The organism is Paraburkholderia antibiotica (assembly GCF_012927125.1).
Lineage (GTDB): Bacteria > Pseudomonadota > Gammaproteobacteria > Burkholderiales > Burkholderiaceae > Paraburkholderia > Paraburkholderia antibiotica.
In genome coordinates this window covers 518,301-574,272 of record NZ_JABBFZ010000002.1, presented here as the reverse complement: position 1 = coordinate 574,272, position 55,972 = coordinate 518,301, and the positions used below count along the sequence as shown (strand labels likewise).

Annotated in this window: 52 protein-coding genes (2 of these 52 only partly in view); 23 read left to right on the top strand and 29 right to left on the bottom strand. The window is 65.8% G+C overall.

Annotated elements, in window-relative coordinates; all coding sequences use genetic code 11:
* The 5 genes from HHL14_RS06635 to HHL14_RS06615 form a co-directional block, all read left to right on the top strand.
* Positions 1-1,070, top strand: the 3' portion of a protein-coding gene (locus HHL14_RS06635) for a heavy metal sensor histidine kinase (RefSeq protein WP_169496858.1). The gene continues 337 nt to the left of window position 1, outside the view; 1,070 of the gene's 1,407 nt are visible here — the last part of the coding sequence; its start codon lies beyond the left edge, outside the window; its stop codon occupies positions 1,068-1,070.
* A gap of 351 nt (positions 1,071-1,421) precedes the next feature.
* Positions 1,422-3,518, top strand: coding sequence for a TonB-dependent receptor (locus HHL14_RS06630; RefSeq protein ID WP_329601622.1), 2,097 nt, complete (start codon positions 1,422-1,424; stop codon positions 3,516-3,518).
* Between the two features lie 506 nt (positions 3,519-4,024).
* A complete protein-coding gene (locus tag HHL14_RS06625) occupies positions 4,025-5,758 on the top strand; it encodes a pyrroloquinoline quinone-dependent dehydrogenase (RefSeq protein ID WP_169496758.1) in 1,734 nt (577 codons plus the stop codon).
* Positions 5,755-6,384: a c-type cytochrome gene (locus HHL14_RS06620; protein WP_169496757.1), complete on the top strand. Its 630-nt coding sequence runs from the start codon at positions 5,755-5,757 to the stop codon at positions 6,382-6,384. The genes HHL14_RS06625 and HHL14_RS06620 overlap by 4 nt, the downstream gene beginning before the upstream one ends.
* Before the next feature lie 13 nt (positions 6,385-6,397).
* Complete coding sequence (locus HHL14_RS06615; protein ID WP_169496756.1) at positions 6,398-7,066, top strand: ankyrin repeat domain-containing protein; 669 nt, start codon at positions 6,398-6,400, stop codon at positions 7,064-7,066.
* Positions 7,067-7,151: 85 nt separating this feature from the next.
* On the opposite strand, the gene gph is transcribed toward HHL14_RS06615, so the two are convergent.
* The 5 genes from gph to HHL14_RS06590 form a co-directional block, all read right to left on the bottom strand.
* A complete protein-coding gene (gene gph / locus HHL14_RS06610; protein ID WP_169496755.1) occupies positions 7,152-7,886 on the bottom strand; it encodes a phosphoglycolate phosphatase in 735 nt (244 codons plus the stop codon).
* Positions 7,883-8,713: an HAD family hydrolase gene (locus tag HHL14_RS06605; RefSeq protein WP_169496754.1), complete on the bottom strand. Its 831-nt coding sequence runs from the start codon at positions 8,711-8,713 to the stop codon at positions 7,883-7,885. The genes gph and HHL14_RS06605 overlap by 4 nt, the downstream gene beginning before the upstream one ends.
* 137 nt (positions 8,714-8,850) lie before the next feature.
* The gene (locus tag HHL14_RS06600; RefSeq protein WP_169496753.1) at positions 8,851-9,273 is read right to left on the bottom strand and encodes an ExbD/TolR family protein; all 423 of its coding nucleotides are present in this window, start codon (positions 9,271-9,273) and stop codon (positions 8,851-8,853) included.
* A complete protein-coding gene (locus HHL14_RS06595; RefSeq protein ID WP_169496752.1) occupies positions 9,264-10,031 on the bottom strand; it encodes a MotA/TolQ/ExbB proton channel family protein in 768 nt (255 codons plus the stop codon). Before HHL14_RS06595 ends, HHL14_RS06600 begins: the two co-directional genes overlap by 10 nt.
* A gap of 81 nt (positions 10,032-10,112) precedes the next feature.
* Positions 10,113-10,895, bottom strand: coding sequence for an energy transducer TonB (locus HHL14_RS06590; RefSeq protein ID WP_206002215.1), 783 nt, complete (start codon positions 10,893-10,895; stop codon positions 10,113-10,115).
* 183 nt (positions 10,896-11,078) lie between these two features.
* Between HHL14_RS06590 and HHL14_RS06585 the strand changes: the two genes are divergently transcribed.
* Positions 11,079-12,197, top strand: a complete 1,119-nt coding sequence (locus HHL14_RS06585; RefSeq protein WP_169496751.1) for a YVTN family beta-propeller repeat protein — start codon at positions 11,079-11,081, stop codon at positions 12,195-12,197.
* Positions 12,198-12,245: 48 nt separating this feature from the next.
* Here HHL14_RS06585 and HHL14_RS06580 read toward each other — a convergent pair whose 3' ends face one another.
* Positions 12,246-14,660, bottom strand: coding sequence for a TonB-dependent receptor (locus HHL14_RS06580; protein ID WP_169496750.1), 2,415 nt, complete (start codon positions 14,658-14,660; stop codon positions 12,246-12,248).
* 185 nt (positions 14,661-14,845) lie between these two features.
* On the opposite strand from HHL14_RS06580, the gene HHL14_RS06575 reads away from it, so the two are divergent.
* On the top strand, positions 14,846-15,862 hold the full coding sequence (locus HHL14_RS06575; RefSeq protein WP_169496749.1) for a histidine kinase: 1,017 nt from the start codon (positions 14,846-14,848) through the stop codon (positions 15,860-15,862).
* Here the strand turns inward: HHL14_RS06575 and HHL14_RS06570 are convergent.
* The 12 genes from HHL14_RS06570 to HHL14_RS06515 all read right to left on the bottom strand — a co-directional run bounded on the left by HHL14_RS06570 (position 15,832) and on the right by HHL14_RS06515 (position 27,636).
* Entirely contained in the window at positions 15,832-16,494 is a 663-nt protein-coding gene (locus tag HHL14_RS06570) for a response regulator transcription factor (protein WP_169496748.1), read from the bottom strand. The genes HHL14_RS06575 and HHL14_RS06570 overlap by 31 nt on opposite strands.
* Positions 16,491-17,765 carry a pyrroloquinoline quinone biosynthesis protein PqqE gene (gene pqqE / locus HHL14_RS06565; protein ID WP_169496747.1) on the bottom strand — a complete coding sequence of 425 codons (1,275 nt, stop codon included), beginning with the start codon at positions 17,763-17,765 and terminating at the stop codon, positions 16,491-16,493. The genes HHL14_RS06570 and pqqE overlap by 4 nt, the downstream gene beginning before the upstream one ends.
* 4 nt (positions 17,766-17,769) lie before the next feature.
* Positions 17,770-18,084, bottom strand: coding sequence for a pyrroloquinoline quinone biosynthesis peptide chaperone PqqD (gene pqqD, locus HHL14_RS06560; protein ID WP_169496746.1), 315 nt, complete (start codon positions 18,082-18,084; stop codon positions 17,770-17,772).
* Positions 18,081-18,830 (bottom strand): pyrroloquinoline-quinone synthase PqqC, encoded by a 750-nt coding sequence (gene pqqC / locus HHL14_RS06555; RefSeq protein ID WP_169496745.1) that lies wholly within the window; start codon positions 18,828-18,830, stop codon positions 18,081-18,083. The genes pqqD and pqqC overlap by 4 nt, the downstream gene beginning before the upstream one ends.
* Positions 18,831-18,953: 123 nt before the next feature.
* Positions 18,954-19,880: a pyrroloquinoline quinone biosynthesis protein PqqB gene (pqqB, locus tag HHL14_RS06550; protein ID WP_169496744.1), complete on the bottom strand. Its 927-nt coding sequence runs from the start codon at positions 19,878-19,880 to the stop codon at positions 18,954-18,956.
* The gene (locus tag HHL14_RS06545; protein WP_169496743.1) at positions 19,877-20,914 is read right to left on the bottom strand and encodes an alpha/beta fold hydrolase; all 1,038 of its coding nucleotides are present in this window, start codon (positions 20,912-20,914) and stop codon (positions 19,877-19,879) included. The genes pqqB and HHL14_RS06545 overlap by 4 nt, the downstream gene beginning before the upstream one ends.
* Positions 20,911-21,507, bottom strand: coding sequence for a cytochrome b (locus HHL14_RS06540; RefSeq protein WP_169496742.1), 597 nt, complete (start codon positions 21,505-21,507; stop codon positions 20,911-20,913). Before HHL14_RS06540 ends, HHL14_RS06545 begins: the two co-directional genes overlap by 4 nt.
* Before the next feature lie 67 nt (positions 21,508-21,574).
* Positions 21,575-22,453 carry a formylmethanofuran dehydrogenase subunit C gene (locus HHL14_RS06535; protein ID WP_169496741.1) on the bottom strand — a complete coding sequence of 293 codons (879 nt, stop codon included), beginning with the start codon at positions 22,451-22,453 and terminating at the stop codon, positions 21,575-21,577.
* Positions 22,450-23,448, bottom strand: a complete 999-nt coding sequence (fhcD, locus tag HHL14_RS06530; protein ID WP_169496740.1) for a formylmethanofuran--tetrahydromethanopterin N-formyltransferase — start codon at positions 23,446-23,448, stop codon at positions 22,450-22,452. The genes HHL14_RS06535 and fhcD overlap by 4 nt, the downstream gene beginning before the upstream one ends.
* Before the next feature lie 14 nt (positions 23,449-23,462).
* Positions 23,463-25,163 carry a formylmethanofuran dehydrogenase subunit A gene (locus tag HHL14_RS06525; RefSeq protein ID WP_169496739.1) on the bottom strand — a complete coding sequence of 567 codons (1,701 nt, stop codon included), beginning with the start codon at positions 25,161-25,163 and terminating at the stop codon, positions 23,463-23,465.
* On the bottom strand, positions 25,160-26,581 hold the full coding sequence (locus tag HHL14_RS06520) for a molybdopterin-binding domain-containing protein (RefSeq protein ID WP_169496738.1): 1,422 nt from the start codon (positions 26,579-26,581) through the stop codon (positions 25,160-25,162). Before HHL14_RS06520 ends, HHL14_RS06525 begins: the two co-directional genes overlap by 4 nt.
* A gap of 329 nt (positions 26,582-26,910) precedes the next feature.
* Positions 26,911-27,636, bottom strand: coding sequence for a HisA/HisF-related TIM barrel protein (locus HHL14_RS06515; protein WP_169496737.1), 726 nt, complete (start codon positions 27,634-27,636; stop codon positions 26,911-26,913).
* Positions 27,637-27,650: 14 nt separating this feature from the next.
* Here HHL14_RS06515 and HHL14_RS06510 point away from each other — a divergent pair, with 14 nt between their 5' ends.
* The 4 genes from HHL14_RS06510 (at position 27,651) to HHL14_RS06495 (ending at position 31,655) form a co-directional block, all read left to right on the top strand.
* The gene (locus HHL14_RS06510; protein WP_169496736.1) at positions 27,651-28,745 is read left to right on the top strand and encodes an ATP-grasp domain-containing protein; all 1,095 of its coding nucleotides are present in this window, start codon (positions 27,651-27,653) and stop codon (positions 28,743-28,745) included.
* On the top strand, positions 28,694-29,953 hold the full coding sequence (locus HHL14_RS06505) for a hydantoinase/oxoprolinase family protein (protein WP_169496735.1): 1,260 nt from the start codon (positions 28,694-28,696) through the stop codon (positions 29,951-29,953). Before HHL14_RS06510 ends, HHL14_RS06505 begins: the two co-directional genes overlap by 52 nt.
* Positions 29,954-30,260: 307 nt before the next feature.
* Entirely contained in the window at positions 30,261-30,851 is a 591-nt protein-coding gene (locus HHL14_RS06500) for an amino acid kinase family protein (RefSeq protein WP_169496734.1), read from the top strand.
* Positions 30,852-30,989: 138 nt separating this feature from the next.
* Entirely contained in the window at positions 30,990-31,655 is a 666-nt protein-coding gene (locus tag HHL14_RS06495; RefSeq protein WP_169496733.1) for a glutathione S-transferase family protein, read from the top strand.
* A gap of 11 nt (positions 31,656-31,666) precedes the next feature.
* Here the strand turns inward: HHL14_RS06495 and HHL14_RS06490 are convergent, their stop codons facing one another.
* From HHL14_RS06490 to HHL14_RS06480, 3 genes are all read right to left on the bottom strand, one after another.
* Positions 31,667-32,560 (bottom strand): bifunctional helix-turn-helix transcriptional regulator/GNAT family N-acetyltransferase, encoded by an 894-nt coding sequence (locus tag HHL14_RS06490; protein WP_169496732.1) that lies wholly within the window; start codon positions 32,558-32,560, stop codon positions 31,667-31,669.
* 10 nt (positions 32,561-32,570) lie between these two features.
* Positions 32,571-33,137: an AAA family ATPase gene (locus tag HHL14_RS06485; protein ID WP_169496731.1), complete on the bottom strand. Its 567-nt coding sequence runs from the start codon at positions 33,135-33,137 to the stop codon at positions 32,571-32,573.
* An 83-nt stretch (positions 33,138-33,220) separates the two neighbouring features.
* Entirely contained in the window at positions 33,221-34,129 is a 909-nt protein-coding gene (locus tag HHL14_RS06480; protein WP_169496730.1) for a LysR family transcriptional regulator, read from the bottom strand.
* Positions 34,130-34,267: 138 nt separating this feature from the next.
* Here HHL14_RS06480 and HHL14_RS06475 point away from each other — a divergent pair, with 138 nt between their 5' ends.
* A complete protein-coding gene (locus tag HHL14_RS06475; protein WP_169496729.1) occupies positions 34,268-35,032 on the top strand; it encodes an SDR family oxidoreductase in 765 nt (254 codons plus the stop codon).
* 119 nt (positions 35,033-35,151) lie between these two features.
* Here the strand turns inward: HHL14_RS06475 and HHL14_RS34085 are convergent, their stop codons facing one another.
* Both HHL14_RS34085 and HHL14_RS33920 read right to left on the bottom strand, forming a co-directional pair.
* Positions 35,152-35,364, bottom strand: a complete 213-nt coding sequence (locus tag HHL14_RS34085) for an AAA-type ATPase lid domain-containing protein (RefSeq protein ID WP_456238712.1) — start codon at positions 35,362-35,364, stop codon at positions 35,152-35,154.
* A complete protein-coding gene (locus tag HHL14_RS33920) occupies positions 35,361-35,519 on the bottom strand; it encodes a sigma 54-interacting transcriptional regulator (RefSeq protein WP_407945266.1) in 159 nt (52 codons plus the stop codon). The genes HHL14_RS34085 and HHL14_RS33920 overlap by 4 nt, the downstream gene beginning before the upstream one ends.
* Before the next feature lie 537 nt (positions 35,520-36,056).
* Between HHL14_RS33920 and HHL14_RS06465 the strand changes: the two genes are divergently transcribed.
* The 3 genes from HHL14_RS06465 (at position 36,057) to HHL14_RS06455 (ending at position 40,571) form a co-directional block, all read left to right on the top strand.
* Positions 36,057-38,261, top strand: a complete 2,205-nt coding sequence (locus HHL14_RS06465; protein ID WP_169496728.1) for a hypothetical protein — start codon at positions 36,057-36,059, stop codon at positions 38,259-38,261.
* 299 nt (positions 38,262-38,560) lie between these two features.
* On the top strand, positions 38,561-39,481 hold the full coding sequence (locus HHL14_RS06460; protein ID WP_169496727.1) for a glycosyltransferase family 2 protein: 921 nt from the start codon (positions 38,561-38,563) through the stop codon (positions 39,479-39,481).
* 73 nt (positions 39,482-39,554) lie between these two features.
* On the top strand, positions 39,555-40,571 hold the full coding sequence (locus tag HHL14_RS06455; RefSeq protein ID WP_169496726.1) for a glycosyltransferase family 2 protein: 1,017 nt from the start codon (positions 39,555-39,557) through the stop codon (positions 40,569-40,571).
* A gap of 47 nt (positions 40,572-40,618) precedes the next feature.
* Here the strand turns inward: HHL14_RS06455 and HHL14_RS06450 are convergent, their stop codons facing one another.
* The 3 genes from HHL14_RS06450 to pqqA form a co-directional block, all read right to left on the bottom strand.
* Positions 40,619-41,365, bottom strand: a complete 747-nt coding sequence (locus HHL14_RS06450; protein ID WP_169496725.1) for a (5-formylfuran-3-yl)methyl phosphate synthase — start codon at positions 41,363-41,365, stop codon at positions 40,619-40,621.
* Between the two features lie 19 nt (positions 41,366-41,384).
* A complete protein-coding gene (locus HHL14_RS06445; protein WP_169496724.1) occupies positions 41,385-41,987 on the bottom strand; it encodes a DUF447 domain-containing protein in 603 nt (200 codons plus the stop codon).
* 106 nt (positions 41,988-42,093) lie between these two features.
* Positions 42,094-42,168 (bottom strand): pyrroloquinoline quinone precursor peptide PqqA, encoded by a 75-nt coding sequence (gene pqqA / locus HHL14_RS06440; RefSeq protein WP_113062024.1) that lies wholly within the window; start codon positions 42,166-42,168, stop codon positions 42,094-42,096.
* A 478-nt stretch (positions 42,169-42,646) separates the two neighbouring features.
* On the opposite strand from pqqA, the gene HHL14_RS06435 reads away from it, so the two are divergent.
* The 8 genes from HHL14_RS06435 to rpe all read left to right on the top strand — a co-directional run bounded on the left by HHL14_RS06435 (position 42,647) and on the right by rpe (position 51,981).
* A complete protein-coding gene (locus HHL14_RS06435; RefSeq protein ID WP_169496723.1) occupies positions 42,647-44,146 on the top strand; it encodes a ribulose-bisphosphate carboxylase large subunit in 1,500 nt (499 codons plus the stop codon).
* Positions 44,147-44,266: 120 nt separating this feature from the next.
* Positions 44,267-44,695 carry a ribulose bisphosphate carboxylase small subunit gene (locus HHL14_RS06430; RefSeq protein ID WP_169496722.1) on the top strand — a complete coding sequence of 143 codons (429 nt, stop codon included), beginning with the start codon at positions 44,267-44,269 and terminating at the stop codon, positions 44,693-44,695.
* A gap of 92 nt (positions 44,696-44,787) precedes the next feature.
* Complete coding sequence (gene cbbX, locus HHL14_RS06425; protein ID WP_169496721.1) at positions 44,788-45,795, top strand: CbbX protein; 1,008 nt, start codon at positions 44,788-44,790, stop codon at positions 45,793-45,795.
* Between the two features lie 85 nt (positions 45,796-45,880).
* A complete protein-coding gene (locus HHL14_RS06420) occupies positions 45,881-46,984 on the top strand; it encodes a class 1 fructose-bisphosphatase (RefSeq protein ID WP_169496720.1) in 1,104 nt (367 codons plus the stop codon).
* A gap of 145 nt (positions 46,985-47,129) precedes the next feature.
* Positions 47,130-48,002, top strand: coding sequence for a phosphoribulokinase (locus HHL14_RS06415; RefSeq protein ID WP_169496719.1), 873 nt, complete (start codon positions 47,130-47,132; stop codon positions 48,000-48,002).
* 37 nt (positions 48,003-48,039) lie between these two features.
* Positions 48,040-50,130 (top strand): transketolase, encoded by a 2,091-nt coding sequence (gene tkt / locus HHL14_RS06410; protein ID WP_169496718.1) that lies wholly within the window; start codon positions 48,040-48,042, stop codon positions 50,128-50,130.
* 46 nt (positions 50,131-50,176) lie between these two features.
* Positions 50,177-51,214 carry a class II fructose-bisphosphate aldolase gene (gene fba / locus HHL14_RS06405; protein ID WP_169496717.1) on the top strand — a complete coding sequence of 346 codons (1,038 nt, stop codon included), beginning with the start codon at positions 50,177-50,179 and terminating at the stop codon, positions 51,212-51,214.
* Positions 51,215-51,273: 59 nt separating this feature from the next.
* The gene (gene rpe / locus HHL14_RS06400) at positions 51,274-51,981 is read left to right on the top strand and encodes a ribulose-phosphate 3-epimerase (protein ID WP_169496716.1); all 708 of its coding nucleotides are present in this window, start codon (positions 51,274-51,276) and stop codon (positions 51,979-51,981) included.
* A gap of 92 nt (positions 51,982-52,073) precedes the next feature.
* Here rpe and HHL14_RS06395 read toward each other — a convergent pair whose 3' ends face one another.
* The 3 genes in view from HHL14_RS06395 to HHL14_RS06385 are tightly spaced (each overlapping or abutting the next) and all read right to left on the bottom strand, a layout consistent with a single transcriptional unit that may run on beyond the window.
* Positions 52,074-53,456: a DUF6513 domain-containing protein gene (locus HHL14_RS06395; protein WP_169496715.1), complete on the bottom strand. Its 1,383-nt coding sequence runs from the start codon at positions 53,454-53,456 to the stop codon at positions 52,074-52,076.
* Positions 53,435-54,055: a flavoprotein gene (locus HHL14_RS06390; RefSeq protein WP_169496714.1), complete on the bottom strand. Its 621-nt coding sequence runs from the start codon at positions 54,053-54,055 to the stop codon at positions 53,435-53,437. Before HHL14_RS06390 ends, HHL14_RS06395 begins: the two co-directional genes overlap by 22 nt.
* Positions 54,052-55,972 carry the 3' portion of a sigma-54-dependent Fis family transcriptional regulator gene (locus HHL14_RS06385; protein ID WP_169496713.1) on the bottom strand. 179 nt of this gene lie beyond the right edge of the window, so only the last 1,921 of its 2,100 coding nucleotides appear in the window; its start codon lies beyond the right edge, outside the window; the stop codon is at positions 54,052-54,054. The genes HHL14_RS06390 and HHL14_RS06385 overlap by 4 nt, the downstream gene beginning before the upstream one ends.

The following is a 55,972-nucleotide window of genomic DNA, read 5'->3' as shown; positions in this document are numbered from 1 at the left end:
ACCCCGCTACCGGCCGCGCCGCGACGGCCAACTGGACGCACGACGGCTTTCGCTACGTGAGCGCGTTGGCGCCGCTTGCGAGCGAGGGGCCAGACGCGAAGGCCAGGAAAGTGAACGTGGTGGTCCAGTACGACTACAGCCGTCAACGGGCGCTGCTGCGCACCTATTCGATCAACGTGATGCTGGTCACGCTGCTCGGCACGTTCGTGTCCGCGCTGGTCGCATATTCGCTGGCGAGGCTCGGCCTGCGACCGTTGAAGCTGCTTGCCGAGCGCGCCGATCAGGTGTCGAGCAGCAAACTCACACAACCGTTGCCCGACATTTCCATGACGGGTGAAATGCTCGCGCTGAATCAGGCATTCAACCGGATGCTCAAACGTTTGAATGAATCGTTCGATCGTTTGTCGCGCTTTTCGGCGGACCTCGCGCACGACATGCGCACGCCATTGGCGAATATGTTGGCCGAATCGCAGGTCGCTTTGTCGAGACCGCGAGAGGCGCACGAATATCGCGCGGTGATCGAATCGAGTATCGATGAAACGCAGCGTCTGTCGGGCATGATCGAAGACATGCTGTTTCTGGCTCGCTCGGAAAACCGCTTGCACAAGATCGACATGGTGAAGATCGATGCGCGCGCGGAGGCCGAGCAGGTTGCTGGGTACTACGAAATGCTCGCCGCCGATAGAAACGTGACCTTGCAGGTGATCGGCGACGCGCATTTCGACGGCAATCGTCTGCTCGTGCAGCGGGCGTTGAGCAACCTGCTATCGAATGCGCTGAACCATGCGCCGAGCGGCAGCGAAGTCGTCGTGCAATGTAGCGAGCGCGGCGCGCTGTCGGAGATCGCCGTCATTGATAACGGGCCGGGGATCGGCGCGGAACACATCGAGCCGATTTTCGATCGCTTCTACCTGGTCGATCCGGCGCGTCATGAATCGACGTTCGGCACGGGTCTGGGACTGGCGATCGTCAAGTCGATCATGGACGAGCACCGGGGCTCGTGCAGCGTGACGAGCGAGCCCGGCGTGCGTACGGCGTTCGTTTTGAGCTTCAATCGCTCGACCGATTGAGCGCGGCGCTCGAAGACAGGACTGCGGCAAGCCCGATCGTATGGCATGCGATCGGGCTCGCTGTCGTTTTGCCGCGCGCTTCTCGGCTTCGGGAATAACGAGCGTAGCGGTTGACCGGCTCGAAGGTCAGTGGATCGCATGGAATTGTCAGCCTGGTCTTTACATTAAGAAATGTTATAACATAACATAAAAATAGCATTGAACGATGTGAAGCCGCGACCGTCGACCCGAACGGCCGCGAGAGACCTCAATGCGGGTCCGGTCCTGTCGGCCTGGAACGCGTGGCGCCATGCCGCCGCGCATCCGACAGGCAGCCGGTTGACGCCAACTCCTCCGCCCTAGTTCATCAACGTGAAAAACAAACTGCCTCGCGCCGTCGCGCGAGCTTATCGGCTATCGCCTTTCTCATTGGCGCTGTTTTCCGCGCTAGCCCATGCGCAAGCATCGTCCCAGAATGCGTCCGCGGAGTGGACCGTGCCTTCCGGCGGTACCCTCGCTCCCGTCTTCGTGACCGCCAATCCACTCGGCAGCACGGATCTGATTTCGCCGGCCACGTCGCTGTCGGGCGACGCGCTGCTGCGCCGGCAGGCCAATTCGCTCGGCGAAACGCTGAACGGCTTGCCCGGCGTCTCGACCACGACCTATGGCCCGATGGTGGGCCGGCCGATCATCCGCGGGATGGACGGCGACCGGATCCGGCTGTTGCAGAACGGCGTCGCCGCGTGGGATGCGTCGTCGCTGTCATACGATCACGCGGTGCCGCAGGAGCCGCTGACGGTCGAGCGCGTCGAGATCGTGCGCGGGCCGGCTGCGTTGCTCTATGGCGGCAACGCGATCGGCGGCGTGGTCAATACGATCGACAACCGCATTCCGCGCGAGCCGATCAAGGGCGTCCAGGGCGGTCTCGACGCCAGCTATGGCGGCGCGAACAACGCTCGCGCCGGGGCGGTGCAGATCGAGGGCGGCAACGGGCAATTCGCGTTTCACGCGGATGCTTTCGATCGCCACACGAGCGACGTGCGCATCCCTGGCTTCGCCCATTCGGCGCAGCAACGCGCGCTCGACGGTCCCGACGCGGAGCAGGCCGAGGGCAGTATCCCGAACAGCGACGGCCGCTGGCACGGCGGCGCGGTCGGCGGCTCCTACACGTGGGCGGACGGTTACGCGGGCCTCTCGTATAACGGCTACGACGCGAACTACGGCTCGGTCGCGGAGGACGACGTCCGCTTGCGCATGCATCAGGATCATGTCGCGTTCGCGTCGGAAGTCCGTAACCTGAGCGGCCCGTTCTCGCAGCTCAAATTCAATTTCGGCTACACGGATTACGAGCACCGGGAAATCGACAACGGCGTGACCGGCACGACCTTTCGCAATCACGGCTACGAGGCACGCATCGAAGCGCGTCATCGTCCGATCGGTCCGCTCGAGGGGGCGATCGGCGTGCAGGTGAGTCAGAACACCTTTTCCGCGCTCGGCGACGAAGCGCTGGTGCCGACCACCCGGACCACCAACGTCGCGCTGTTCGGGCTCGAAGAATGGAAAGTCACCGACGCCTTCAGGCTGAGCGCGGGCGCCCGCTACGAACATGTGCAACTGTCGCCGACCGCGGCCGGCAACGAGCGTTTCCTGGGCGTCACCGACCGCGACTTCAACGCGTTCAGCGCGTCGCTCGGCGCGCTGTACAAGCTCACGCCGGCATGGTCGGTGGCGGGCAGCCTGGCTTATACCGAGCGCGCGCCGGCGCTCTACGAGCTGTACGCGAACGGCCCGCACGCGGCCACCGGCCAGTACCTGATCGGCAATCCCGATGCGCAGAAGGAAAAGGCCATCTCGACCGATCTGTCGTTGCGCTTCGCGAGCGGACCGAACAAGGGCAGCGTCGGCGTGTTCTACAGCCGGTTCAAAAACTATCTGACGGAATACAGCACGGGCCGTCTCGTGGATGACGACGGCGACGTCGTCGCGCCCGGCGCGGACGATGCGTTGAAGGAGGCCGTGTATCGCGGTGTGCGCGCGGAGTTGTACGGCGTCGAGCTCGAAGGTAAATGGCGGGTGTTCCAGAAGGGCGCGCATCAGGTCGACGTCGAACTGGTCGGCGATTACACACGCGCGAGAAACATGGACAACAACCAGCCGCTGCCGCGTATCGCGCCGTTGCGCGCGACGCTCGCCGTCGACTACGGCTACGGTCCGTTCGGCGCGCGCGCGTCGCTCGAACATGCGTGGTCGCAGAACCGCGTACCGGAAGACGATCTGACGACCGCGAGCTATACGAAGCTCGGCGTGCTACTGACGTATCGGTTCAATGTCGGTTCGACCAACTGGTTGGCTTACGTGCGCGGCGACAATCTGACCAATCAGGAGATCCGCTACGCGAGTTCGGTGGTTCGCGATATCGCGCCGCAAGGTGGCCGCAGCGTGATGGTGGGACTGCGTACCACGTTCTGATGCGAGGCCATTCGCGCGTGGGCCGATGGTGGCTCGCGCGCGTTTCTCGCGGGCGGTGCTGCAACACGTCGGCACGTCGGCTCCTGCCTCGTACCGCAAGCACCGCGAACGCTGCAACACGCGGTACCGAAACGAATCGCGCCGCACCGCACAACGCTGAACTAAACGCTCCACGAATTCGTGTATCCCCTCGTGCCTTCCGCCGATGTTTCGACGTCCTCGACAATTTCCGCCCACCTGCCGTCGTTAGCCGATAGGCGCTAGAAAATCCGCAACACATCGCCTACGCTTAAGCGAGCCGGTTTTTTGCGGACTTGTGCATCACTCCTCCCGCCCTGCGAAGCCGACCCGTCCTGACAAAGCTATCAACGGTTTGAAGAGTCATACGCTTCTGTTGTCTGCGAGGGTTGCGCCATCGTGCTTTTTCACGCCGCTATCCGTGCGTGGATGATTGCCGCATTCCTGCGCTGCAACTCATCGGAACGATAAAAAGCACGGAGACGCTCATGCCACTCAAGCGCATTCAAGGAATTGTCGGCTTGCCGCTGCTGGCCGTCGCATTCGGCCTGCCCGCGGTCCATGCCGCCGACGAAGTTCAGAACAGTTCGACCACGACTGCCTCGCCGGTGCCGTCGACGCTGCAACCGGTGAGTCAGGATCAGCTCGACCGCGCGGCCGGCACGCAGGCCGCGTGGCTGCATCCAAACGGCTCGTACGCGCAAACGCGCTATTACCCGGGCTCGCAGATCAACCGGACCAACGTCTCGAAGCTTCGACCGGCGTTCATCTTTCAGACGGCCGTCAACGAGTCGATGGAAACCGCGCCGATCGTCTCGAACGGCGTGATGTTCCTCACGACCTCGTACAACCACGTGTACGCGATCGATGCGACTACCGGCAAGGAGTTCTGGCATTACAAACACAAGATGGGTCCAGTCACGACCTTCTGTTGCGGGCCCAACAATCGCGGCGTCGCGATCTCGGGCGACCGGCTCTATATGGGCACGCTCGACGCCAAGCTCGTCGCGCTCGACGCGAAAACCGGCAACGTGCTGTGGCAAAGCGAGATCGCCGACCCCGACGAGGGCTACTCGGAAACGATGGCGCCGACGGTCGTCGACGGCAAGGTGCTGATCGGCACGAACGGCGGCGAGTACGGTATTCGCGGCTTCGTCAAAGCCTTCGATGCGAACTCCGGCAAATTGCTGTGGACCTTCTACACGATTCCCGACAGCGGCCAGGAAGGCGTATGGGCGACGAAGGACGCGACCGGCCGCGACGAGAAACGCGACATCGCCGCCGAGAAAAAGCAGCTGGCCGACAAGGGCGGCGACTTCTACAAGACGCTCGGCGGCGGTGTATGGATGACGCCGGCCGTCGACCGGCAGACGGATACGGTGTACTTCGTGGTCGGCAATCCGTCGCCGGACCTGTACGGCGCGATCCGTCCGGGCGACAACCTCTACACGGATTCGCTCGTCGCGATCGATCTGGACACCGGCAAATACAAGTGGCACTACCAGTACGTGCCGCATGACGTGTGGGACCTCGATGCGGTGAGCCCGCCGATTCTCGTCGACGTGCGCGACAACGACGGCAAAATGATTCCGGGCATCGTGCATGCCGGCAAGACCGGCCACGTGTACGTGCACGATCGCGCGACCGGCCGGCTGATCCGTTTCTCGCAGGCGATGATTCCGCAGGAGAACATGTGGACGCTGCCCACCGCGGCCGGCGCGCGCATGTTGCCGGGCGCGAACGGCGGCGTCGAGTGGTCGCCGATCGCGTTCGATCCGCACACGCGCCTCGTCTACGCGGCCAACCTGCATCAACCGATGACGTATCAGGTCGAGGACGCCGCTTACCCCGGCGGCAGCAAGCTGTGGCTCGGCGGCGCGTTCAAGACGATCCCCAGCGAGCAGCAGTGGGGCAAGCTGTCGGCCGTCAATATCGACACGGGCAAGATCGCTTGGGACTACAAGACCGAGCAGCCGCTGATCGGCGGCGTGCTCGCGACGGCCGGCGGTCTCGTGTTCAACGGCGAAGGCAACGGCCTGTTCCGCGCGTTCGATTCCGCCTCCGGCAGGAAACTGTGGGAGTTCCAGTGCGGTGCGGGCGTCAATGCGCCGGCAGTGTCGTACACGGTGAACGGCAAGCAATACGTCGCGGTCGCGGCGGGCGGCAATACGCAGCTCGACTTCAAACGCGGCAATACCGTCGTCGTGTTCGCGTTGCCATGAGGCGGCCGACGCGGCGGGGAGGGGCCGGCGTCGCGCGGATGTCGATCGTCGTGAGGCTGGCGTTGCTGGCCGGCACGCTCGCGGTCGCGGCGCTGCCGTCGGCCGCGCGTGCCGATGCCGAGGCGGGCAAGGCGAAGGCGCAGGTATGTGTGGCCTGTCATGGGCCGATGGGCAATTCGACGACGCCGGACTATCCGATTCTGGCCGGGCAGAGCGCGCGCTATCTGTATCTGGAGCTGAAGGACTTCAAGGAAGGGCGGCGCAGCGATCCGCGCATGTCGCCGATGGCGGCGAATCTGTCGCGCGAGGACATGCAGGACCTCGCCGACTACTTCGTCGCGCAGAAGCTCGTGCCGGTGCCGTACAAGGCGGATAGCGCGAGCATCGAGGCGGGTCGCAAGAGGTCCGCCGAGGTGCTGTGCACGATGTGCCATCTCGGCGGCTTTGCCGGGCAGAACGAAATTCCGCGCGTCGCGGGTCAGCAGTATCAGTACATCGTCAAGCAGCTGCAGGACTTTCGCTCGCATACGCGGACCAACGACGCGGGCAATATGGCCAGCGTCACGCGCAATCTGACCGACGACGACATTCACAACCTGGCCGCCTATATCAACAATCTTCAGTAGTCCGGGATAAACCATGAAACAGACGTTCGTGCGCCCGCTCGCGCTGGCCGTGCTGCTCGCCGGCGGAGTCGGTGCCGGTCTATGCGTGAGCGCGTTGGCGCAGGACCAGGGGGAGATCAACCGCCAACTGCTGGCGGCCGCGAAGGCCGACGATGCGCAGTCGCTGCTGGCGGCGCTGCAAAACGGCGCGTCGATCGATGCGATGAACCGGATTGGCGACACCGCGCTGATCACCGCGTGCAAGCAGGGCGACGCCGCGATGGCGCGCACGCTGATCGAACGTGGCGCCAACGTGCAGCACGCGAGCGCGCCGGGCATCACGCCGTTGATGGCCGCGGCCTATGGCGGCTTCGACGACATCGTCGCGCTGCTGCTCGCGCATGGCGTCGATCCGCTCGCGACGGATCGCGTCGGCAAGACTGCGATGGAGTATGCGGCCGGGCAGGGGCAAACGAAGGTCGTGGCGCGTCTGCTCGATGCCGGTGTCGATGTGAACCGGACCTACAAGAACGATCTGACCGCGCTGATGTGGGCCGCGGGCTACGACCGCGCGGAGACCGTCCGGCTGTTGCTCGCGCGCGGCGCGAACCCGGCGTTGAAGGACAACCGTGGAATGACGGCGAAAGACATCGCGGTGCAGACGAACTCGGCGCGAGTCGCGGGCTTGCTGTCGACGGGTTAGCGCTCGACGGGTCGGGCTCGATGAGTGGGACGTAATAAATCGGACGCAATGAATTGGACTCAATAAGCGCGGGTTTTATTCGGCGTTATTTCGCGCCGGCATTCGCATCCGCGCTGGCGTCCTCGTTCGTGCGCGCATCCGGCCACGGCTGCGCGAGCAGCGCCGGCAGTTGCTCGAACGAATCGATCATCGCGTCGTAACGCAGCGTGTCGACGCCGCCATGCGCATAGCCATAGCTGACGATAAATACCGGCAAGCCCGCCGCGCGCGCCGCCGCGATATCGACCGACGAATCGCCGACCAGCACACACCGCGCGGGCTCGGTATCGAGTAGCCGGCACGCATGCCACAGCGGTTCGGGCGAGGGCTTCATGCTGGTCAGTGTGTCGCCCGCGACCAGCACGTCCAGAAAGGCGGCGAGGCCGGTTGTTTCCAGCAGCGGCGCGGCGAGCGCCTGCGGTTTATTGGTCACGCACGCGCAGCGATAGCCGAGCTGTCGCAAGCGCTGCAGTCCGCTCGCGACGCCGGGAAAGACGCGGCCGAGGCGCCCGTTAGTCTCCGCGTAATGCTGTTCGAACACGCGCAGCGCGTGCTCGAGTTCGTATTCCCAGTCGAGGCCGGTCGCTTTCAGCGTGCGGCGCACGAGATTGCGCACGCCGTTGCCGATGAAGCCGGTCACGATCTCGAACGGCAGCGGCGCGGCGTCGAAATCCTTCAGCATCCGGTTGACGGCGGCGACGATATCCGGCGCGGTGTCGACCATCGTGCCGTCGAGATCGATCAGTACGGCGTGCTCATGGCCCTGGTTGTTCGTCGTCATGATGCGCTCGCGTCGGCACGTGCCGCGTTGGCCTTTACGGCGTTCGGCACGCTCCGCGCGACGGGCTCGCCGTAACGCGCGGCGTCGCCATGCCAGCGCCGCAGCGTCGCCAGATCGATCCAGCGATACCGTTCGCCGCGCACCGTTTCGCCGAGCGGCGTGTGGGGATCGCCGAAATGCGGCAGCACCGCGAGCGCGCCATCGAAGTCGTCGTGCGCGGTGAATGGCGATGGCGTGACGATGGTCGGCACGCGCGCGGCGCGCGCTGCCTGCAAGCCGTTGGCGGAGTCTTCGACGGCGAGGCAGGCGGCGGCCTGCAAACCGAGCCGTTCGAGCACATGGTGATAGACGTCGGGGGCGGGCTTCTTCGCCGGCGTGGTGCCGGCGTCGCCGATCGCCGTGAAGCGGCTGCGCCAGTCCGCGCCGAAATGCGTATGCAGCAGCGCGTCGAGATTGGCCGGCGTGGTGGTCGTCGCGATTGCGACGCGGATGCCGGCCTCGTTGGCTTCGTCGATCAAACGCGCGATGCCGGGACGCAGCGGTACGCCGTTGTCGCGCATCCGCTCGGTGTAGTGGCGCGTTTTCAGCGCATGCAGCGCTTCGACCGCCTCGCGCGCTTGCGGCCCCTCGGCTTCCTCGCGCTCGATCGTGCGCCAGTAGTGCCGCAGGCGCTCCTTGCCGCCCGCTACTTTCAGCAGGCGCGCGTAGAGCGTTTCGTCCCAGCACCAGTCGAGGCCGGCTTCCGCGAACGCGGCGTTGAACGCGTGCAGATGGGCGGTCTCGGTGTCGGCGAGCGTGCCGTCGACGTCGAAGATAAGGGCTTGCATCGTGCGGTCCTCGTGAGGCGATAGGCGGTACAGACACGCATCACGATAGCGGAGCCGTCGGTCGATTGAAATTCAGAGATTCTTTTGCCGCCGATAAGGCGGTCTTTATGTGTTCGTTCCCATGCTTGCGCGCCGCGTCATCTGCTCCGCTGCGGATCGGTCACGAAGCCGATCTTCGTCAGCCCGCCGCTTTGCGCGGCCGACATCACGAGCGCCACCCGCTCATACGGCACCTTGCGATCGGCGCGCAGATGCAGCTCCGGCTGCGGCGTCGCCAGCGCGGCCTGGGCGATGCGCGCGCGCAGGGTGTCGTCGGTGACGGGCTGGCCGTCCCACAGCACCGAGCCGTCGGCCTGCACCGCGACGTCGACGTGTGCCGGTTTAAGCGCTTCCGGCTGGCTGCTCGCGTGCGGCAGATCGATCCTGACCGCGTGCTGCATCGCCGGGATCGTGACGAGAAAGATGATCAGCAGCACCAGCATCACGTCGACGAGCGGCGTCATGTTGATCTCGTTCATCAGACCCTGATCGTCGTCGTCGGAGAACGGTGTCATTGCCATTCGAGGTCTCCGTCGCGGCTCGTCGTCGCCTTGTCGTGGCGCGGCACCACGCGCATCTGCGGGCCGGCGCTCGACGGCAATTGCGAGCCGGTCACGAAGTACGCGTGCAGGCCGTGCGCGAAGCGCTTCAGGCGCGCGACGATCGTCCGGTTCGCGCGCGTCAGTCCGTTGTAGCCGAGCACCGCCGGAATCGCGACGAACAGGCCGAACGCGGTCATGATCAGCGATTCGCCGACCGGTCCCGCGACGTGATCGATCGTGGTCTGGCCGGTCTCGCCGATCACGATCAGCGCGTGATAGATGCCCCACACGGTGCCGAACAGCCCGACGAACGGCGCGGTGCTACCGATCGACGCGAGGATCGCGAGCCCGCTTTGCAGACGCGCGACGGTTTCGTCCATCGTGTCCTGCAGGCGGCGCGTGATCCAGTCGGACACGTCGATACGGTCGTGCAGATGCTGCTGCGTCTGCCGATGATGCGTCGCCGCTTCATGCCCCGCCAGCGCGAGCGCGAGCAGCGGGTTGTCGTGCGGGTCCGAGTCCGGGTGGCCGAGGCTGCGCAGGCCGTCGTCGAAGCGGTCCGCGCTCCAGAAGCGCGCGTCGCGCTGACGGGTCGCGCGTCTGAGCCGCAGCAGTTGCAACAGCTTGACGATCATCACCGTCCACGACATGACCGACATGATCACCAGCACGGCGAGAATGCCGCGCGTGACGAGATCGCCGGATGCCCAGACGTTTGCGAGTCCGTAATGTTGCATGGCGGTTTCCTTCGTACGTAATCCTTTGTTTGGTGTTGGCCGTGGTGCTGGCCGCGTTGCTCACCGCATGGTTATAAAGCGTCACTCGGCCAGGCCGAACACGAACGACTGCGAATACGCGGCGCGCACCGGCGTGCCGTTGTCGGTGTACGGGCGGCACGAACCGGCATGGACGGCGGCGAGCGCGGCGTCGTCGAGGCGCGTCGAGCCACTGCTCTTTTGCAACTGCGCCGTTTCGATCTTGCCGGTGAGTCCGACCACGAAGCGCACCACGGCTGTGCCGTGTTCGCCGCGTCGCTGTGAGATGTCAGGGTAATCGGGCTTCGGAATCGAGCAGTCGACGTGCGCGACGTTCCTCGGTTCGATCGATGCGGAAGCGGCCGGTTTCGCGACCGTCGCGGCGGTGGACGGTGTGGCCGGCTGTGGCACGGCGGCGGTGTTTTCCGGCGGCGTCGCGGGGGCAATCGTTGGCGAAGGTGTGGGCAGTGGCGAGGGCGTGTCCACGCTGCGCGCCACCTGCGTACGTGGTGGTGGCGGTGCCGGCTTCACGCGCGTGGCGGGGTGAGCGGCCGGCGGTGTCGGTGGCAGGTGCGCGGTGGTGACCGCTGGCGGCGTGGGCACAACCGGCGCGGGACGCGCAACGGCCGGCGCCGGCGTCGAGGGTTCCGGCTCGGGGCTCAGCAGCACGGCGGTAATCGTGCGCGGCTCGACCGGACGCTCGACGATCCGGTCGCGTGCGCTGAGCGCGACGGCCAGCAGCACCAGATGCGCGGCGATCACCGCGCCCAGCACGAATGCCGCGCGCCGATAAACCCGTGCGTGATGCGTAGGACTTGCGGGACTCGCCATGGCAACTTGCAGCATCAATGCCACCTCCGGTTTGATTGTCCTCCGCTGCCCACGCTTTTAGAACCCGCGACGGCCGGCGCGCCGCAATTCGGGAAATTCTCCCGCCCGCAGCGCGTTGTCAAACAATCGCCCGGTGGGCTACCTTCGGGAGATGCCGCGAATTATCGCGGCGCCGCGCATTCACCACGGAGTACAACGATGCTGGAGACACGGATTCCCACCTGGACCCCTCGCCGTTCCCTCGCGCTGGCCGGCGCGCTCGTGCTGGCGGCGAGCGCCGCGCACGCCGTCGCTGCGACCCCGCTCGCCTACGTGACGAGCGAGAAGGCCGGCGTCGGCGTGATCGACCTCGATCAGATGACGCTCGCACAGACCTTTCCGGTCGGCGCGGACGGCCCACGCGGCCTGAGCCTGAACGCGGACGGTACGCGTCTGTTGGTCGCGAACAAGAACACGAGCGATCTCGCGGTGATCGATACGGCCACCGGCAAGGTCGTCAAACGCGTGAAGATCGGCAAGAACCCCGAGTATGTGCGCGTGCACAACGGCTACGCGTACGTGACCTACGAGCCCGGCGAAGATGGCGGGCCGCCGGGAGCTAAACCCGGTGGCAAGCCCGACGGCAAACCGGATGGCAAGGCGGGCGGCAAACCCGGCGCCGATGACGACGACACCAACAAGCCGCCGGCCGAAATCGCAATCGTCGATATGAAGGACTGGCGCGTGGTGCGCTCGGTGACGAGCGGCCACGAAACCGAGGGCATCGAATTTTCGCGCGACGGCCAGACGATGCTCGTCACCAACGAAGGCGACGACACGGTGTCGGTCTATCACGCCCGCACCGGCGCGCCGATCCGCACGATCAAGCTCGCGCCCGGCGGCCGGCCGCGCGGCATTCGCCTGTCGCCCGACGGCAAGCACTACGTGGTCACGCTGGAGTCGCTCAGCAAGTTCGTCGTGATCGACGCGCACACGTTCGACGTCGTCAAGACCGTCGATACCAAACTCGGCCCGTATGGCGTCGCGTTCGGCCCGGACGGCAACCGGCTATTCGTCGCCGCCGCGCGCGACAAGGCGGTGCAGGTGTTCGACGGCCACACCTACGAGCACGTCGCCGATGTGCCGGTCGGGCAGCGCTGCTGGCACTTCAGCTTCACGCCGGACGGCTCGAAGCTGATGGTCGCGTGCGGCCGTTCCGACGCGGTCTACGTGCTCGACGCGAAGAGTTATCAGCCGATCAAGCAGATCGGCGAGTTGCCGCTCGCGTGGGGCATCGTCACGTATCCACATAGCGACGGTTCGATCGAGTCGCGTTGACGGGTGGATTGACACGCGCATTGGGCGGGCGCGTGCCACTCCCCGCCGCTACTTCCACGCATACCGCATCCCCACCCAGAACCCGCGCGGCGCGCCTGGCCCGACGAACTGCTCGTTGACCGGATTCGCGCCGTCGAAGGTGTTGTTCGGTCCGGTGAAGAAGTTCTGCCCGAGCGCGCCGAAGCTCGCATAGCGCTTGTCGAGCAGGTTCGTCACCGACGCGAACACCTGCAACTGCTTCGTCACCTGGTAGGCGGTGTCCATGTCGATCAGCAGATAGCCGGAGATCCGGCCGTTCACGTCCTGGTTGTTTTCGTCGCCCTGTGCGTAGACGCTGCCGCGCCATGTGAGGTTGGTGCCGATCCGCCATTTCGGGGTGGCCGCGTAGTCGAGCCGCAGCTTGACCGTCGTCGCGGGAATGCCCGGAATGTGATTGCCCGAATTCACGGTGATGTTGCCGTCCGCGTCGGCGCGCGAATTGCTCGGGCTGCTTTCGGTCCACGTCGAGCGGTAGGTCGCGTCGACGTAGCTATAGCTGCCGGTCACGGTGAGCGGGCCGTACTTCGTCTGCCCGGCCAGCTCGACCCCCTGGCGGCGCGTGCGGCCGACGTTCTGGAAAAAGCCCTGCGAACTGCCCGCGCCGTTGCTGCTGATGAACTGGATGTCGTCGTCGAGCGTCGTGCTGTAGGCGGCGGCGCTCCAAGTCGTGTTGCCGCCGAGCTTGCCGCGCGCGCCGATTTCATAGGTCTTCGAGATCACCGGCTTCAACGGCGGATCGGAGATGAAGTCGTTCGGCAGCGAACAGGGCGCGTTCGGATCGGCACAGGCCAGCTCGATCGCGGTCGGCGAGCGCATGCCCTCGTTGTAGGTCGCGTACGCGGTCAGCGCCGGCGTCGGATTCCAGTTGATGCCGATTGCCGGGTTGAAGCGCGAGAACGTGTGGTGGCCGTCGAGTTGCGGCTGCGTGCCGGTCTCATCGCCGATCGTCGCCTCGGCCCAGTTGTAGCGGCCGGCGAGCGTCAGCGACCAGTGCGGCGTCAGCGACAGCGTGTCCGACAGATAGATGCCGTAGTTGGTGTTGTGCGTCTTCGCGTAGGTCTGCTGCTCGAAATCGCCGATGCCGATCGTCGCGCGCGAATCGGTGAATGCCGCGTCCTGCGACGACTGCTTGAAGCTCGACCTGGCGGCGTCGACCGCCACGCCGGCGATCAACTGGTTCTTCATGCCGCCGAGCTGGCCGAGCAGCGTCAGTTGCAGGCTCGCGCCGTAGCTGTCGGTGGTGACGACCGAGCGTTCGTTGGTGGCCTGCAGCGTGTTGACGTCGCCGTCGTCCTCGATCGTGCCGTAGTCGTCGTTGACGTTGCTGCTGGTGTTGGTGTTGCGGAAGTGCCGGTAGTACGCGTTGCCGCTCAGCTCGACGTGGTCGTTGAAGTAATGGTCGCCCGACAGCGTCACATAGCCGACGCTGTTCTGGTTCTGGTCGGGATACGTGTACGGTTGCTTAGGGTTGCCAAGAAACGAGCGCGGAATCGTCTGCGTGCCGTGCAGATCGTTGTCCGCGCCACCGGCCGACAGCGACAGCGTGGTGTCGGCGTCGGTATAGCGCAGCTTGCCGAACACCTGGCGGATGCGGCTTTCGTTCTGCTCGGCCCAGCCGTTGTCGTTGGCGGCGTTGGCGGTGAAGTAGTAGTCGAGGTTCTGGCCGATCGTACCGCCCTGTTCGATCTGTGCGGATTTGCGGCCCCACGAGCCGCCGCTGATCTCCGCTTCGCCGACCGGGTTGTCCTTGCCGTTTTTCGTCGTGATCGAGATGGCGCCGCCGAGCGTGTTGAAGCCGTAGGTCGGATTCGAGCCGGGGATGATCTGGATCGTGTCGATCGCCTGTTGCGGCAGCAGGTCCCAGTTGACGACGTCGCCGAACGGCTCGTTCACACGCACGCCGTCGACGAACACCGACAGCCCCTGCGGCGTGCCGAGCAGCGGCGACGCGGTGAAGCCGCGATAGGTCAGGTTCATCTGATACGGGTTGCCTTGCGCGTCGGCGATATTGACGCTCGGCAGGTTCGCCGCGAGGTAGTCGCTGAGCGTCTGGCGTCGTTGCAGTTGCAGATCGGCGGCGCGCACCGTCTGCACGTTGGCCGGCACCTGCGAGAGCGGCGTGCCGATGCCGAGCAGCGGCGTGGTGCCGACCACGACGATCGGCGCGAGCGTGGTGGTCGGCGTCGTGTCGGCGGCGGCGTTGCTGCCGGCCTTGTCGTTTGCATCGCCGGATGCCGCGGGCGCCGCCGCTGCGGCCGCTTCGGCACGCGCAGCAGCGGGTGCCGATGCCGACGCCGCGACCGCCGGCTCGGCCTGCGCCCACGCATTCGCGGACAGGGCGGCCAGCGCGCTGCTGACACAGAGGGAGAGGCCGGCGCGCCGCGGGAAGCGGTGTTTGCGGCGTGGCTGGGATCGCATGCTCATCGTTTTTGTCTCCTGGCCGGCTTTTATCGGTGCGCGTGTCGCGCCTTTTTTCTGAAGTCTGTGTAAAGCTTCGCATAGGCGTCTGTAAGCCGCGCGGGAGCTTTTCCCGATCTGCCTGGGAATCGCTCCCAAAAGCCGCGCAAAAATCCGCTGCGCGCGCCGGCGATGGTTAGAATGCACACGTCATGTCAAGCGATCCGCTCAGCTCCTCCTCCGCTGGCAGTCCGCCGCCGCAGTCGACGGTGCGGCGCGATCTCGCATGGGTCGCCGCGGTGACGGTGCTCGCGGCGCTGCTCGGCGCGAGCTTCGATCTCAGCGAAAAGGCCTATCGCTTCACGCGCGGCATGGAGCGCTTCCAGCTCGACGAATTACCGGGCACGCTGTTCGTGCTGTCGATCGGGCTCGCGTGGTTCGCGTGGCGGCGCTACCGCGACGCGCGCCGAGAAGTTCGTCATCGTCGTCTGCTCGAAGAGGAGGCCGAACGGCTGCTCGCCGACAACCGGCGTCTCGCCAGCCAGGCGTTGCAGGCCCAGGAACTGGAGCGCCGTCATATGGCGCGCGAACTGCACGACGAACTCGGCCAATACCTGAATGCGATCTCGCTCGACGCCGCGCGCATCCGCGATCTGTCGAACGGCCACGAGCCGGAGATCCACCGCATTTCGCTCGGGCTGATGCAGAGCGCGAGCCACGTCTACCGCGAGATCGGCGACATGATCCGCCGTCTGCGGCCGATCGGTCTCGACGAGTTCGGCCTGCCGAGCGCGCTCGAACATTGCGTCGATGGCTGGCGCGAGCGGCTGCCCGACGCGTCGTTTTCGTTGACCATCGAAGGGGATTTCAGCGATCTGAGCGACGCGCTGAACATCACGCTCTACCGGCTCGTGCAGGAAGGGTTGACCAACGTGTCGAAGTACGCGCGACGCTCGCGCGTCGAGCTATTCATGGTACGCGCGCCGCGCGAAACGCCGGGGAGTGCGGCGGGCGCCGCCGTGCCGATCGACGAAATCGTCGTGACGATGGCCGACGACGGCCCCGGCACCGATCTGACGAAGCCGCGCACAGGGCTCGGGCTGATCGGCATGCGCGAGCGCGTCGAAGCGCTCGGCGGCGAATTTCACGTGGCGAGTGAGCCGCGGCGCGGCTTTCTGTTCTGCGCGCGCGTGCCCGCTCACGCGGGACTGACCGAACCCGTGAACTGAAGGCCGAGGCGGCTTGCCATCTGCGCGAGCTGCACGCCGTTGTCGGCGCCGAATTTCTGCCGGATCACCGACTGATGATTGGCCACGGTCTTCTGGCTGAGGCCGAGTTTCTCGGCGATGTTCGGCAGCGTGTAGCCCTGCACGAGCAGCCGCAATACCTCGAATTCGCGCGCCGACAGTTGACGTCCCGGCGGCCCTTCGTTGAACGCGGTGCGCAGCGCCAGCGTCTGCGAAATGTCGGGGCTCAGATAGCCGCCGCGCCGCGCGATCGCGCGTACCGCTTCGACCAGCACATCGGGCGCGCTCGCCTTGGTCACGTAGCCGAGCGCGCCGGCGTCGAGCGCGCGGCGCACGAAGATCGATTCCTCGTGCGCGCTGAAGATCAGCACGCGCGCATCCGACTCGCGCGCGAGCATGCGCCGCATCGCCTCGATCCCGCTCGCGCCCGGCAGCGACACGTCCATCACCACCACATCGGGCCGCAGCGCGCAAAAGCGCTGGTAGGCCTGGGCGGCGTCGGCGGCTTCGCCGCAGACCTCGACGTCGGGGTTCAGTTCCAGAAGACGCCGGTAGCCCTCGCGCACGACCGCATGGTCGTCGACGAGTAGCACGGAGATGATTTCTGTACTCATGATCGGGCTCCGTTGTTGCCGCGCGGCTCGGCTTCGCCGGAGGCGCAGGCCGCCGACGAGAATCTGCGCGAATTGGCGTCGGTGCGAAACAGGATCGGCTGTTCGTGGGCCGCGGCCGCTTGCGGGCTTGCCGCCGTCGCTGCCGATGCCGCGTGCCGCACGACCTTCACCACCTGCTCGTGAAACGGCGACTTGTCGCAGACGGGGTCGGCGTTCGCCGCGTCGCCGGTCAGCAGATACGCCTGACAGCGGCAGCCGCCGAGGTCGTGTTCCTTCTCGTCGCAACTGCGGCACGGTTCCTTCAGCCAGCTCAGGCCGCGAAAGCGGTTGAACGCGTCGCTGTCGTACCAGATCTCGCGCAGCGGCGTGTCCTTCACGTTCGGCAGCGCGAGTCCGGGCAGGCCGCGCGCCGCATGACAGGGCAGCGCGGCGCCATCGGGCGCGATGCCGAGAAACACCGCGCCCCAGCCGTTCATGCAGCGCTTCGGGCGCGTCTCGAAGTAGTCGGGCACGACGAAGAAGATCTTGCAGCGCTCGCCATGCGTGCGTCGATAGCGCGCGACCACCGCTTCGGCTTCTTCGAGCTGCTCGCGCGTCGGCATCAGTTGCGCCTGGTTCTCGCGCGCCCAGCCGTAGTACTGCGTGTTCGCGAGTTCCAGATATTCGGCGCCGAGCGCGAGCGCCATCTCGATGATCTTGTCGACGTGCGGCAGGTTGTAGCGATGCAGCACGCAGTTGAGCACCATCGGAAAGCCGTGCCGTTTGAGCGCGGTGGCGACACGCTGCTTCAACTCGAAGGTGCGCGTGCTGCTGAGGAAGTCGTTCAGCTGCTGGGTCGAATCCTGGAACGACAGCTGGATGTGATCGAGTCCGGCCTCCTTCAGCGCGCCGAGCCGCGCGTCGGTGAGACCGACGCCCGAGGTGATCAGATTGGTGTAGAAGCCGAGCCGGTGCGCTTCTTCCACCAGCACTTCGACGTCGTCGCGCACCAGCGGCTCGCCGCCCGAGAAACCGAGCTGCACCGCGCCGAGCGCGCGCGCGTCGCGCAGCACGTCGAGCCATTGCGCGGTGCTGAGTTCGCGATGGTGGTCGGTGTAGTCGAGCGGGTTGTAGCAGAACGCGCAGTGCAGCGGACAGCGATAGGTCAGCTCGGCGAGCAGCCACAACGGCGGCGGAGTGGTCGCGGTGTGGCTATCAGGCTGCAACCCGGGCTGTGAAGCTGCTGAAGCCGCCGGTGCGGCCGGTGCGGTGGGTCGGGAAAGATCGGTCATCGCGCTACTCCAGCCAGCGGCGCGCATGCGCGTCGGCGATGAAGGCCCGCACCTCGGCGCCGATGCCGGTCGTGTCGAACGCCTGCTCCAGTTCGGCGATCAGCGTTTCGATGTTGCGCGTGCCATCGCAGCGCTTGAGGATTTCGCCGGCGCTCTGGTTGAGCTTGACCATGCCCTCGGGGTAGAGCAGCACGTGGGCGTTCTGCGCGGCTTCCCATTGCAGGCGGAACGGCTTCGCGATCGTGAGCGGCGTCGCGGCTTCTTGCGCGGCTTCAGGGGAGGGCTCCGCGGCGCCTTCGTTGCGGGTGAGATCGTTCATTGCGGAAACGCCTTTTCGATCGAGTCGAGCATCGTCCACAGAATGTCGAGCTTGAACTGCAGGATTTCGAGCGCGCGTTCCTGCTGCTCGCGTCGCGTGAAATAGCCGAGCGTGACTTCGAGTCCGTGTTCGACGTCGCGCTGCGCGAGCGAGATGCGCGAGCGGAAATACGCGAGACCCTCCGCGTCGATCCACGGGTAATGCTCGGGCCAGCTCGCGAGCCGGTCGCGATGCACCTGCGGCGCGAACATCTCGGTCAGCGACGAGCACACCGACTCCTGCCACGGCGCGCGCCGCGCGAAGTTCACGTACGCATCGACGGCGAAGCGCACGCCCGGCGTCACGTGTTCGAGCGACCACAGTTCGTCGCGCGTGAGGCCGACCGCGTCGCCCAGACGCGCCCACGTTTCGATCCCGCCTTCCGCGCCGTCGTAGCCGTCGTGGTCGAGAATGCGCAGTACCCAGCGGCGGCGCGTGTCGCGGTCCGGGCAGTTCGACAGCACCGCCGCATCCTTGAGTGGAATGTTGATCTGGTAGTAGAAGCGGTTCGCGACCCAGCCGCGAATCTGCTCGCGCGAGCAACCGCCGCTATTCATCTTCACGTTGAACGGATGGTGGATGTGATACGCGGTGCCTTTCGCGCGCAGGTGGGCCTCGAATTCTTCGCGGTTCCATGCGGGTTGCTCCGCGCGAAGCGTGCTCGCGGCGCGCGTTAGCGTCGTGTCATCGGTGTCTTTCGCGTTCATGCCGTCTCCGTTTTTTTGGTCGTTCACTGCCGCGCCTCGTTGCTGCACCTTCACACCTCGGTCATTCCTCGGACATTCACTCTCAGCCGGCCGCCGGTATTTCGCACTCCGGATCGCGTCGACTCAGAGTTCGAAACTCATACCGTCGTAGGCCACCTCGATACCATGCTCGCCGAGCACGCGACGCTCGGGACCGTCCTCGACGAGGATCGGATTCGTGTTGTTGATATGGATGAGCACCTTGCGGCGCTGTTTATCTGCTGTGTCGAGCGCATCGAGCGTGGCGATCATTCCATCCGCGCCGCTCTGTGGCAGATGCCCCATGTCGGCGGCGGTCTTCTTCGACAGGCCGAGCCGGATCATTTCGTCGCCGGTCCACAGCGTGCCGTCGACCAGCAGCAGATCGGCCTCGCGCATCGCCGCGAGCACATGCTCCTCGATCGCGCCGAGCCCCGGCGCGTAGAACACCCGCTTGCCCGTGCGCAGATTCGTCAGCATGAGGCCGATGTTGTCGCCGCGCTCGGGCGCGTGGCGATGCGGCGAATACGGCGGCGCCTTGCTGGAGAGCGGCAGTGCGTCGATGCGGATGCCGGGTAGCGCGTCGAGCGTGAGCGGCGCGTCGTCGAGTGCGATCCGGCGATGCTCGACGCCGCAGTAGTGCGACAGGATCGGCGCGACCGGAAAGCCGGAGCGCAGGTCCTGCCAGACCGCATCGGTCGCGTACAGCGGCAGCGGCGTGTCACGCTCGCGCAGCATCAGCAGGCCGGTCACGTGATCGATCTGCGCGTCGATCACGAGCACGGCGGCGATGCCGCTGTCGCGCGCGCGGCGGGCGGGCTGCAACTCCGGATTGGCGGCGATCTGCGCGAGCAGATCGGGTGATGCGTTGACGAGCAGCCAGTCCTCGCCGTTCGCACTGACCGCGATCGACGATTGCGTGCGCCGCGTTGCTTTGAGCGTGCCGCGTCGCACGCCGTCGCAGTTGCGGCAGTTGCAGTTCCACTGCGGAAAACCGCCACCCGCCGACGAGCCGAGTACCTTGATCTTCATGCCGCGCGACGCATGCTGCGCCCCTCCTGAACGGTCGGAACGAACATCGCGGCGAGCGCGTGAGCGACGGGCACATGCAGCGCGGGGTCGCTGGTCAGATGGCCTGCGTCGCTCACGGACTCGACCCGCGCCGTGGGCACCGCGCGCGCGAGGCGCCGCAGATTCGCGGGCGGGCAGACCGGATCGCGCGAACCGTGCACCGCGGCGATCGGTATGCCGGCCGCTGCCGCCCGCCGCGCGAGCGACAGCAAACGCGTTTCGCCGAGCCAGCAGCGATGCGCGAGATAGTGCGCCTGAATCCTGTATTTGCCGACCAGTTCGCGGGCACGACGTTGCGAGTCGTGGGTGTTTCGCGATCCTGAACGTTGGCGTGCGGCACCGCGCGACGATGCGCTCGCGAGCACCGTGCTTTCGTAGTCGCGCCATGCGAGCGCGAGTGTGCGTTGCCGCGCCGCGTTCGCGCCGTATTGCAGCGTCGCCGCGCAACGCGCGGCCAGCTTTGCCGGTTGTTCGCAGCGCGCGGCGGCAAGCAGTGCCGACCATGCGCGCGGCGCACGTCGGCGCGAACCGATGAAGAGATTCCGCACCTCGCGCGCCGAACTCAGGAACAGGCCGCGCAGCACGACGCCCGTCACCGCCTGCGGACACTGCCCCGCATACGCGAGCGCGAGCGCCGCGCCCCACGATCCGCCGAACACGCCCCAGCGCGCGATGCCGAGCCGCGCGCGGATCGCTTCGAGATCGTCGATCAGATAGTCGGTGCGGTTGCGGCGCACGCTGCCGCGCGGCGTCGATGCGCCGCTGCCGCGTTGATCGATCAGCACGACGCGAAAGCGGCTCAGATCGAAGAGCCGCAGCACGCCCGACTGGCTGCCGCTGCCGGGCCCGCCGTGCAGCACCGCGACCGGCACGCCGTCGCGCGCGCCGGCTACCGCGAAGCCGACGCGATGCCCGTCGCGTGTGTGCAGCACCTCGGCGGCCAGAGGCGGCGTGGCCGACGACGCCGCGGCATGCGGAGAGCGCAGCCTCGTCATGGCAGCATCCTCGCGAGCAGGTTGTCGCGATCGAGCCATTGATGCTTGAACGCGCCCGCCACATGCAGCACGATCAGCGCGATCAACGCATAGCCGATTGCCTCGTGAAGCCCGAAGAACAGTTCGCGCAGATGCGGATCGTCCCAGCCCCACTTTGGCAGCAGCACGCCCCAGAAGCGCGTGCCGTAGCGATTGAACGACGAGCCGAGATATCCGGCGAGCGGCATCGCCACCATGCCGACGTATAAAAGACCCTGCGTAGTGCGCGCGGCGGCGCGTTGCCACGCTGGCATCGGCGGGAGCGGCGGCCGGTGAAGGACCATGCGCGCGACGATGCGCAGAAGCACCAGCAGGAAAACCGTGAGGCCGAGCGACTTGTGCAGATTGATCAGCGTCGCTTTGACGGGCAGACCCTTCGGCAAGCCGACCATGTAGAGCCCGAGCGCGAGCAGCCCGATGATGCCGAGCGCGATCAGCCAGTGCAGCGCGATCAGCAGGCCGGCATAGCGCTGCGCGCCCGCGTTCGCAGGTTTGCCCGCGGGCGCCGTGGCGTCGATCCGAGGCTTCGCATCCGGAGAATCCGCTCTCGTCATGCCTGTCTCCTTCGTTGTCCGGTGTTTCTTGTCGAACACGGTGTACCGATCGGCGCGGCGCGCGACGCTAGCCGGCGATCAGGATTTCGCCGCGCCCGTCGACCGCGAGATCGCCCGTGTAGCGAACCGGCAAACGGTCCGCGCGCCACTGCGAAAAGGGCGCGATTTCGGCGGCGAGACTGCGCACGAGCAAAGACCAGAATACGTCGAAACCACGACCGCCGCCGGTGAATGTCGGCGGCGGCAGAGGCTCGGGCCGTTGCGCGAGCAGCAGCGTGCCGCGCCTCATACCGTAGGCATAATGCGCGCCTACCTTGCCGGCCACGCCGACCGTGCCGGCCACCAGCCGCGACGCCGCGAATTCGCCCGCGTCGCCGCCGACCAGCACGAGGCCGCGCCGCATCCGGTCGGCGAGACGCGCGCCCGCGTTGCCGTGGATCGTCAGCGTGCCGCCCGTCATCCCGTCCATGTCGCCGGTGAGCGCGCCGGCGACGAAATCGCCGCTGTCGCCTTGCACCGTGAGGCGGCCGCCGCGCATTTCGCAGCCGGTGAAGTGTCCGGCGTCGCCGTCGATGTGCAAGGTGCCGCCGTTCATGCGCAAACCGCTGTAATCGCCGACCGAGCCGCGTACCACCAGCCGGCCGCCGTCCATGTCCGCGCCGAGCCGGTCGAGCCAGCGCGCCGCGCCGTCGACGATCAGCGTGGGCTGATCGTCGTTGCCTGCTGTCTTACCCGCGGCTGTACCTGCCGTTTCGCGCCGCACCTCGAACACGTCGCCGACCACACAGCGCTCGTTGCCGGCTGGCAGCACGAGGTGCTCGATCTCGGCGACGCTCAGCGCCGCCAGCGCGGTAGGCCGCAGCGCGGCCGCATCGACGCGAAAGCCGGGCGGCGCCTTCACGCGCAAGGTCGTCGTGTTCGCGCTGGCGCTCGTGTTCGTGCTCATGCGCGGCTCCCACCGAGACCCGCCGCCAGCTCGCGCAAATGAAAGTGATACGGCCCGAGCTTGCCGCCGTAATTGCCCGCCGAAATCCGCAGCATGCCGGCCGCGCGGCCGAACTCGCAGGCCGCGGCGATGCCGGCCGTCATCGCCGCGCCGACGTCGGCGTCGGTCAGGCCGTCGATCACGATCTCCAGCACGCAGCCCACTTCCGCGCTCAATTCGCTGCGCGGCGACAGGCCGATCAGGCTCGGACAGAACGCGTCGTTGGTGGACGCGGTCGCGCCCGCATACTTCGAGCCTACTTTGGATCCCGAACGAACGATGCCGCCCGGAAAAGGCATGATCACGTTCGGCAGCCGGCGCATCGCGGCGACCGCCGCTTCGGTCGCGGCCAGCGCGGCGTCGAGGTCGCGCGCGAGCAGCAGCAGGTTGCCGCCGCCGACCGCCTTGACCGTTTGCGCGGTGTCCTCGCAGACGAATTCGCCGTCCATCACCGGCACGCGCCAGTAGCGCGTCGTGCCGATCATCTTGGCGATCTGCCAGCCGTCGCCGAAAAAACGCAGCCCGCTGCCGAGCGGCGCGGCATCCGACAGCGGCGCGCGGCTCGTGGCCGCATCGATGCCGCCGAAGATCGCGGTGCTCGGGCAGGTGAGCACGCACTGGCCGACGCGCCGGCCGATCTGCTTCGCCAGCTCCTTCGACGACACCGCGAACAGCAGCACTGCGACGCCGGGCCGTCCGTCCGGGGTTTCGTCGGGCGCGAGCGTGCGTTCGATGCCGGCCTCGCAGCCGCAGCCGATCACCGAGGTCGCGAAGCCCGTCAGCGAATTCGCCGCGTGCATCGCCCACGTCGGCGTGTGCGCGGTAATCACGAGCCGGGTCGCCTTCATCGGGAAGGCTTCCGCGAAGGTCGCGTCGATCGTGGTGCCGTTGATCGTGAGCGGCGCGGCGGCCTGCGGCGTGGCGGTGTCGGCTTGAGTGGGCAGCGTGTCGGGCATGGATAAGCCGTCCGTCAACCGTGGTTCAGACATTCGACGGGCAGCAGGCGCCCGCCGCGGTAGCAGCTGCACGTTTCGTCGTCGCTGATCGCGGCGTGCGCGAAGTTGCTCGCCAGTTTCGTGTCGCTGTACGCGCGCAGCGTTTTCTCGATGCCGCGATCGAACTCCGGCGTGACGAAATGGATGCCGCCCGTGGGCGTCGCGACCAGCGTGCCGTCGCGCGCCACCAGCTCGCCGTCCTTGAACACGTAAGCAGGCGACGTGAACATCCGCTCGCGGTCCGGTTCGTCGCGATACACGGCGATGTCCGCCGCCGCGCCCGCGCCGAGGTGGCCGCGATCGCGCAGACCCAGCAGCCGTGCCGGACCGGCGCGCGTGATGATCGCGATCTCGTACAGCGAGAATTCGCGCCTGAGTTCGGGCAGCGCGCTCGCGACCTGCGCTTCCGGATGCAGCTTGGCGATCTGTTCGTCGCGAAACGACTTGTCCATCAGCAGGCGGATCAGGTGCGGATAGCTGGTGAACGGGCCGCCGTTCGGGTGATCGGTGGTCATCGCGACGCGCCACGGGTCGTCGACCAGCAGGAAGATCTCGAGTCCGATGATCCATTGCAGCGCGTTCACGTAGCTCTGCTCGCGATAGCGGAACGGCACCACGCCGCAGCCCGCGTCGCATTCGATGTCGCCGACCACCCACTTGTGCGGCCGCGCGAGCGGAGTGTTGCGGAACTGCATCATCGTGTCACCCGAGGCCGTGACGGTCTGTCCAAAGATGATCTGGCCGACGTCGATCGACACGTTCGGCCGCGCGTTCACGGCCTCGGCGATCTCCCGCGCGCCCGACGAGAACTTGCGCGGCCCCTCGACGCCGTAGCTGTGAAACTGGATATGCGTCAGATGGATCGGCAGGCCGTCGGCGGCATCCATGGTCGCGAGCGTCGACGCGACGTTGCCGGGCACGCCGAGGTTGCTGGTGTGCACGTGCAGCGGATGCGGCACGCGCAGCTCGGTCAGTGCGCGCGTCAGCGTGCGCAGCACGTCGCGCGGCGTGATGCCGTAGTGCGCGTGCGCTTCGTCGACGTCGAGCGAGCGCTGGTTGAACTTGAACGCGGAGATGCCGCCGGGATTCACCACCTTGACGCCGAGCGCCTTGCTCGCGGCGATGGTCCAGCCGACGTAGTCGCGCAGACGCTCGAAGTCGTCGCGCGCGGCGAGCATCTGCAGGAACAGTTCGTCGTTGCCGAGCATCACGTAGGCGCCGTGATCGATGATCGGCGTATCGCCCATTTCGAGGTGCGCGTGGCGCGCGTTGGACGGCATCATCGCCGGCTCGAACGCGGCCGTGTAGCCCATTTCGGCGTAGCGATAGCCGGTCGCGAGGGTGCCGGGCGTGCACACGCCGCACGACGGCAGCCGCAGATAGCGGCCGGCCTCGTCCTGGACCGCTTCGTAGGCGGCGTCGCGCGGCATGTCGGCGCGATGGTCCTCGGGCAGCAGCAGGCGCGACAGATTGGTCTTGCCGCCGCCGATGTGCGAGTGCATATCGATGCCGCCCGCCATCACGATCATGCCGGTGGCGTCGTATTCGCGATCGACCGGCGTGTTGGCGTCGAGCTCGACGATGCGGCCGTCGCGGAAGGTCAGATCGCGGCGCTCGCCGTTCACGTTGTGAACCGGGTCGAACAGCGTGCCGCCTTTGAGTCGGACGAGGCTCATGGGCGGGCCTCGTGGGCTGGGAGTCGGGTGGCTGGTTGCGCGGCGAGTTGCGCAGCGAGTTGTGTGGCCAGTGAGGCCACCGGTTCCAGCGCCGCGCCCCGCGCGGCCGCGAGCGGCAGCGCGACCGAACTGTCGACGCGAAACAGATGCCCGCCGCTGTCGATGCCCGGCGTCGCGACCGGGATGAACACCGTGTTCGCGCCGCGTGCCCGCGCGGCCGGTGCGAGCGCTGGGTGGCCGAGCACGATTAGCGGCAGCGCGGGATCGAGCGACGCGGGCCACGCATGCGGCGCGAAGCTCGCGACCCACAGCAGCGCGTCGACTTCGCGTTCGGCGAGCAATCGCGCGGTGCGGTAGCGGTACGGATCGTGATCGAGCGATGCGCTGCCGGCGACGCGCGCGGGCGACGACACGCGCGTGCGCAGCGGCAGGCCGGAGAGCCACGTGATAGTCTGATTGGCGGTCAACGCGCCATCGTCGCCGCCGAGCGCGAGGCAGGCCGCGCGCGTCGTGCGGTTGGCCGCCTTGACGATCCGGTTCAGCGCTTCGATCAGCAGCGCCGCGTGCGGCGCGGGCAGCGCGCCCGGTTCGTAGATCACGACCGTGTAGCGCGCGGCGAGGATGCGGGCGTGCAGCGTGGCGAGCGTGGCGGCGGGGTTGTCGTTACCCTGGCTGGCGTTGGCGTTGGCGTCGCGGTTTAGCGTGGCGGCGTCGTGTCCTTCGGCGAGCGCCGACCAGAGCGCGAGCGTGGCGTACGGATCGGCGTCGGGCAGCAGCGTTTCGCTGCGCGTTTGCGCATAGCCGTCGGCCGCTGGGTCCGCCGTGCAGCCGACAAATATCAGTTCGCGGGCCTGGTCGGTGTCGGCCAGCATGCGCGTGAAAAAGCGCGGATAACGCCGCGACGGCTGGCAACCGAAAAACACCAGCAGGTCCGCACGCGAACGCACTTCGGAAAGCGTCGTGAAGAACGAGCCGCGATCCTGCAGCGCGAGCGTCGCTGGTGTCAGCGCATCGCCGTGCTGATGATCGAGGATCGCGCCGCAACCGGCGGCCAGCGTATACAGCGCGCGGATGCCGTCGACATCGGTCGCGAGGCCGCCGAACAGCGGGCGGCGCGCGTTCGCAAGCAGTTGCGCGGCGCGCGCCAACGCGGCATCGGTCGTGGCTTCAGCACCGTCGACCACGCTGCGGCACTGCGCATCCGTCGCGCCGAACTGCGCGAGCGCCTGCGCAAGCCGCGAACATTCGGTGTCCCGCACGGCGAGCGTGCCGTCGCCGCGCGCCTCGGCGCTCAGGTCGTCGCACAGCAGCGGGCAGAACGGACAGATCCAGTCGCGCGTGAGCGTCGGAGCACGCGCGCCGGCGGCGCCCGGTGCGCTCGTGCTGGGGGTCGATGGATCGGGGGACGAGAGGTGCATGGCGCACTTTTAGCAAGGTCCATGCCGATTTGCTTCGAAGCCCTAATCGCAGCCTGAGCGCATCCCGAGCGCGTCGCGGCGCTGGAGCGCGGCGGATCGCAGCGCACGGTCGTGCTGCGTTGCGTTCGGCGGATCGCGACGGCGCCCGTGGCGGATAACGGGAGTCTTTCCCGCGAGCGACGGCGGCCACGTCCGCCAGCCCATTGCGCCGGACAGGTTGTGTGCCGCGCTGGAGCAGAGTGTCACGCGTGAGCGCTTCAGGCTGTCGCTTGCCGACATACGCGGCTTGCCGCGCGCGTGGCATGGAAATTGTATGAAAAGCCGGAGGCTCAGGCAGAGCGCGCGCGCTCGATCTGCTGGTCGTGCAGCGCCGATGCCACCAGCCAGGCGGTCGCGCCGGTGCCGGCCGCAACCGCGAGATCGTTGCGATCGCGGACGCCGCCCGCGCCGATCACCGTGGTGTGCGCCGGCGCCTGCGCGCGGATGCGTTCGAAGGTGGCGAGATCGGGGCCGGCGTAGCTGCCGACCTGATCGAGCGTCATCGCGATCACGCGCGACGGCCACCAGGCCGGCGAGCGGTCGAGATCGGCGGCGGCGAGCAGTGCGCCCGCGCGGTGATCGAGCGACAGGATCGGCGCGAGGCCGGCGGTTTGCGCCGCGTGCAGCGCGTGGTGGTCGCACAGCGACTCGGTGCCGAACACCGGCACGAGCGGTGAGAGCGACGTGAGTGGTGCGGCAAGCGTGTCGATGTGCTTGAACAGCGCGCGCATCGACGCATAGTCGGTGAAGCCGGCGTCGAGCCAGAGTTCGACGCCGGGCAGCGCGGCACGTAGCGCGGCGAGTGTCGTCGCATGCGCGCCGCGTTGCAGGATCGCGCCGAGGTCGGCGATATAGAGCGTGCGCGCGCCGCTCGCATCGAGCAGCGCGCGGGCGATGACGAGCGGTTCGCTGGTCGCGGCGAGGCGCGACTCGATGGGCCGGTAGGCGTCCCGTTCGCCGCGCACCGCGCGCACGACGTGGCCGTCGAGAAGATCGAGAACCGGTATCACCTGCATAGGGGCGCGTTCCTTTGACCAAGATCTTTGTCTACGAGTATCTCACCGGCGGCGGCATCGACCCCGAACTCGCCGGCGCGGGCAGTCTTGCCGACCTGAGCGCGCTGATCGTCGAAGGGCGGGTGATGCGCGACGCGCTCGTCGCCGGCCTGCGCGAACTCGACGGCGTGCAGGTCACCTTCGCGACCTCGCGCTTCGAGACGCCCGACGCGGGCGACGCTCATTGTATGGCCGCGCCGGGCGAATCGATGACGGCCTTCGTCGCGCGTGCGGCACGCGAGCACGACTATGCGTGGATCGTCGCGCCGGAATGCGACGGCCTGCTGCTGCGTTTTCACGATGCGGTCGGCGCCGCGCGCTGGCTCGGCTGCGCGAAGGAGGCGATTCGCGTGACGTCGAGCAAGAGCGCGACCGCCGCCTGCCTCGCCGCGCATGGAATTGCGGTGACGCCGGCGGTGGAGCCGGGGGGCTTGGGCGATTCGGTCGAGTCGCCCGCCCGCTACGAGAGCCGTTGGGTCGTCAAACCGGACGATGGCGCGGGCGGCCTCGATACCGTCGTGTTCGATCATTACGCCGAGGCCTGCGCCGAGTACGACGCGCGCGCGGCGGCGGCGCGCAATCCGGTGCTGCAGGCGTGGGTCGAGGGCGAGCCGTTGAGTCTGTCGCTGATCTGCCGTGGCGACGGGGCCGAACTCATCAGCATCAACCGTCAGCAGATCGGCTTGAGCGGCGGCGCGCCCGCGCATCCCGCGTCGCGGATCGTCGAATTCGACGGCGTGCTGGTCGATCAGATCGAACTTTCCGGCGAGCAGGGCCGCACGCTCGATGCGCTCGCGCGTCGCGTCGCGCGGGCGATTCCTGGCTTGTGCGGCTTCGTCGGGATCGACGTGGTGTGGCATCCGCAACGCGGGCCGGTTGTGATCGAGGTGAATCCGCGTGTGACCGTCGCGTATGCGGGGCTCGTGGCCGCTCGCGGCAGCGAACTGACGCGAGCGTTGCTGGCCGCGCATGGCGTGCGGGTGGGCGAGAACATGAGCGCAGGGCGTAGCGGCGCGGCATGCGCGAAGCCCCGGCAGTCGATGCAGGCGACGTTCGGGGTGCGGCCTTGAGCGCGGCCTCGAAAGCGGCCTCCAAAGCGGCCTCCAAAGCGGCCTCGGGCGCCGCCGGGCCTGCGGCCGCATCTGCATCCGCATCCGCTCCCACCGGCGAGGCCGCGCTGTTCGGCTGGGACGTCGGTGGCGCGCACGTGAAGGTATCGCTGGCCGACGCTTGCGGCGCGGTGCTCGACGTCGCGCAATGGGCCTGTCCGCTGTGGCAGGGCCTCGATCATCTGGAGCGCACGATCGATCTCGTGTTCGAGCGCTGGCCGCAGGCGCGCACGGCCGCCGCGCGCCACGCGGTGACGATGACCGGCGAGATGGTCGACCTGTTCGCGGACCGCGCCGAAGGCGTGCGGGCGATCGTCGCGACGCTCGCCGGGCGGCTCGGCGGTCAGTCTGCTGCGTCGTTGCGCTTCTATGCGGGCGACGCCGGCTGGCTCGCCGCCGACGCGTGCGCGGCCGACTGGCGCCACGTCGCATCGGCGAACTGGCTCGCGACCGCAAGCTGGGTCGGCACGCGCGTCGCGGATGCGGTACTGATCGATATCGGCAGCACGACGACCGACATCATTCCGATCGTCGGCGGCCGGGTCGCCGCGCGCGCCGCGACCGATGCCGGCCGGCTCGCGAGCGGCGAACTCGTCTATCACGGCGTGGTGCGCACGCCGTTGTGCGGGGTCGCGCATCGCATCGAGTTTGGCGGCGTCACCGTCAACGTGATGAACGAATGGTTCGCGACGACCGCCGACGTCTACCGGCTCACCGGCGAACTCGATGCACTGCACGACGTGCATCCGAGCGCCGACAACGGGCCGAAGACGCCGGCGGCGAGCCGCGCGCGCATCGCGCGCATGATCGGACGCGACGCGCACGAAGCATCGGAGGCCGACTGGCAGCGCTTCGCGCAGCGCTGGCGGACGTTGCAATTGCGCGAGATCGGCCTGAACCTGGCACGCGTGATCGCCGCGCATCCGACGCTCGCCGCCGCGCCGCTGGTGGGCGCCGGCTGCGGACGCTTTCTCGTCGCCACGTTGGCGCGCGACGAAGCGCGCGGTTATGTCGACTTCGGCGTGCTCGCGGGCGTGCCGGACGCGTGTGTCGGGTGGGCGGCGACCTGCGCGCCGAGCGTGGCGGTGGCGTTGCTTGCGATGGATGAGGTGAGGTCGGAGCGGTGGGGTCGGTTGGATAGGCGCGCGGCGGTTGCGGGTGCGGCGTGAGGTGGGTAGGGCGGCGCGTCGCCTGAGGTGCGTGGGCGATGCGACGGAGCGCAACAGCATTGCAGGGGCATTGCATGAGGGCGGCAATTCGGAATGCAGCGATTCGAAATGCAGCGATTCGAAATGCAGCGATTCGAAATGCAGTGATTCGAAATGCAGTGATTCGAAATGCAGCGCTTCAAAGACAGCAAAACGAATTCAAAACGCAGCGGCGTGGCGCGGTGGGCGGGGGCAGATGCGGTGACGAACGCGGTAGAAACATGACGGAACCCAGCCGGGCATACAACTGGACGTGAGGATAACAGTCATGTGGGTGGTCAAGATCGGAGGCAGTCTGAGTCACGATCCGGCGCTGCGCCATTGGCTCAGCGAACTATGCGAGGTCGGCGGAGGGCGCGTCGTGATCGTGCCCGGCGGCGGCGATTTCGCAGACAAGGTGCGCCAGTACCAGGGCGAATGGCAATTCGACGACCTCGCCGCGCACAACATGTGTCTGCTCGCGATGACGCAATACGCGCTGCTGATGCAGGGCGTGTCGCCCGAACTGGTGCTGGCGTCGAGCGAGGCGAAGATTCGCCGCACCTTGCGCGACGGTCACGTCGCCGTGTGGGTGCCGACCGCGTTGATGCGCGACACGCCCGATGCGATGAGCAACTGGGACACGACCTCGGACAGCCTCGCGGCGTGGCTGTCGACGATGCTCAACGCGGAACGGTTGATCGTCGTGAAGTCCTGCGCAATCGCTGCCGACGATCCGCTCGAAACGCTGGCGGCGGCGGGGGTGGTCGACCGTCGTTTCGTCGATTACGTGAGCGACGCGAATTATGTGGTCGAGCTGCTCGACAAGAACAGCGTCGCGTTGATGCGCGACCGGTTGTTGAATATGCCGGTGATGTGAGGACGACGAAGCGAAGCGTGCGCGATTCTTTTTTTCATCGTGACGGATGTCGATTTCGCTCGATCTCGAGCGTCGAGTAGATATGCACCGGGTTGTGTGCCTGGCGCTCGATGAGACATTCCGCACAGGAGAACCCGCATGTCATCGCCCTCTCTTCCCGTTATCACCGCGTTCGAACGCTCACCCGATCGCGGCAAAGGACTGGCGCGCGACATGCGGGTGCGCTGGGCGCTCGAAGAAGTGGGCCAGGCTTACGAGGTTCGTCTGGTATCGTTCGGTGCGATGAAGGACCCCGCGCATCGGGCGCTGCATCCGTTCGGGCAGATTCCGACCTATGAAGAGGGCACGCTCGCGCTGTTCGAATCGGGCGCGATCGTGTTGCATATCGCCGAGTGTCATGCAGGGCTGCTGCCTGACGATGCGCATGCGAGAGCGCGCGCGATCGCATGGATATTCGCCGCGCTCAACACGATCGAGCCACCGATCCTCGAACTCCAGACCGTCAGGTTTCAGGAGAGCGACAAGGCCTGGTACGAGCAGCGCCTGCCTATCGTCGAGGATCGCATTCGCGTCCGACTCGGCGAGCTGTCCGATCGTCTTGGCGACGCCGACTGGCTCGACGGTGCATTCAGCGCGGGCGACCTGATGATGGTGGCGGTGTTGCTCAGGTTGAAAGCAGCGGGTCTGCTGGACGAATATCCGAATCTCCCGGCTTATGTTGCCCGCGGCGAAGCGCGGCCTGCGTATCAGCGTGCTTTCGCCGCTCAATTGGCGGTTTTTACGAACTCGTTATCTAGAGAATGATTTGAGCCGCCTCACACCAGTCGCTTCTCGAACCAGTGATGCGCGTACGGTTCCGTACTGAACGCATCGACTTCGACGAATCCGGATTGCCGGTACAGCGAAATCGCTTCGCTCAACGTGCGATTCGTCTCCAGGCGAATGACGCGCGCTTTAGCCTCGCGGGCACGTTTCTCCGCTTCGACAATCAGCCGGCGGCCCACGCCCATACCGCGCGCGGAGGGGCTCACCCACATTCTTTTGAGTTCGGCCGGGGACTTCTTATGAAACTTCAGCGCGACGCAGCCGATCGGGCTTCCATGGAGTCTCGCGACAATCAACGCGCCATCCGGCGCTCTCAATTCGTCGGTATCCGCCGACAGGCTGATGGACGGGTCGAAGCCTGCATCGAAGCGCTTATCGAGTTCGCCGAAATACTGTTCGAAGCACCATCGCGCGTCGTCGCTATCCGGTTCTTCCAGCGCGAAATGCACAAGCGATGCCTGTAGCAAGCGCTCAACTTCGGACATCGCTTCGATCAGCCGCCGACGCTGATTGGGGCCGAGCGGTTCGATCGCGCGTAAGGCGACTGCGTCGGAAAGCCGTTCGAGTTCCGCTCTTTCGAGGAGACCCGCCTTGGTCAGACACGCCCGACGTACGCGACGGTCGTTCGGGTGCGTGACGACCGCGACGAGTTTCTGCCGCTCAAGCGACGCGATCGTACGGCTGACATACCCCGAATCGAGATTGAGCCGCGCGCGAAGCGTGCGAATGTCCACGCCATCGACACCGTCCACGCCGATTTCCCACAGCAGGCGCGACTCGCCCATCGGGCGGCCTCGGCCGAGGAATTGATCGTCGATAGCGCCAATGCTTTCGGCGACCGTGCGATTGAAGCGGCGAATCTGGAGGATGTCGGATGGGGTCATTTATCTGACTTTAGTCAGAGATTTTGGGGGCGTCAAGGGGGGGCGTTGCCGCAGTACCTTGCCTCCTCTCAGGAGCCAACATCGACAGACGCCGAATAATAGTTTCGACAACCTGCTCAACCGAAACATTCGCCGTATCGACCACAAGACGCTCGGAATCCCACGCATCATATTGACGTTCAATCACGCTCTTCCACGTCGGCAGTTTGTGGCCAGGGATATCCGCCCATCGTTCCTCGACTCTCCGACGATGCGCCTCGGTATCTGAACAAATCAACTCTATGTCGAAGATGCGCACGCCTGCTTCGTGCGCCACATTTCTCCAGGCATTGCGCGTCACCTGCAGAGCATTCACCGAGTCCGCGACGACGCTCATCCCGAGGCGCAAGTTATCTTTAGCAACCGCATAGCCGATCAGATAGCCGGCCGGTCCAATATCCTCTCCGCTGTTGCAGCAATCGATCCATACCTGTTCCAACGTATCGATACGCAAATAAACCGCGGCGAGCTTGCGGGCGAGTGTTTGGGCAATCGTTGTCTTTCCGGTGCCGGGTAGTCCTGCGAAGGCAATCAACATGTTCGACACTCCCTGTTTTCAGATATTTTCCGCTTGCCGCGAATTCTTACCGCAACCTCTAGCGGTCGATGTCGACGATCTATTCACGCCTTGTCCCACGGCGCCACTCCCGCAAACGCGCTGACCAGAAAATCGATTGCCGCCCGCACTTTCGCGCTGACGTGATGACGGCTCGGGTACAGCGCGAGCACATCGATATCCGGCGAGCGGTATTTCGGCAAGACCTGCACGAGCCGGCCCGCGCGCAGGTCCTCGCCGATCAGAAAGGTGGGCTGCCGGATCACGCCGTGTCCCGCGAGCGCCGCCTCGCGTGCCGTGTCGCCGTTATTGGTGTGCATATGACAGTTGACCTCGACAGCGTGAGTCTTGCCGTCGCTGCCCATCAGTTGCCATTCGTCCGCCGGGGCGGCATACGTATAACCGATGCAGCGATGGCCGAGCAGGTCCGTCGGTATCTTTGGATGTCCGCAACGCTTCAGATAAGCGGGCGCCGCACACAGGATGTTTTTCGATGTCGCCAGCTTGCGGGCCGCATGATCGACCGTACCGGCGCGCGAAATGCGAATCGCCAGATCGAAGCCTTCCTCGACGATATCGACGACGCGATCAATGAGCGTGATGTCGAGTTCGACATCGGGATATTGCCGCATGAAACGCGGCCACAGCGGCGCGAGATACCGGATGCCGAAGCTGACCGGTGCATTGATGCGCAGTCGTCCGCGCGGTTCGAACGAGGTGGCCGACACGAGCCCTTCGGTGTCGACGACGTCTTCGAGGATGGCCTTGCAGCGCGAATAGAGCGTTTCGCCGCCTTCAGTCAGGGATAGTCTTCGCGAGGTGCGATTCAGTAGCCGCGTGCCGAGATGCGCTTCCAGCTCATTCACATAGCGGGTCACGTTCGCGGGAGAGGTCTCGAGCGCATCGGCCGCGCGCGCAAAGCTGCCCCGTTCGACTACCGTCACGAAGACCTCAAACGCGCGCAACCGGTCCATATGGCGCTCCGATCATTCATAAAAGCTGAATGATACTGCCATATTTTTGGTCTTTCTCCAGCAACAGCGGAATCCTATAGTCCATTTCAACGGGTCGACGCATGGGGTGTCGGCTCAAGATGAAACCGGAGAATAAACATGGAACGCTTAAAAGGAAAAGTCGCGATCGTTACTGGCGCCAGTGGCGGCATTGGTCGTACTGCCGCAAAGTTGTTCGCCGCGGAGGGCGCCAAGGTGGTCGTGGCGGCACGCCGCGAGGCCGAACTCGAGACGCTGGTGGCGGAGATCGTTCGAGACGGTGGGACGGCGGTTGCGCTGGCAGGTGATGTGCAATCCGAAGCGTTCGCGAAAGCGCTGGTCGCACTCGCCGTCAGCCGCTTCGGCCGGCTCGACATCGCCTACAACAATGCGGGGATACTCGGTGAAATGGGACCGTCGACGGAGGTCTCGGAAGCCGGTTGGTCAGCCACGCTGGCCACCAATCTGACAAGCGCGTTTCTCGGCGCCAAGCATCAGATTCCCGAGATGATCAAACATGGAGGCGGATCGATCATCTTCACGTCGACGTTCGTCGGCTACTCGTTCGCCTTCCCGGGGACCGCCGCCTATGCCGCGAGCAAATCCGGGCTGATCGGACTGACGCAGGCGCTCGCGGCCGAATACGGCCCGCAAGGTGTGCGCGTCAACGCGATCCTGCCGGGCGCGGTGGACACGGACATGTATCGCGGCATGAACGACACGGCCGAATCGCAGACGTTCGTGACGGGCCTGCACGCGCTCAAGCGGGTGGCAAAGCCGGAAGAGATTGCACGTTCGGCGCTTTACCTCGCTTCCGACGATTCGTCCTTCGTGACGGGTACGGCTTCGTTGATCGATGGTGGGGCTTCGATTACGCGTACGTGATACGTAGGCTTTGTTGAGGACGGGATCCGTAGCGATGCGGATCTCTGATACAGCTGATGTTTCTCCTGCACCTCTGAACCGACCGCCTTCGCATGGCAGCGACGCTCCGCGGTCGGATGTCAGCAGTCGGGCACCTCCGAAATTCTCCGGCGCGTTCGAAGTGCAGTTCTATCTGAACTTGCAACGCAGGCTCGCTCGAGCACATTCCTGAGTTCGCGGATGTTTGCTGGCCAGCTATGGTTAGCGATGGAACCTCTTCTCTCCGCTCTCGCAGGGGAGGTATCAAGTGGGCGACTGCTGGCCGCGATTATTCGTACGCCTACCTTTATCAAGTGTTGGAGCCGATGGGCTCGACTTCCCGTTCCTGCAAGACACGCAGCAGGTTTACTTGCCTTCCCAAAGGCATGTCTGCGATCTCGCCTGGAAACGGCGTTCCATGATTGGCAACGACCAACTTACCTGCTCTACCCTGACGGCATGACCGGATGCACTGGATTCCTCAAGCCTTCGTCCCGTCGCGAATCACGTCGAAAACGCCAATCGCCGATACGTTTTTTATTCGTCAACGGAATGGCAAAGGTTGGTATTTCAAACGCGGATATCTAGAACCGACAATGGACATAAATCTCGGGGCGTCCTAGGACTTCAGTCCAATTTACTAATTCGCGCAGGAGAATAATATTCAATCTGAAAAATGGCTGGTCGAACAGGTTGCGAGGTGTTCGAGCTTATATAAAAATATTTTGAATAATTGAGCACGAAAAGATACGTCGGCTTTCGCGCGATGGGTTCGGCAAATGCAAGAGTGGGTGTGGTGGGCTGGCAAAGCTCAAAGAAGAAGATGTGTCTTTCAATAATTAAAATTTCAAATCAAATCTAAGTCTGGAAATTATCGGGAGGCGCCCGATTACGCGAATTCGGATCATTCCCTCGATCGCCTGAGGTTGATGCGGCGTCGGGGAATTGCGCGCAAACGTCGATAAACAAGGTCGGGGAATACGCAGTAACCAGATGGAGAGAGGCAATGAAACGACATAATCGCGTTTTCGTGCTTTCCATATTGAGCCAGACGCTATTGAGCGCATGCGGAGGAGGGGGCGGCGGCAGTGCGGCGCTCGACTCGCAAACCGGGAGCGCCGTGTCGTTGCCGCCGGGCGAGCAGTCGTTGCAGGCAAACGCACAGAACCGGATAGGGCGCGCTCTCGTGATGCCGCTCGAAGTCATGAGCGCGGGCAGCAGCAAGACCGTCAGTGCGACGCTAAAAATTTCGGCGGGCGCATCGGCGAAGGTGCTGACGATGCAGGTCAACAACCTGTCGTACGACGGCAAGGCTTCCGTTCAGATCAACGGCGGCAGCTGGATCACGCTGACCAACGCGAGCGTCACCGTGCTCGGCAACGCGAAGCTGTATGGCGGCATCGGCGGCGGCTACGACACGATCAGCCTGAACGTGCCGATCACAGGCGCGGTGAACGGCACCAACACGATCAGCTTCCGTTTCAATGGCACTGACGGCGTGAGTTCCGGCTATCGCGTGCTGTCGTTCAATCTGCTCGATAGCGCCGGCAATCCACTGATTGCCGCGTCGAGCTTCACGCAGGACGACCCGACCGCGTGGACCGCGCCGCTCGCGAACGCGAGCGATATCGCCGCCGGCCAGCAGTTGTGGCAAAGCGCGCAGCTTATCGAATCGCCGATCAATGCGAGCCATCAACTGCAGGCGCATTGCATGGACTGTCATAGCGCGAGCGGCAGCGACCTGTTCAAGTTCAACTACTCGAACAATTCGATCATCGTACGCAGCCAGTTTCATGGGCTGAGCGCCACTCAGGGCGCGCAGATCGCAAGCTATATCCGCAGCCTGAAGAACCAGTATCCGACGCCGGGAGCCAACTGCCGGCCGTGGAATCCGCCCTACCAGCCCGGCCCCGGGCTCGACTCGGCGCCGCTCAGCGACTGGACCTGCGGCGCGGGCCTCGGCGCCGTGTCGGAGAACGATCTCGACACGTTGGCCGCGATCTTCCCGAACGGCGTGGTCGACAGAAGCGTGGTCGCGACCAGAGGCCAGATCAACCTGCGCGAGATTCCGATCGGCTTGCAGTTGCCCGACTGGAATCACTGGGTGCCGCGCATCCATCCGAAAGACGCGTGGGGCGACTACTTCACCAACAGCAATCTGAACAAGCTGTACGCGGGCGAAGGCAGCGGCAGCGCGACCTTCAACATGAAGACCCAACTGGCGCAGGGCGGCGCCAGTTACGCGCAAGGCAAGACCGGCAACATCTTCAACGACCTGTATAGCTGGGGCATCGCGTTCGGCGAGCAATTCGCGCCGCCCAATGCCGGCACGAACGGCAGCTACACGATCGCACAGCAGGAGAACCTTTACGGCACCGTGCAATGGCAACTGCTGAAGTCGTGGGAGCTCGCGCAGGAGTACTCGCTCGAACAGAGCTGCCCGAGCGCATGGGTCAATCTCCAGCACGCACCGAAACCGGAAGCGCGCGGCTGGTGCGGCTACTGGCGCTTCATCTTCAACGTGTCGCCGCATATCCTGAACTTCCCCACCGCCAATAGCATGTTCGGCAGCTCGGTCGCGCAATACGTGAAGTCGAACCAGTGGTACTACCTGCAGATTCTGCTCAATCCCGGTTCGGGCGCGCACAACGTGCACCTGCCAGTCGACTGGCAATACGCGTATGGCCTGCTCGACAACCTCTATCAGGTCAGCGGTCGCACTGAGCCGATCCGCAACTTCCTGTACGTGCTCAAGGGTGCGCAGGAGATGGACAACGGCGTCGGCGTGGCCAACGTCAATCAGGGCTGGACGATCCGCGATACGAGCCCGCTCGACGTCTGGAGCGGCGGCCAGAACGGCGTGTGGAAAGGCACGAGCGTCGCGACCGAGCAGGCAGTCGTCAACGCGTTCCTCGCGAACTGGCTCGACACGACGACGAGTTTCAATCTGAGCAACTGGCAGCGCGAGGGTCAGCCGAATGCGGTGAGCTACGAGACGACCTGCGGCTGGAGCATTCGCAGTCTGTGCGCGCTCGACTACGTGCACGGCACGCTATCGGGCGGGACGATCGAGAATTTCCCGACGTGGACGTGGAATCAGGTGCCGCTGATGCGCGGCGAAGGGATCGACGGTACGCAGCTGAACCGCCTGTCGACGTGGTTGAATGCCGCGTATCCGAACGGCAACTACCTGAGCCTGGTGCAGAAATGAAGCGCCGCGGTGTCCCGCGAGGACGTATTCGCGCGGTCGCCCGTCCACGATCGCCGCCTGGATGTGCGGCTAACCACACACGTCGAAATCGATCGTTGCTACATTCTCCCGACTTCTATCTTTGCCCCGTCATGATCGCGAGAAAGTTAGAAATTGATAACCGCTTCGATAGCCGCTTGCCCGTAACAGGAAGACGTTGAGGTTTTGAAGAGAGCCGCCCGCGTACGTCGCGAATTGGTGGAATCGCGTCGAGGAGCGCCAGGGCACTTCTACGCCGCGGAGCATGAAAAAGGACTCACATGCCCCCGTTCGGTAACTTTCGTATCGCCGCCTGCATCACGACGATGCATCGGCCCGACATCCTGCGAGACTGCCTCAGCGGTTTGATGGCATGCGACTCGCCGCCGGACGTGATCGTCGTGAGCGACGATTCGCGTGAGCCGGCGCAGATCGCGGCCACGCAAGCCGTCGTCGCCGAATTTCCGCGCGTGCTGTACACCACGGGTCCGCGCCGTGGTGTCTGCGCGAACCGCAACAGTGCGTTGACGGCGGCCATGGTCGCGAATCTGGATTACGTGGCGTTCCTCGACGACGACACCGCCGTTCCGCCCGATTTCTTTTCGGCGGCCCGGGCGTATCTCGGCAAACTGGAACCGACTCAACGCGTGAAGACGATCCTGACCGGCTATCGCGACGATGTCGGCAGCGGTGCCAGTCGCCTGAATTTTCGCGGGTACTTCGAAGACTGCGCGGTGCCGGAGACGGCCACCGTCTGCGCGTCTTTCTTCCCAATGGCATTGCTCGCGACCGAGCGTTGGGACGAGAACATTTTTTTCGGCAGCGAAGACGCGGAGATCTGTCTTCGTGCGATGGCGCGAGGCTTTCAGATCCAGTTCAGTCCGACACTGAGAACGAAGCATCTGGCGACCGACGCGGGCGTGCTGCAAAAAGAGTCGTCGAACGGCATGACGAAGTACGAGTTGCAATGCGAAGCGGCGCGTCTTTACATCGGCATCAAACGCTACAGTCGCATCACGCCCAACCGCTTCAAACTGTACGCATTCGTGGGCATCTACTTTGCCCATCTCGCGATCAGTCTCGCCAGGCGCGGCCTGATCAAAGCGTTGCCGCCCATCGTTCGTGCCGCCAATCTCGGTTCGCTTCGTCAAACCGGAGAGACGTCCGGCAGCACGGAGCAAACCATCGTCGCGCATCGTTGAAGCCGAAGTACTGGCGTACGCGCAGCGACAAGAATCCCGAAGCCATCGATTACCCTCAGGGCTGCTTAAGATCATGATCGATCAGACTGTTGAGCCGGCGTCCGCTGCGGCGGGCGCGCCGGATGCGCTCGTCACGGTTTGCATTCCGACCTGTAACCGGACCGCACTGCTGAAGCTGGCCCTGTCGTCCTGCCTCGAGCAGGACTACCGGCCATTGCAGATTCTGATCGGCGACGATTCCAGCGACAACGAAACGGCCCGATGGATCGAAACGGTCGTTGCCCCGCCGGGCGTTTCCATCGACTATCGCCGCAACTCGCCGCGCCTGGGCCAGGCCGGCAATGTCAACGATCTCTTCGAGCGAGCCAGCGGCGCGCGCCTCGTGCTGCTTCACGATGACGATACGCTCACGCCCGGCGCGATCAGCCGCCTCGCCAACTGCTGGCAAGCGCATCGCGAGTTGACGGCCGCATTCGGCAAGCAATATCTCATCACGCACGAAGGCAAGCGGCTCGAAGCCGAATCGGAAGTGCTGAATCGCGATTACTTTCGAACCCCCGATGCCGCGGGTTTGCAGGCCACGCCGGCGAACGCGGGGATTCTGCGCATGTTTCCGAACGATGCGTTCATGGTGCGCAGCGAAATGGCGAGACGCATTGCGTATCGATCGCCGGAACTCGTAGGCGATGCCTGCGATTTCGATTTCGGGCTACGCCTGTGTGTCGAAGCGGAAAGCGTCTTCTTCGTGAACGAGTATGTGGCCGAGTATCGGCTCACGGATGCGTCGATTTCGCGAAACGCGCATCCGGCGGCGTTCAATTACACGTTGCTCGAGAGTTTGAACGTGCCGCAGGCTTCACAGGCGGCCCGTGCTCGCGCGATGGCTGCCGTCGCGCCGCTGGCGGCTTCGGCGTTTGCGCGCGCGGGCAACGCGGGCAAGGCTCTACAGATCATCTGCTCGCGACACTACCGGATGCGAGACCGCCTTAAAGCGCGTTTCGTGCTGCATCTGTGGCTGTTGAGCCGCGCGTTGCTGCGCCAGGTATTTGGAGGAAACACGGCGAGTCCGGACAGGCGCTCCGCGAGCTGAGGAAACCGCCGCCGGCTCACCACGCTCAACATCGTACGATAGCCACACTACAACCGCGCCGCATTCGCCGAGCCCGGAAGCTGCGCGCCACTGCCCGTGCCGATCCCACCACCACCCGGTCGATGCAGCGCGCTCGCCCATTGCGCGACGCGCTGCGGATCGAGCCGCGAGCGTCGGCCGTCCGCGCACAACGCGGTGCGAAAACCGGCCACGTCCGGCGCGAGCGCGCGAATCTGTTCCAGCTGGGTCCAGCCGAGCGCGCCGGCAATCCCGACCATCGCACCGTGTTCGCGCGCGAGTCGCAACCAGCGCGCGAGCGTATCGACGTCCACGTGATCGAACAGCGTGCTGCCGTCCTTGCTGGCGGTATCGAACATCATGCCGGCGAAGCCGAGCGCGGCGGTGTGGCCGACCAGCTCGTCGTCCATGCCGCCGTCGCACAGCAGCACCGGCACGACGGTGGCCGGAAGAGTAGCGAGTTGTTCGATGCAGCGCCGCGCGGCGGGTCCGCGCGCAACGCCGACCTTCACATAATCGACACCCGCGTCGCCGACTTCGATCACGCGCGCGGCGATCTCGTCGGTGGCGTCGGCCGGCACATCGCCGATCGCCGCGCTGATCGGCTTGACCGGATAACGCGCGCGCAACTGCTGCGCGATCTGCGTAATCGCGCCGATCGCGAGGCCGCCGAGCGCGCCGTCGTTCGGTTCCTTCAGGTCGATCAGTTCGGCGCCCGCGCGAGCGGCGTCGAATGCTTCGTCAGCCGAGCGGACGCTCGCAAGCAATGCGGTCATCGAAACTCTCCGGAGAAAACTACTCGTGATGGACGGGAGCCGCCGCCTCGCTGCCGCTCGCTTCGAGGTTCGCGCGATACCGCGCGATCGCGGCGACGAGCCAGCCCCAGGCGGTGCGCTCGTGCTCGCCGGCGGTTTTGTCGATCGCGATCTGCAGATACGCGAGTTCGCGATCGATCTTGTCGGGCGGCAGCATGAAGAGCCGGCTCACCAGAATCGCGCCTTCCACCACCGCCGACTGCGCGCGATTGAAGCCCGCGAACGGCGCATGATTTTCGCGGTGCACGCATTTCATCACCAGCACCGGACGCTGCGGGTCGTCGCGGATCTCGTCGAGTTCGAGCTCCGCGTGCGCGAGCGATTCGGCAAGCCGCACGCTGGCGACGCGAGTCGCGGCCACGGTCGGCCAGTCGGTCGCGCAGTGCGTGACGCAGCCCGCGAAGACGCGCACGTCGGTGGTGAAATTCAGAACTGCCGCGCGCGACGCCAGAATGTTGTCGAGCGTCGTGGACGGACGGAAAGGGGCAAGGATGATGCGCTCACCCTCGGAGCGCGCGCCCATCGGCGCGATATGGGGACGGCCATCGCACGCTGACGTGGTGACGATCGTTTCGTGGATCATGGCTGGGAACGTGTGTCCAGACAGAGCCGCAAGGCCGGCCGGTTAGCTGAAGACAAACACCAACGGGAACAGCAAGGGGGCCGCGACATGCGGCCCTCCCGCGGGCTTAACGCGTAGCGACATACATCACGATTTCAAAACCGAGGCGTACGTCGGTATAGCTCGGGGTGGTCCATTGCATACGTGCTTCCTCCATGGGTTGAAACAGCGTTGCGCCGCCGCGTCCGCGTGCTGCCGGGCTCGACGGCTTCCGGCATCACGCAAGCTCCATGCCCGCGTGCATTGCCGGCCCGATCGCGCTCGCGCGCTGCTTCGGACGGCAATGCAGTGCCCGCCGAATTGCGCCATCGCGCGACGATCGCGCGGTTCGCGTGATAAACGCGCGACCGCGCGGTGTGGCGAAAACGAAGCAAAGTGTGCCATCGCGGTCCGCTCAAGGCGGTTGCGCTGTCACGCCGTGCTCGCATCGCTCACCGATACATTCTGCGCCTGATTGCATCGCGAGTGCCGAAAAAACGCATCACGATGTGCAAGCGATAACGGATCCATTAAGTCTGCCAAATAAAATCGTGAATTCCCCTTCATGACGTCCGTGCCTACAGTGCAACACAAGCGCTTCGTTCTTCCGGCAGCGCGCTTGCCACCTTCGAGGACACGTCATGAACGATTTCAGTCAACCGCCGATTCAGCCCGACCAGCATTCGCGCGATCCGCACAATCCGCGCGAGCGGTACGCGGCAGGCGTGATGAAATACCGCGAGATGGGTTACTGGCAACCGGACTACCAACCGAAAGAGACCGACGTGATCGCGCTCTTTCGCATCACGCCGCAAGCCGGTGTCGACCCCGAGGAGGCGGCCGCGGCAGTGGCCGGCGAATCGTCGACAGCGACGTGGACGGTGGTGTGGACCGATCGCCTGACCGCCTGCGATATGTATCGCGCCAAAGCCTATCGGGTCGAGCCCGTTCCCGCATCGAGCTCCAGCGAGCCGCAGTACTTCGCGTACATCGCGTACGAGCTCGATCTGTTCGAAGAGGGTTCGGTCGCGAACCTGACCGCGTCGATCATCGGCAACGTGTTCGGTTTCAAGCCGTTGAAGGCGTTGCGGCTCGAAGACATGCGCATTCCGATCGCGTATCTGAAGACCTTCCAGGGGCCGCCGACCGGCATCGTGGTCGAGCGCGAACGGCTCGACAAGTATGGACGTCCGCTGCTCGGCGCGACGGTGAAACCGAAGCTCGGTCTGTCGGGCAAGAACTATGGACGCGTGGTGTATGAAGGTCTGCGCGGCGGCCTCGACTTCCTGAAGGACGACGAGAACATCAATTCGCAGGCGTTCATGCACTGGCGCGACCGCTTCCTGTTCGCGATGGACGCGGTGAACCGCGCGCAAGCCGAGACGGGCGAAGTCAAAGGCCACTACATGAACGTGACGGCCGGCACGATGGAGGACATGTACGAGCGCGCCGAATTCGCGAAAGAACTCGGTTCGTGCATCGTGATGATCGATCTCGTGATCGGCTGGACCGCGATTCAGTCGATGTCGCGCTGGGCCCGCAAGAACGACATGATCCTGCATTTGCACCGCGCCGGTCATGGCACCTACACACGGCAACGTAATCACGGCATTTCATTCCGCGTGATTGCCAAGTGGCTGCGCATGGCGGGCGTCGATCATGCGCATGCTGGCACCGCGGTCGGCAAGCTCGAAGGCGATCCGCTGTCGGTACAGGGTTACTACAACGTGTGCCGCGACGCGCACAACGCGGTCGATCTGTCGCGCGGCCTGTTCTTCGATCAGCCGTGGGCCGGCTTGCGCAAGGTGATGCCGGTGGCCTCGGGCGGGATTCACGCGGGGCAGATGCATCAACTGCTCGACCTGTTCGGCGACGACGCGATCCTGCAGTTCGGCGGCGGCACGATCGGCCATCCGGGCGGCATCCAGGCGGGCGCCGTCGCGAACCGTGTCGCGCTCGAAGCGATGGTGAAGGCGCGCAACGAGGGCCGCGACATCGTCAACGAAGGGCCCGACGTGCTCGAAGCGGCTTCGCGTTGGTGCACGCCGCTCAAACAGGCGCTCGATACGTGGAAGGACGTGACCTTCAACTACGCATCGACCGACACGCCCGACTTCGCGACCACGCCGACACCGGCCTGAGCGAGTCGACTCTCCATCCACCACGGCTTCACGAGCGAAGGCCTCGACGCGGTGCCCCGGCACCGCGCGAGGACACTGTTGACGCCGTTCTGAACGCGACATCCATCAACGAGGTTCGTCATGCGTATTACACAAGGAACGTTTTCTTTTCTGCCCGAGCTGACCGACGAGGAAATCAGCAAGCAGATCGACTATGCGCTGAGCCAGGGCTGGGCCTGTTCGGTCGAATTCACCGACGACCCGCATCCGCGCAACACGTATTGGGAAATGTGGGGTCTGCCGATGTTCGATCTGCACGACGCGGCCGGCGTGCTGCAGGAGGTCAAGGCCTGCCGCGCGGCGCGCCCGCAGCACTACATCAAGGTCAATGCGTTCGATTCGGTGCGCACCTTCGAGACGATGCGGCTGTCGTTCATCGTCAACCGGCCAGATACCGAGCCGGGCTTCCGGCTGGTGCGCCAGGACGCCGAGGGACGCACGCAGCGCTACGGCATTGCGGGCTATGCGACCGATCGGCCGGCGGGCGAGCGCTACGTGGCCGCCAGCTGACTCGCTCACTCCCGCAACGAATCCAGCACGAGGCGATTCGCGACGAGCCGCGTGACCTGTGGCCGAGGCTCGCCGGATCGCAAGGAGGAACCATGACAGACGATGCCGCCATCGCCGAAGCCGTTGCGAGGTCTGGCGCACCCGCCGACGCACCCACCGACGCGCCGCAAGCCGCGCCCGAGGCTGCCCCCGCAGCCGCGTCGCAAGTCGATCTTGCCGCGCTGTATCGCGACTCCGGCATCGGCGACGTGCTCGGCGAACTCGATCGCGATCTGGTCGGACTCGCGCCGGTGAAGACGCGCATTCGCGAGGTTGCCGCGCATCTGCTGGTGGAGCGCGCGCGCACGTCGCTCGGTCTGGCTGGCGGCGCACCGACCTTGCATATGTGCTTCTCCGGCAATCCCGGCACTGGCAAGACCACGGTCGCGATGCGCATGGCCGAGGTGCTGCACCGGCTCGGCTATATCCGCCGCAATCATCTGGTGTCGGTCACGCGCGACGATCTGGTCGGGCAGTACATCGGCCATACCGCGCCGAAAACGCGCGACGTGCTCAAGCGCGCGATGGGCGGCGTGCTGTTCATCGACGAGGCGTACTACCTGTATCGCCCGGAAAACGAGCGCGACTACGGCCAGGAAGCGATCGAAATCCTGCTGCAGACGATGGAGAACCAGCGCAGCGACCTGGTGGTGATCCTCGCCGGCTACGCGTCGCGGATGGAGGTGTTCTTCGAGAGCAATCCGGGTTTCCGCTCGCGCATCGCGCATCACATCACGTTTCCGGATTACGAGGAATCCGAACTGTTGGAAATCGCCGAACGCATGCTCGGCACGATGCACTACCGCTTCGACGCCGACTCGCGGCGCGCGTTTGCCGACTATCTGGCGCGCCGCATCCGGCAGCCGAACTTCGCCAATGCGCGCTCAGTGCGCAACGCGCTCGACCGCGCGCGGCTGCGCCAGGCGAACCGTCTGTTCGCGGGCGCGCTGCAAGGCGGCGAGCCGATCGACACCGCCGCGCTCACGCTGATCGACGCCACCGACGTGCGCGCGAGCCGCGTGTTCGACGAGCCGTTGCTGGGCGCCGAGCCGCCGGGCTGACCCGGTTCACCGACCTGGCGCCGACTCGGCTTGCTGATCTGGTTCACCGAGTCACGACGTCACGACATCATTCACGGAGAAGGCTATGCAGGACGGACGCACGACACTTTCGAAGTTTCTGATCGACACGCTCGATCGCCAGCCCGGTGCCGCGAATGCGCAGGAAACAGCGGGACTCTCCGCGCTGCTGATCGATGTGGCGGCCGCCATCAAATCGATCTCCGCGCGGCTCACCAAGGGCGCGCTCGGCGGCAACTACGGCTCCGCGCAAACCGTCAACACGCACGGCGAAGAGCAGAAGAAGCTCGACGTCGCGACCAACGAAGTCTTCGTCCAGCAATGCGAGTGGGACGGCCTGCTGGCGGCGATGGTGTCCGAGGAAATGGAGGAGGTGTACGCGATTCCGGACGGCTATCCGCGCGGCGAGTATCTGCTCGCGTTCGATCCGCTCGACGGCTCGTCGAACATCGACATCAACGGCGTGGTGGGCTCGATTTTCTCGGTGCTGCGCCGCCGCGATCCGGCCGAGGATGCCGGCAGTGAGGCCGCGTTCCTGCGTCCCGGCTGCGAGCAGGTCGCTGCCGGCTACGCGGTGTACGGACCGTCGACGATGCTGGTGCTGTCGGTGGGCAACGGCACGCATGGCTTCACGCTCGAGCGCGAGATCGGCAACTTCGTGCTCACGCATTCGAACATCCGGATTCCTGAAGATACCGGCGAGTTCGCGATCAACGCGTCGAACGAACGCTTCTGGGAGCCGCCGGTGCGCCGCTACGTGCAGGAATGCAAGGACGGCCGTAGCGGCTGCCGCGCGCGCGACTTCAACATGCGCTGGATCGCGTCGATGGTCGCGGAGGTGCATCGCATCCTGATGCGCGGCGGCGTCTTCATGTATCCGCGCGACTCGAAGACGCCGGAGATGGAGGGCCGTCTGCGGCTGCTGTACGAGGCCAATCCGATGAGCTTCCTGATCGAGCAGGCGGGCGGTCTGTCGATCACCGGGCGCGAGCGGATTCTGGACGTACAGCCGCGCACGCTGCATGGCCGCGTGCCGGTGATTCTCGGCTCGAAGAACGAGGTCGAACGCATCGCGCGCTATCACGGCGAATACGACCGCGGCGAGGACAAGCCGTTCACGTCGCCGCTGTTCGGCACACGCTCGCTGTTTTTGCCGGATTTCACGGCCTGATGCGCGCTTGCCGGGCGAGTTGCAAAACAGCTCACCCGGCAGGCCGCCAGCAGGAACCGCGGCCAGCGCATGCCGCACACGCACGCCGCGTCAAGTCACACACAGCAAAACAGCGCAAAGAACACAGTCATCCGGAGACACAAGCATGTCAATCAAACATCCGATCATCGCGGTGACCGGCTCGAGCGGCGCGGGCACCACCACCGTCATGAAGAGCTTCATGCATATCTTCAGGCGCGAGCACATCAATGCGCAGATCGTCGAAGGCGATGCGTTCCATCGTTACGACCGCGTCGGCATGCGCGCGGCGATGAAGGATCACGAACGCGACGGCGCGCCGAATTTCAGCCACTTCGGCCCTGAGGCGAATCTGCTCGAAGAACTGGAGACGCTCTTCACCCGCTACGGCGAGAACGGCACCGGCCAGTTGCGCCACTACGTGCACGACGCCGGTGAGGCGCAGCTGTACAAGCAGGACAGCGGCACCTTCACGCCGTGGGAAGACGTCGCGCCCGATACCGACCTGATGTTCTACGAAGGTCTGCACGGCGCGGCCGTGACCGACAAGGTCGACCTCGCGCGGCACACGGATCTGCTGATCGGCGTGGTGCCGATCATCAACCTCGAATGGATCCAGAAGCTGCACCGCGATCAGAACATGCGCGGCTATTCGCACGAAGCGGTGGTCGACACGATCCTGCGGCGCATGCCCGACTACGTGAACTACATCTGCCCGCAGTTCTCGCGCACGCACGTGAACTTCCAGCGCGTGCCGACCGTGGACACGTCGAACCCGTTCACCGCGCGCGAAATTCCGCAGCCCGACGAGAGCTTCGTGGTGATCCGCTTCGCGCGGCCGAAGGGCATCGACTTTCAGTATCTGCTGACGATGCTGCACGACTCGTTCATGTCGCGGCCGAATGTGATCGTCGTGCCGGGCGGCAAGATGGGGCTCGCGATGCAGCTGATCTTCACGCCGATGATTCTGCAATTGATCGACCGGCGCTCGCGCGCATGAAGTCGCGCGGCCCGTCTATTTCGCAAGGAGAGTACCGATGAGTGCAGTCGCTCAATCGTCCGTCGCTCCCGCCACCCGTCAGATGGCCGACGCGCTGCGCATGCTCGCGATCGACGCGGTGGAAGCGGCGAAGTCGGGGCATCCGGGCATGCCGCTCGGCATGGCCGAGATCGCGGTCGCGTTGTGGGACCGGCATCTGAAGCACAACCCGCGCAACCCGGCGTGGCCCGACCGCGATCGTTTCATTCTGTCGAACGGACATGGCTCGATGCTGTTGTACGGCCTGTTGCATCTGACCGGCTACGACCTGCCGATCGACGAACTGAAGCGATTTCGCCAGTTGCACAGCAAAACGCCGGGGCATCCCGAAGTGGGCGTCACGCCCGGCGTCGAAACGACCACTGGGCCGCTTGGCCAGGGGCTCGCGAACGGCGTCGGTATGGCGCTCGCCGAGGCGCTGCTCGCGCGCGAATTCAACCGGCCGGGACATCGGATCGTCGATCACCGCACCTACGTGTTCGTCGGCGACGGCTGCCTGATGGAAGGCATCTCGCACGAAGCGGCGTCGCTCGCGGGCACGCTGAAGCTCGACAAGCTGGTGGTGCTGTACGACGACAACGGCATTTCGATCGACGGCCACGTCGCGCAATGGTTCGCCGACGACACGCCGTCGCGTTTCGCGGCCTACGGCTGGCACGTGGTGCGCGAGGTGGATGGCCATGACGTCGACGCGGTCGATCGCGCGTTGCACGCGGCACGCGCGGCCGGTCGGCCGACGCTGATCTGCTGCCGCACGGTGATCGGCCAGGGCGCGCCGTCGAAGGCCGGCACGCACGACGTGCACGGCGCGCCGCTCGGCGCGGAGGAAATCGCGCGCACGCGGCTCGCGCTGAACTGGCCGCATCCGCCATTCGAGATTCCGCAGGAAGTGCGTGAGAATTTCGACGCGAGTGCGCGCGGCGGCGCCGCCGAAGCCGACTGGCACGAGCGTTTCGACGCATATCGCAAGCGCTATCCGGTCGAGGCCGCCGAGTTCGAGCGGCGTGTGCAAGGCAAGCTGCCCGCGCTGTGGCACGACACGGTGCGCGCGTTACTGCGCGACACCGATTGCGCGGCCGAAACGCTGGCCACGCGCAAGGCCTCGCAAAAGGCGATCGGCGCGCTCGCGCGCAGCCTGCCGGAACTGCTCGGCGGCTCGGCCGACCTGACCGGCTCGAACCTGACCGACTGGCCCAACGCGGTCGACGTCGGCGCCGCTCAGGGCGATGAGGGCGACGGCGGCGGCTTGCGCGGCGGCAACTACGTGCACTACGGGGTACGCGAATTCGGCATGAGCGCGATGATGAACGGCATCGCGCTGCATCGCGGGCACCTGCCGTTCGGCGGCACCTTCCTGACCTTCTCCGACTACTCGCGCAACGCACTGCGGATGGCCGCGCTGATGAAGACGCGCTCGATCTTCGTGTTCACGCACGATTCGATCGGCCTCGGTGAAGACGGCCCGACCCACCAGGCAGTCGAGCACGCGGCGAGTTTGCGGCTGATCCCGGGGCTCGACGTCTGGCGTCCGTGCGACACCGTCGAGACCGCGCAGGCGTGGGTCAGCGCGGTCGAGCGCGATGGGCCGTCGTGTCTGTTGCTGAGCCGCCAGAACCTGCCGTTCGTCACGCGCTCGGCCGAGCAGATCGGCGCGATCGCGCGCGGCGGCTACGTGTTGCGCGACTGGCCGGAAACCACGCCGGCCGAACCGGCTGCGCGCGTCGTGCTGATCGCGACCGGCTCCGAGGTCGCGCTCGCGCTCGACGCCATCGAACCGCTCGCCGCCGCCGGCATCGCCGCGCGCGTGGTGTCGATGCCGTCGACCACGACCTTCGATCGTCAGCCGCGCGAGTGGCGCGACGCGGTGCTGCCGCCGGGCGTGCCGCGCGTCGCGATCGAAGCGGGTGTCAGCGCGTTCTGGCGGCAATACGTCGGCCTCGATGGCGACGTGGTGGGCATCGATACGTTCGGCGAATCGGCGCCCGCCGGCGCGCTGTTCAAGCATTTCAACCTCAGCACGCAGGCGCTGGTCGACGCAGCCCATCGCGTCGTCGCCGCGCACACGGTGCGCCGAGCGGGCGGCGCCTGATTCAAGCCGCCCCGACCCGATTTCATCCGATAGCGAGGAGCACGCAATGGCCTTCATTACCCTGCGCCAACTTCTGGATCACGCGGCCGAACACGACTATGGCGTGCCCGCGTTCAACGTCAACAACATGGAGCAGATTCACGCGATCATGCAGGCCGCCGAGGCCACCGCGAGCCCGGTGATCCTGCAGGCGTCGGCGGGCGCGCGCAAGTATGCGGGCGAGCCGTATCTGCGGCATCTGGTGCTCGCCGCGCTCGAAGCGCATCCGGACATTCCGCTCGTGCTGCATCAGGATCACGGCGCGAGCCCGGCGGTGTGTCAGCAGGCGATCCGCTCGGGCTTCACGTCGGTGATGATGGACGGCTCGCTGCTGCCCGATCAGAAAACCCCTGCCGCGTACGACTACAACGTCGACGTGAGCCGGCGCGTGGTGGACGCCGCACACGCGGTCGGCGTGTCGGTGGAGGGCGAGCTCGGTTGTCTGGGTTCGCTCGAAACCGGCATGGCCGGCGAGGAGGATGGGGTAGGCGCGGAAGGCAAACTGTCGCGCGAACATCTGCTGACCGACCCCGACGAAGCGCTGCATTTCGTCGAGGCGACCGGCGTCGACGCGCTCGCGATCGCGATCGGCACCTCGCACGGCGCGTACAAGTTCAGCCGCGAGCCGACCGGCGACATTCTCGCGATCGACCGCATCGCCGATATTCACGCGCGCATTCCGAACACGCATCTGGTGATGCACGGTTCGTCGTCGGTGCCGCAGGAATGGCTCGCGGTGATCCGCGAATACGGTGGCGAGATTCCGACCACGTACGGCGTGCCGGTCGAAGAGATTCGCCGCGGCATCGCGCACGGCGTGCGCAAGGTCAACATCGATACCGACATCCGCCTCGCGATGAGCGGCGCGATGCGCAAGTCGCTCGCGAGCGCGCGCTCCGAATTCGATCCGCGCGCCGCGTTGAAGGCCGCGACCGCGGCGGCCAGCGCGATCTGCGTCGAACGCTTCGAGGCGTTCGGTTGCGCAGGGCAGGCCGCGCGCATCAAGCCGCTGCCGCTCGATACGATGGCACGCCGCTATCACTAGGCACCTGCGCGACCACGCTACCTGCCTACTTACCCAGGTTTACTTGCACGGAGAACGCGATGCGCGAATTCCTGATTGCTCCGTCGCTGCTGTCGGCGGATTTTGCCCGGCTCGCCGACGAGATTCGCGACGTGACCGCGGCCGGCGCGGACTGGATCCATTTCGACGTGATGGATAACCACTATGTGCCGAACCTGACGGTTGGCCCGCTGGTGTGCTCGGCGATCCGGCCGCACACGTCGCTGCCGTTCGACGTGCATCTGATGACCACGCCGGTCGATCCGCTGGTGGCCGAGTTCGCCGAGGCCGGCGCGAACGTGATCAGTTTTCATCCGGAGGCCTCGCAGCATGTGCACCGGACCATCGAGCTGATCCGCTCGCACGATGTGCGCGTCGGGCTCGCGCTGAATCCGGCGACGCCGCTCAGCGTGCTCGATCACGTGCTGGAGATGCTCGACGTCGTGCTGGTGATGTCGGTGAATCCGGGCTTCGGCGGCCAGGCGTTCATCCCGCACACGCTGGATAAACTGCGGCGTCTGCGCGTGCGGGTCGACGCGACGATGCAGCGCACCGGCCGGCCGTTGCAGATCGAAGTGGACGGCGGCGTGAAGGCGTCGAATATCGCGGGGATCGCGGCGGCGGGCGCCGACGTGTTCGTCGCGGGATCGGCGGTGTTCGGCGTGAGCGACCGGGCGCAGGCGATCCGCTCGATGCGCGGCGAACTGGCGACGGTGGACGAAGGCCTCGGCTTCGCGGCGGCGAAATGAGGCGCCGAGCCTGATGGGTTTGCGGCAACGAGCCGCTTGCCCGCAGGTTCGGGTCGGAGTTGAACGGCGCGTGCGTGCGCGTGGGCGCCGTCTCAACGCTTCTTCATCGTCTCGCCCGGGGCGCACCATGCCAGCAGATTTTCGTCGGCACGCTCGAGCGCGCAGCCCCAGTCGAGCGGCTGGTCCTGATCGAAACGCTTGCCGAGCCGCCACGCGATTTCCGCGCGCGCGAGCTGCACGCCCATATAGAACGCGTGGCCACCGTCCGTCTCGAGGTTCAGTTGCGGATAGAGCACGAACGGATCGTCGCCGCGCCGATGGCCGTCGCGGTTGTACACGTGGATGCCGTCGGTGCTGATCTGCACGCGGAAATTCGGGTCGCGCACGCCGCTCGCGAATTCGTCGATTTCGGCGGGGCTGTACGGAAACGGGCGCTTCGCGTGGACCGTCGCGAGTTCGGTGCTGATGCCTTTGGGCAGCACCTGCGCATCGCGCGCGGCATGCATCACGCGACGCGCGACGTCGGCTTCGCGCAGCGCGCGCCGCGCATGCAGACTCACCGAGGTCGTCAGGATCGCGCCGATGCGCAACTCGGCCGCGATGCCGAGCAGCAGCGCGTTGATGCCGCTGGTGTCGGCCTCGGTCAGTTCGGTGACGTTGCCGACGCCCATCATGATCGCGATGTCCGGATAGCGTTCGCGCAACCGCACATAGCGCGCGATCGACGTGGCCAGTCCGAACGGGATCGGATCGAGAATCGGATCGGCGAGAAACGCGCGGCCGCGCGCGGACAGCGCGTCGATCGCGGCATCGAGCGAGGCCGGGTCGCCCGGTTCGCGCGCGACGAGGATCGGCGTGGCCGGCACTTCGTCGGCGATCCACAGCGTGTCGAGATTCAGGCTCATCAGATAGTCGGCGCCCGCGCGGCCGCCGCGCAGCAGTTCGTCGTTGCGCATCGAATCGACGCTCACGCGATAGCCTTCGCTCTTCAACCGCCGCACCGCGTCCTCGAGATGCGGAAACGGCGTGTCCGGCAGACAGCCGACGTCGATCACATTCGCGCCCTGCGCGGCGTACTCGCGTGCGCGCGCCACGATGCCGTCGAGATCGAGACGCGGCGCGTCGACGATCTCCGCGAAAATCTCCGTGTCGTAGCGGCTCAGATCGAACGGCCTCGCTTTCTGCCCGAAAAACTGCGGCAAGTCCTTCACCTCCTCGGGACCGCGTTCGAACGGCACGCCATAGTGCGCGCTCAACGCATCGAGGTCGCCGCGGCAGCGGCCCGGCACGATCACGCGTTGCGCGTCGAGCGGTGCGCTCACGCGGCGCTGGATCAGGTCGGCGGTCATCAGCGCGGCGACCTGCAGGCCGATTTCGCGAATCTCCCAGCTGAACGGCGTCGGCGCCATACCGTCGAGCACGCGGCGCAAGCTCGGTTCGGCGAGCCGGCCGGTCAGGAAGAGGAGGTGGTCCATGCGAGGTCGAGGGTCGCGAGGCGTTGAGCGAGCGCGGCTTCGAGTTCGTCGAGCGAGCGCACGAGCGTCGTGTATTCGAAGCGCGCCAGCCGTTCGACGTTGTCGAGTTCGATCGCCCGCGGCCGCAGTTCGACCCAGGCGTCCGGGCTATGCGTGATCACGCTCGGTTCGGTATCGCATGCAAAGACGATGCCGGGGATGCATTGCTTGCCGGCCTGCGCGTACATGTTGGTCGGCAGCGTGTCGGAGATGCCGTACGCGCACTTCGCGACGGTGTTGCTGGTGGCCGGCGCGATCACGACCGTGTGATAGACGCCGTGATACAGCATGCCGACCGGCACGCCGCTCGCGCTGTTGTCGCGCAGCACGCGAAACTCCTCGCGCAGTTTGTCGAGCGTCCAGCCGTACAGCGGCAACACTTCCTCGGCGGCCGCCGACAGGAACAGATCGACGCGCGGCAGGCGCCGCGCGAGCGCGATCGATTCTTCTAGCATGTGACCGGAGCCGGTCACGCACCATGCGAAGCGCGCATCCGGTTTGAAGTCGGCGAGATCGCGGGCGGCCGTAGGCGCTGACTGGTGGGCGGACGGCGCGGTCATGCGTCGAGGTCGAGCGGCATGCCGTCGGAGGGCGAGCCTTCGTGCGAGAGCCGGATGTGCAGCCGGCGCATCTTGCGGTACAGCGTGTTGCGGCTGATGCCGAGCGCCTTCGCGACGTTGCTGACGTTCCAGCGATGCTCGTCGAGCAGCGACAGCACCGTTTCGCGCTCGTTCAGCTGGATCGCGTTGAGCGACGAGATGTCGGCGTCGTCGGCGAGATGCGCGTCGAGGTCGGCGCTCGCGAGCCGCAACGCGGCGGGCATGTCGAGCGCCGAGCCGCGCTGCGTGACTTCGGGGGGCAGATGCTCGCAACGGATCGGCTGACCGTCGGACAGCGCGATCGCCATCTGCAGCACGTGGCGCAACTGCCGGATATTGCCGGGCCACGCGTAAGTGAGCAGCGCGTGTTCGGCTTCCGGCGTCAGCTCGGGCGGATCGTCGGTCTCGTTGGCGAGCAGATGGTGGATCAGCGGCAGCTTGTCGACCCGCTCGCGCAGCGCCGGCAGATTCAGTTCGACGCCTTTGAGGCGGTAATACAGATCCTCGCGGAACTGGCCGCTTTGCACCAGTTCGAGCAGATTGCGGTGGCTCGCGCTGATCAGCTGGAAGTTGACCTTGACGGTGGTTTCGGCGCCGAGCGGCGTGACCTCGTGTTCCTCGATCACGCGCAGCAGCCGCGCCTGCAAGACCAGCGGCATGTCGCCGATTTCGTCGAGAAACAGCGTGCCGCCGTTGGCCTGCACGATCTTGCCGCGCCGTCCTTCGCGCTGCGCGCCGGTGAACGCACCCGCGCGATAGCCGAACAGTTCGCTCTCGATCAGGTTCTCCGGCAGCGATGCGCAGTTGACCGGCACGAACGGACCGTCCGAATGAGGGCTGATGCTGTGCAGCGCCTGCGCGAACACTTCCTTGCCGGTGCCGGTTTGCCCGCGCAGCACGATCGGGATCTTGCGTTGAATCACGCGCGCGGCCAGCTGGATCTGCGAGGCCATGCGCGGGTCGCCGAATTCCAGGTGGGCGATCTCGTCGAGTTTCGGCGACGACGCGGGTTGTTTGCCGGCCGCGCTGCCGCTGTGGGCGCTATGGCCGCTATGGCCGACGTGATTGCCCGCGTTGCGCGTGGCGGCGGCCGAGTCGGGCACCAGCACGCGCGCGATGCGCCCGGCGCTGTTCTGCGGCGTCTGCGCGACGAGGAAAAAGCGGTTCGTCGCGTTCGCGCTGTAGACGGTGACCGGATGGAACGAGCCGCGAATGCTGCGCGCGATCATGTCTTCGAGCGACGCGTTGAACGCTTCCTCGATGCGCCGGCCGCGCAGTTCACTGAGCGAGCGGAAGCCGAGCTGGAACAGCGCGCTGCGATTCGCGGCGAGCACGGTGCTGTCGTCGGCGACCGCGAGCTTGCCGCCGTGCAGCGTGCCGACGAATTCCGGGCGGCTGTGGAAATGGATCATGTTCGCGTGCCGGTAGCGCGAGTCGAGCAGACGGTTTTCGATCATCTGCCGCGACATGCCGACCAGCACCAGCGAGTGCTGCTGCAGCAGCTTCGAGCGGCTCGTCACGTCGAGCACGCCGGCGATCTCGCCGCTGTCGTCGAAAATCGGCGCGGCCGAGCAGGTCAGCGACGTATAGCGCGGATAGAAATGCTCATGCTGGCAGACCGCGATACAGTCGCGTTCCGCGAGGCAGGTGCCCATGCCGTTGGTGCCGGCTTCGCGTTCGCTCCAGAGCGCGCCGACCCGGAAACCGTCGTCGGCGACCGCTTCGGCGAACGGCACCGACGACACCTGATGCACGATCACGCCGCCCGAATCGACCAGCACGACCGCGAGTTCGGGATCGGCGAGTTGCTGATAAAGCGTCGTCATTTCGAGCTTCGAACACGCGATCAGATCGCCGAGCGCCTCGCGGCGCGCGTTC

Excerpts from the sequence above, each read along its gene's own strand:
- HHL14_RS06625 (WP_169496758.1), top strand. The coding sequence starts at position 4,025 with ATGCCACTCAAGCGCATTCAAGGAATTGTCGGCTTGCCGCTGCTGGCC.
- HHL14_RS06620 (WP_169496757.1), top strand. The coding sequence starts at position 5,755 with ATGAGGCGGCCGACGCGGCGGGGAGGGGCCGGCGTCGCGCGGATGTCG.
- HHL14_RS06615 (WP_169496756.1), top strand. The coding sequence starts at position 6,398 with ATGAAACAGACGTTCGTGCGCCCGCTCGCGCTGGCCGTGCTGCTCGCC.
- gph (WP_169496755.1), bottom strand. The coding sequence starts at position 7,886 with ATGACGACGAACAACCAGGGCCATGAGCACGCCGTACTGATCGATCTC.
- HHL14_RS06605 (WP_169496754.1), bottom strand. The coding sequence starts at position 8,713 with ATGCAAGCCCTTATCTTCGACGTCGACGGCACGCTCGCCGACACCGAG.
- HHL14_RS06600 (WP_169496753.1), bottom strand. The coding sequence starts at position 9,273 with ATGGCAATGACACCGTTCTCCGACGACGACGATCAGGGTCTGATGAAC.
- HHL14_RS06595 (WP_169496752.1), bottom strand. The coding sequence starts at position 10,031 with ATGCAACATTACGGACTCGCAAACGTCTGGGCATCCGGCGATCTCGTC.
- HHL14_RS06590 (WP_206002215.1), bottom strand. The coding sequence starts at position 10,895 with ATGCTGCAAGTTGCCATGGCGAGTCCCGCAAGTCCTACGCATCACGCA.
- HHL14_RS06585 (WP_169496751.1), top strand. The coding sequence starts at position 11,079 with ATGCTGGAGACACGGATTCCCACCTGGACCCCTCGCCGTTCCCTCGCG.
- HHL14_RS06580 (WP_169496750.1), bottom strand. The coding sequence starts at position 14,660 with ATGAGCATGCGATCCCAGCCACGCCGCAAACACCGCTTCCCGCGGCGC.
- HHL14_RS06575 (WP_169496749.1), top strand. The coding sequence starts at position 14,846 with ATGTCAAGCGATCCGCTCAGCTCCTCCTCCGCTGGCAGTCCGCCGCCG.
- HHL14_RS06570 (WP_169496748.1), bottom strand. The coding sequence starts at position 16,494 with ATGAGTACAGAAATCATCTCCGTGCTACTCGTCGACGACCATGCGGTC.
- pqqE (WP_169496747.1), bottom strand. The coding sequence starts at position 17,765 with ATGACCGATCTTTCCCGACCCACCGCACCGGCCGCACCGGCGGCTTCA.
- pqqD (WP_169496746.1), bottom strand. The coding sequence starts at position 18,084 with ATGAACGATCTCACCCGCAACGAAGGCGCCGCGGAGCCCTCCCCTGAA.
- pqqC (WP_169496745.1), bottom strand. The coding sequence starts at position 18,830 with ATGAACGCGAAAGACACCGATGACACGACGCTAACGCGCGCCGCGAGC.
- pqqB (WP_169496744.1), bottom strand. The coding sequence starts at position 19,880 with ATGAAGATCAAGGTACTCGGCTCGTCGGCGGGTGGCGGTTTTCCGCAG.
- HHL14_RS06545 (WP_169496743.1), bottom strand. The coding sequence starts at position 20,914 with ATGACGAGGCTGCGCTCTCCGCATGCCGCGGCGTCGTCGGCCACGCCG.
- HHL14_RS06540 (WP_169496742.1), bottom strand. The coding sequence starts at position 21,507 with ATGACGAGAGCGGATTCTCCGGATGCGAAGCCTCGGATCGACGCCACG.
- HHL14_RS06535 (WP_169496741.1), bottom strand. The coding sequence starts at position 22,453 with ATGAGCACGAACACGAGCGCCAGCGCGAACACGACGACCTTGCGCGTG.
- fhcD (WP_169496740.1), bottom strand. The coding sequence starts at position 23,448 with ATGCCCGACACGCTGCCCACTCAAGCCGACACCGCCACGCCGCAGGCC.
- HHL14_RS06525 (WP_169496739.1), bottom strand. The coding sequence starts at position 25,163 with ATGAGCCTCGTCCGACTCAAAGGCGGCACGCTGTTCGACCCGGTTCAC.
- HHL14_RS06520 (WP_169496738.1), bottom strand. The coding sequence starts at position 26,581 with ATGCACCTCTCGTCCCCCGATCCATCGACCCCCAGCACGAGCGCACCG.
- HHL14_RS06515 (WP_169496737.1), bottom strand. The coding sequence starts at position 27,636 with ATGCAGGTGATACCGGTTCTCGATCTTCTCGACGGCCACGTCGTGCGC.
- HHL14_RS06505 (WP_169496735.1), top strand. The coding sequence starts at position 28,694 with ATGCGCGAAGCCCCGGCAGTCGATGCAGGCGACGTTCGGGGTGCGGCC.
- HHL14_RS06500 (WP_169496734.1), top strand. The coding sequence starts at position 30,261 with ATGTGGGTGGTCAAGATCGGAGGCAGTCTGAGTCACGATCCGGCGCTG.
- HHL14_RS06495 (WP_169496733.1), top strand. The coding sequence starts at position 30,990 with ATGTCATCGCCCTCTCTTCCCGTTATCACCGCGTTCGAACGCTCACCC.
- HHL14_RS06490 (WP_169496732.1), bottom strand. The coding sequence starts at position 32,560 with ATGACCCCATCCGACATCCTCCAGATTCGCCGCTTCAATCGCACGGTC.
- HHL14_RS06485 (WP_169496731.1), bottom strand. The coding sequence starts at position 33,137 with ATGTTGATTGCCTTCGCAGGACTACCCGGCACCGGAAAGACAACGATT.
- HHL14_RS06480 (WP_169496730.1), bottom strand. The coding sequence starts at position 34,129 with ATGGACCGGTTGCGCGCGTTTGAGGTCTTCGTGACGGTAGTCGAACGG.
- HHL14_RS06475 (WP_169496729.1), top strand. The coding sequence starts at position 34,268 with ATGGAACGCTTAAAAGGAAAAGTCGCGATCGTTACTGGCGCCAGTGGC.
- HHL14_RS06465 (WP_169496728.1), top strand. The coding sequence starts at position 36,057 with ATGAAACGACATAATCGCGTTTTCGTGCTTTCCATATTGAGCCAGACG.
- HHL14_RS06460 (WP_169496727.1), top strand. The coding sequence starts at position 38,561 with ATGCCCCCGTTCGGTAACTTTCGTATCGCCGCCTGCATCACGACGATG.
- HHL14_RS06455 (WP_169496726.1), top strand. The coding sequence starts at position 39,555 with ATGATCGATCAGACTGTTGAGCCGGCGTCCGCTGCGGCGGGCGCGCCG.
- HHL14_RS06450 (WP_169496725.1), bottom strand. The coding sequence starts at position 41,365 with ATGACCGCATTGCTTGCGAGCGTCCGCTCGGCTGACGAAGCATTCGAC.
- HHL14_RS06445 (WP_169496724.1), bottom strand. The coding sequence starts at position 41,987 with ATGATCCACGAAACGATCGTCACCACGTCAGCGTGCGATGGCCGTCCC.
- HHL14_RS06435 (WP_169496723.1), top strand. The coding sequence starts at position 42,647 with ATGAACGATTTCAGTCAACCGCCGATTCAGCCCGACCAGCATTCGCGC.
- HHL14_RS06430 (WP_169496722.1), top strand. The coding sequence starts at position 44,267 with ATGCGTATTACACAAGGAACGTTTTCTTTTCTGCCCGAGCTGACCGAC.
- cbbX (WP_169496721.1), top strand. The coding sequence starts at position 44,788 with ATGACAGACGATGCCGCCATCGCCGAAGCCGTTGCGAGGTCTGGCGCA.
- HHL14_RS06420 (WP_169496720.1), top strand. The coding sequence starts at position 45,881 with ATGCAGGACGGACGCACGACACTTTCGAAGTTTCTGATCGACACGCTC.
- HHL14_RS06415 (WP_169496719.1), top strand. The coding sequence starts at position 47,130 with ATGTCAATCAAACATCCGATCATCGCGGTGACCGGCTCGAGCGGCGCG.
- tkt (WP_169496718.1), top strand. The coding sequence starts at position 48,040 with ATGAGTGCAGTCGCTCAATCGTCCGTCGCTCCCGCCACCCGTCAGATG.
- fba (WP_169496717.1), top strand. The coding sequence starts at position 50,177 with ATGGCCTTCATTACCCTGCGCCAACTTCTGGATCACGCGGCCGAACAC.
- rpe (WP_169496716.1), top strand. The coding sequence starts at position 51,274 with ATGCGCGAATTCCTGATTGCTCCGTCGCTGCTGTCGGCGGATTTTGCC.
- HHL14_RS06395 (WP_169496715.1), bottom strand. The coding sequence starts at position 53,456 with ATGGACCACCTCCTCTTCCTGACCGGCCGGCTCGCCGAACCGAGCTTG.
- HHL14_RS06390 (WP_169496714.1), bottom strand. The coding sequence starts at position 54,055 with ATGACCGCGCCGTCCGCCCACCAGTCAGCGCCTACGGCCGCCCGCGAT.